Annotated in this window: 45 protein-coding genes (1 of these 45 only partly in view); 19 read left to right on the top strand and 26 right to left on the bottom strand. The window is 61.4% G+C overall.

Going from position 1 to position 57,671, the window contains the following annotated elements; translation table 11 throughout:
• Window positions 1–432, bottom strand: the 5' portion of a protein-coding gene (locus tag B9A19_RS02505) for a S8 family peptidase (protein WP_084088967.1). It extends 2,145 nt beyond the left edge of the window; the window shows 432 of its 2,577 coding nt (coding positions 1–432); its start codon is at window positions 430–432; its stop codon lies beyond the left edge, outside the window.
• Between the two features lie 8 nt (window positions 433–440).
• Window positions 441–1,439 (bottom strand): AAA family ATPase, encoded by a 999-nt coding sequence (locus B9A19_RS02500; protein WP_084088966.1) that lies wholly within the window; start codon window positions 1,437–1,439, stop codon window positions 441–443.
• Between the two features lie 183 nt (window positions 1,440–1,622).
• On the opposite strand from B9A19_RS02500, the gene B9A19_RS02495 reads away from it, so the two are divergent.
• A complete protein-coding gene (locus B9A19_RS02495) occupies window positions 1,623–1,949 on the top strand; it encodes a helix-turn-helix domain-containing protein (RefSeq protein WP_139798609.1) in 327 nt (108 codons plus the stop codon).
• Between the two features lie 135 nt (window positions 1,950–2,084).
• Here the strand turns inward: B9A19_RS02495 and B9A19_RS02490 are convergent, their stop codons facing one another.
• The 6 genes from B9A19_RS02490 to glmS all read right to left on the bottom strand — a co-directional run bounded on the left by B9A19_RS02490 (window position 2,085) and on the right by glmS (window position 12,083).
• Window positions 2,085–3,713 (bottom strand): hypothetical protein, encoded by a 1,629-nt coding sequence (locus B9A19_RS02490; RefSeq protein WP_084088964.1) that lies wholly within the window; start codon window positions 3,711–3,713, stop codon window positions 2,085–2,087.
• Window positions 3,694–5,505 (bottom strand): TnsD family Tn7-like transposition protein, encoded by a 1,812-nt coding sequence (locus B9A19_RS02485; protein ID WP_084088963.1) that lies wholly within the window; start codon window positions 5,503–5,505, stop codon window positions 3,694–3,696. Before B9A19_RS02485 ends, B9A19_RS02490 begins: the two co-directional genes overlap by 20 nt.
• Before the next feature lie 11 nt (window positions 5,506–5,516).
• The gene (locus tag B9A19_RS02480; protein ID WP_217806959.1) at window positions 5,517–7,157 is read right to left on the bottom strand and encodes an ATP-binding protein; all 1,641 of its coding nucleotides are present in this window, start codon (window positions 7,155–7,157) and stop codon (window positions 5,517–5,519) included.
• The gene (locus tag B9A19_RS02475) at window positions 7,150–9,282 is read right to left on the bottom strand and encodes a TnsB C-terminal domain-containing protein (RefSeq protein WP_084088962.1); all 2,133 of its coding nucleotides are present in this window, start codon (window positions 9,280–9,282) and stop codon (window positions 7,150–7,152) included. The genes B9A19_RS02480 and B9A19_RS02475 overlap by 8 nt, the downstream gene beginning before the upstream one ends.
• The gene (locus B9A19_RS02470) at window positions 9,282–10,118 is read right to left on the bottom strand and encodes a TnsA endonuclease N-terminal domain-containing protein (RefSeq protein ID WP_084088961.1); all 837 of its coding nucleotides are present in this window, start codon (window positions 10,116–10,118) and stop codon (window positions 9,282–9,284) included. The genes B9A19_RS02475 and B9A19_RS02470 overlap by 1 nt, the downstream gene beginning before the upstream one ends.
• A gap of 138 nt (window positions 10,119–10,256) precedes the next feature.
• Window positions 10,257–12,083, bottom strand: a complete 1,827-nt coding sequence (gene glmS / locus B9A19_RS02465) for a glutamine--fructose-6-phosphate transaminase (isomerizing) (protein WP_084088960.1) — start codon at window positions 12,081–12,083, stop codon at window positions 10,257–10,259.
• Between the two features lie 242 nt (window positions 12,084–12,325).
• On the opposite strand from glmS, the gene B9A19_RS02460 reads away from it, so the two are divergent.
• Window positions 12,326–12,628, top strand: a complete 303-nt coding sequence (locus tag B9A19_RS02460) for a hypothetical protein (protein ID WP_084088959.1) — start codon at window positions 12,326–12,328, stop codon at window positions 12,626–12,628.
• 67 nt (window positions 12,629–12,695) lie between these two features.
• Here the strand turns inward: B9A19_RS02460 and B9A19_RS02455 are convergent, their stop codons facing one another.
• From B9A19_RS02455 to gcvA, 3 genes are all read right to left on the bottom strand, one after another.
• Window positions 12,696–13,364 (bottom strand): outer membrane lipoprotein, encoded by a 669-nt coding sequence (locus B9A19_RS02455; protein WP_139798608.1) that lies wholly within the window; start codon window positions 13,362–13,364, stop codon window positions 12,696–12,698.
• Window positions 13,365–13,550: 186 nt separating this feature from the next.
• Complete coding sequence (locus B9A19_RS02450; protein ID WP_084088957.1) at window positions 13,551–15,167, bottom strand: methyl-accepting chemotaxis protein; 1,617 nt, start codon at window positions 15,165–15,167, stop codon at window positions 13,551–13,553.
• Window positions 15,168–15,316: 149 nt separating this feature from the next.
• Window positions 15,317–16,210, bottom strand: coding sequence for a transcriptional regulator GcvA (gcvA, locus tag B9A19_RS02445; protein ID WP_084088956.1), 894 nt, complete (start codon window positions 16,208–16,210; stop codon window positions 15,317–15,319).
• Between the two features lie 117 nt (window positions 16,211–16,327).
• Here gcvA and B9A19_RS02440 point away from each other — a divergent pair, with 117 nt between their 5' ends.
• Together B9A19_RS02440 and B9A19_RS21955 are read left to right on the top strand one after the other, a co-directional pair.
• Complete coding sequence (locus B9A19_RS02440) at window positions 16,328–16,582, top strand: DUF2917 domain-containing protein (protein ID WP_139798607.1); 255 nt, start codon at window positions 16,328–16,330, stop codon at window positions 16,580–16,582.
• Between the two features lie 71 nt (window positions 16,583–16,653).
• Entirely contained in the window at window positions 16,654–17,430 is a 777-nt protein-coding gene (locus tag B9A19_RS21955) for a hypothetical protein (protein ID WP_139798606.1), read from the top strand.
• A 21-nt stretch (window positions 17,431–17,451) separates the two neighbouring features.
• On the opposite strand, the gene B9A19_RS02430 is transcribed toward B9A19_RS21955, so the two are convergent.
• Both B9A19_RS02430 and B9A19_RS02425 read right to left on the bottom strand, forming a co-directional pair.
• On the bottom strand, window positions 17,452–18,138 hold the full coding sequence (locus tag B9A19_RS02430; RefSeq protein ID WP_139798605.1) for a Pr6Pr family membrane protein: 687 nt from the start codon (window positions 18,136–18,138) through the stop codon (window positions 17,452–17,454).
• 225 nt (window positions 18,139–18,363) lie between these two features.
• Window positions 18,364–21,183, bottom strand: coding sequence for a valine--tRNA ligase (locus tag B9A19_RS02425; protein WP_084088953.1), 2,820 nt, complete (start codon window positions 21,181–21,183; stop codon window positions 18,364–18,366).
• 422 nt (window positions 21,184–21,605) lie between these two features.
• Between B9A19_RS02425 and B9A19_RS23220 the strand changes: the two genes are divergently transcribed.
• Genes B9A19_RS23220 through B9A19_RS02375 form a run of 11 tightly spaced genes read left to right on the top strand, consistent with a single transcriptional unit; the run spans window position 21,606 to window position 33,145 of the window.
• Window positions 21,606–22,712, top strand: a complete 1,107-nt coding sequence (locus B9A19_RS23220; RefSeq protein ID WP_217806958.1) for a methyl-accepting chemotaxis protein — start codon at window positions 21,606–21,608, stop codon at window positions 22,710–22,712.
• 22 nt (window positions 22,713–22,734) lie between these two features.
• Window positions 22,735–23,103 carry a response regulator gene (locus tag B9A19_RS02415; protein WP_084088952.1) on the top strand — a complete coding sequence of 123 codons (369 nt, stop codon included), beginning with the start codon at window positions 22,735–22,737 and terminating at the stop codon, window positions 23,101–23,103.
• A gap of 15 nt (window positions 23,104–23,118) precedes the next feature.
• Window positions 23,119–23,442 (top strand): STAS domain-containing protein, encoded by a 324-nt coding sequence (locus B9A19_RS02410; RefSeq protein ID WP_084088951.1) that lies wholly within the window; start codon window positions 23,119–23,121, stop codon window positions 23,440–23,442.
• 15 nt (window positions 23,443–23,457) lie between these two features.
• Window positions 23,458–25,644, top strand: coding sequence for a chemotaxis protein CheA (locus tag B9A19_RS02405; RefSeq protein ID WP_308418217.1), 2,187 nt, complete (start codon window positions 23,458–23,460; stop codon window positions 25,642–25,644).
• 9 nt (window positions 25,645–25,653) lie between these two features.
• Window positions 25,654–27,312, top strand: a complete 1,659-nt coding sequence (locus tag B9A19_RS02400) for a methyl-accepting chemotaxis protein (protein WP_084088949.1) — start codon at window positions 25,654–25,656, stop codon at window positions 27,310–27,312.
• Window positions 27,313–27,322: 10 nt separating this feature from the next.
• A complete protein-coding gene (locus tag B9A19_RS02395) occupies window positions 27,323–27,871 on the top strand; it encodes a chemotaxis protein CheW (RefSeq protein WP_084088948.1) in 549 nt (182 codons plus the stop codon).
• Between the two features lie 46 nt (window positions 27,872–27,917).
• Entirely contained in the window at window positions 27,918–29,444 is a 1,527-nt protein-coding gene (locus B9A19_RS21950) for a methyl-accepting chemotaxis protein (RefSeq protein ID WP_139798604.1), read from the top strand.
• A gap of 12 nt (window positions 29,445–29,456) precedes the next feature.
• Window positions 29,457–30,281, top strand: coding sequence for a CheR family methyltransferase (locus B9A19_RS21945; RefSeq protein WP_139798603.1), 825 nt, complete (start codon window positions 29,457–29,459; stop codon window positions 30,279–30,281).
• Entirely contained in the window at window positions 30,281–30,802 is a 522-nt protein-coding gene (locus B9A19_RS02385; protein WP_084088947.1) for a chemotaxis protein CheD, read from the top strand. The genes B9A19_RS21945 and B9A19_RS02385 overlap by 1 nt, the downstream gene beginning before the upstream one ends.
• Window positions 30,799–31,893, top strand: coding sequence for a protein-glutamate methylesterase/protein-glutamine glutaminase (locus B9A19_RS02380; RefSeq protein WP_084088946.1), 1,095 nt, complete (start codon window positions 30,799–30,801; stop codon window positions 31,891–31,893). Before B9A19_RS02385 ends, B9A19_RS02380 begins: the two co-directional genes overlap by 4 nt.
• Window positions 31,883–33,145: an EAL domain-containing response regulator gene (locus B9A19_RS02375; protein ID WP_084088945.1), complete on the top strand. Its 1,263-nt coding sequence runs from the start codon at window positions 31,883–31,885 to the stop codon at window positions 33,143–33,145. Before B9A19_RS02380 ends, B9A19_RS02375 begins: the two co-directional genes overlap by 11 nt.
• 84 nt (window positions 33,146–33,229) lie before the next feature.
• On the opposite strand, the gene B9A19_RS02370 is transcribed toward B9A19_RS02375, so the two are convergent.
• The 4 genes from B9A19_RS02370 to B9A19_RS02355 form a co-directional block, all read right to left on the bottom strand.
• Window positions 33,230–34,357: an ABC transporter ATP-binding protein gene (locus B9A19_RS02370; RefSeq protein ID WP_084088944.1), complete on the bottom strand. Its 1,128-nt coding sequence runs from the start codon at window positions 34,355–34,357 to the stop codon at window positions 33,230–33,232.
• Between the two features lie 19 nt (window positions 34,358–34,376).
• Entirely contained in the window at window positions 34,377–35,216 is an 840-nt protein-coding gene (locus tag B9A19_RS02365) for a carbohydrate ABC transporter permease (protein ID WP_084088943.1), read from the bottom strand.
• Between the two features lie 10 nt (window positions 35,217–35,226).
• Window positions 35,227–36,141 carry a carbohydrate ABC transporter permease gene (locus tag B9A19_RS02360; RefSeq protein WP_084088942.1) on the bottom strand — a complete coding sequence of 305 codons (915 nt, stop codon included), beginning with the start codon at window positions 36,139–36,141 and terminating at the stop codon, window positions 35,227–35,229.
• Window positions 36,142–36,441: 300 nt separating this feature from the next.
• Complete coding sequence (locus tag B9A19_RS02355) at window positions 36,442–37,692, bottom strand: ABC transporter substrate-binding protein (RefSeq protein WP_084088941.1); 1,251 nt, start codon at window positions 37,690–37,692, stop codon at window positions 36,442–36,444.
• A gap of 420 nt (window positions 37,693–38,112) precedes the next feature.
• Here B9A19_RS02355 and B9A19_RS02350 point away from each other — a divergent pair, with 420 nt between their 5' ends.
• Genes B9A19_RS02350 through B9A19_RS02335 form a run of 4 tightly spaced genes read left to right on the top strand, consistent with a single transcriptional unit; the run spans window position 38,113 to window position 42,728 of the window.
• Window positions 38,113–39,387 (top strand): ABC transporter substrate-binding protein, encoded by a 1,275-nt coding sequence (locus B9A19_RS02350; RefSeq protein ID WP_084088940.1) that lies wholly within the window; start codon window positions 38,113–38,115, stop codon window positions 39,385–39,387.
• On the top strand, window positions 39,387–40,103 hold the full coding sequence (locus B9A19_RS02345; RefSeq protein WP_084088939.1) for a response regulator: 717 nt from the start codon (window positions 39,387–39,389) through the stop codon (window positions 40,101–40,103). The genes B9A19_RS02350 and B9A19_RS02345 overlap by 1 nt, the downstream gene beginning before the upstream one ends.
• On the top strand, window positions 40,093–41,625 hold the full coding sequence (locus tag B9A19_RS02340; protein ID WP_084088938.1) for an ATP-binding protein: 1,533 nt from the start codon (window positions 40,093–40,095) through the stop codon (window positions 41,623–41,625). Before B9A19_RS02345 ends, B9A19_RS02340 begins: the two co-directional genes overlap by 11 nt.
• Window positions 41,625–42,728, top strand: coding sequence for an aminopeptidase (locus B9A19_RS02335; protein WP_084088937.1), 1,104 nt, complete (start codon window positions 41,625–41,627; stop codon window positions 42,726–42,728). The genes B9A19_RS02340 and B9A19_RS02335 overlap by 1 nt, the downstream gene beginning before the upstream one ends.
• A 150-nt stretch (window positions 42,729–42,878) precedes the next feature.
• Here the strand turns inward: B9A19_RS02335 and B9A19_RS02330 are convergent, their stop codons facing one another.
• From B9A19_RS02330 to B9A19_RS02290, 9 genes are all read right to left on the bottom strand, one after another.
• Entirely contained in the window at window positions 42,879–44,144 is a 1,266-nt protein-coding gene (locus B9A19_RS02330; protein WP_084088936.1) for a carbohydrate-binding protein, read from the bottom strand.
• A gap of 174 nt (window positions 44,145–44,318) precedes the next feature.
• Window positions 44,319–46,559: a glycosyl hydrolase family 18 protein gene (locus tag B9A19_RS02325; protein ID WP_176216738.1), complete on the bottom strand. Its 2,241-nt coding sequence runs from the start codon at window positions 46,557–46,559 to the stop codon at window positions 44,319–44,321.
• A gap of 213 nt (window positions 46,560–46,772) precedes the next feature.
• Entirely contained in the window at window positions 46,773–48,422 is a 1,650-nt protein-coding gene (locus B9A19_RS02320) for a histidine phosphatase family protein (protein WP_084088934.1), read from the bottom strand.
• Window positions 48,423–48,525: 103 nt separating this feature from the next.
• Window positions 48,526–49,740, bottom strand: coding sequence for an MFS transporter (locus tag B9A19_RS02315; protein ID WP_084088933.1), 1,215 nt, complete (start codon window positions 49,738–49,740; stop codon window positions 48,526–48,528).
• 123 nt (window positions 49,741–49,863) lie between these two features.
• Window positions 49,864–51,444, bottom strand: coding sequence for a GAF and HD-GYP domain-containing protein (locus B9A19_RS02310; RefSeq protein ID WP_084088932.1), 1,581 nt, complete (start codon window positions 51,442–51,444; stop codon window positions 49,864–49,866).
• 69 nt (window positions 51,445–51,513) lie between these two features.
• Window positions 51,514–53,859, bottom strand: coding sequence for a GspE/PulE family protein (locus B9A19_RS02305; RefSeq protein WP_084088931.1), 2,346 nt, complete (start codon window positions 53,857–53,859; stop codon window positions 51,514–51,516).
• A 1-nt stretch (window position 53,860) separates the two neighbouring features.
• Entirely contained in the window at window positions 53,861–54,625 is a 765-nt protein-coding gene (locus B9A19_RS02300) for an MBL fold metallo-hydrolase (protein ID WP_084088930.1), read from the bottom strand.
• Window positions 54,626–54,627: 2 nt separating this feature from the next.
• Window positions 54,628–56,838, bottom strand: coding sequence for a CHASE2 domain-containing protein (locus B9A19_RS02295; protein ID WP_084088929.1), 2,211 nt, complete (start codon window positions 56,836–56,838; stop codon window positions 54,628–54,630).
• A 24-nt stretch (window positions 56,839–56,862) separates the two neighbouring features.
• Window positions 56,863–57,600 carry an FHA domain-containing protein gene (locus B9A19_RS02290; protein ID WP_084088928.1) on the bottom strand — a complete coding sequence of 246 codons (738 nt, stop codon included), beginning with the start codon at window positions 57,598–57,600 and terminating at the stop codon, window positions 56,863–56,865.
• Between the last annotated feature and the right edge of the window lie 71 nt (window positions 57,601–57,671).

Here is a 57,671-nt window from a genome sequence, read left to right as displayed (position 1 = left end):
ATAGCGCTGCCATAGGGAAATGATCTGGTCTAACGCTGCTTTATTAGTCCCTATCAGGAACATGCAGCCTAGTAGCGGCCTCTCCTCATCTTCCATGAGGAAAAAATCCTCATCTGCTTCATAGCTGGCAGGCTCTTCGAATAGCCATTCCAACCCGGGAGTGCGCTTGACAGTATTTGCGAAATTTTGGACCGAGCCGATCACATCGAAAACAAGCACCATCTCAGGATTTTCACCTGGTGCTGTCGCTTGCAACTGAAGCCGTTGAGCTTCGAGTGTGGTTTGTAATGTGTGGAACTTAGGGCCGATCCTTGACCGTTGCCTATCAAGACTTGGCTTGTGCAACGCTTTGGGTCTGGCAGCATTTCGTTTATCACGATCGGCAGGAGCGGCTGAAGGAAAAACCAATAATGGATAGTTCTGTTCAGCCATCTTGCTGCTCACTCCCTAAGCGGTGGTTGCTTGACCTTTATAGCGGCAGACCGGAGCTCCCATTGCTTGAGACGCTCAGCGAGGATGATTTTGACGTTCGCAGCAGGCATCGCCAAGACATAACGGCGATGCACGTCCTCACAAAACTGCTCCAAGTCTGAATAGCTATCCACCTTAAGCTTACTTGCAATTGACTTTGCCGTCATCCCCAACGAAACACCAAGCTTCTGCTGGAAACGTACAAACCACGCCTCTCTCTGCGCAGCGGAGGGCCCCTCGAGGGAAAGCCTGACCTGGAATCGTCGCCAGACGGCACGGTCCAACAGCTCTCCGTGGTTTGTTGCCGTAACGATTACGACGTGGCTTGGCAGCGAATCAATTTGCAACAATAAAGAGCTTACAACTCTCTTGATCTCACCCGTCTCATGCGTATCCCCACGCTCTTTCCCCAGAGTGTCGAACTCGTCAAAAAACAGGACACAAGCGTGAGTCCGCGCAAAATCGAATAGCTTTTTCAAGCGACCGCTGGTTTCGCCCAAGAAGCTGCCAACGACCGCCTCGTAGCGAACGACGAATAAAGGAACCATAAGCTCGCAGGCGATGGCTTCTGCGAGAGATGTCTTACCATTACCAGGAGGGCCGGACATCAGCACACGATGGCGAGGCTCCAAACCATACGAACGAAGCAAATCTTTCCGCGACTGCTCTTCGATCAGCTCAGCCGCAACGGCTTTGACTTCGTCACTAAGAAAAAGCGATCCCAACGTGCGCTGAGGCTCTATCTCGTAGAGCAAACCACCATGACCACCATCGTAACTACGCACAACCTCCGGGGCCTTGGGGCGTGTAGTCGCTGATCGCAGACTCGACTCAAGTTTGTCGGCAAAGACGTGGTGATGCTTCGCGCGCTCTTCAGCCGCGATCGCTTCAACAGCTGCTCGAAAGCGCTGTTGATCACCTTCACTTCCTGCCTTTACCAAGCCGACCATTAGATCCGCGCGCGACATACATCCCTCCAAAAAAACGATTCTCCTACCCACTCACAGGCAGAACCGCCTCTTCGCGAATGATACCGGAACCTTTACCCGTAAAGCGCCATGTAACATGAAAATCAGCATAATTCGCATACTTGAATTATGTGCATATTATGCATTAGGATTCTTCGAAACGCCACCCCCAAAGGATACGCAATGTACCCCAAGAGCAACATTCCTTGGATCGTTCAAAGCCTGAAATTTTTCATGAAAACCAACAAATTAACGCAATCAAAGCTTTCTGAACTTACTAAAGTCGATCAAGGGCAAATCAGCAGAATTTTGGCCGGGCAATGTAGCGGCAGAGGGGATGCCATCATAAAATTGTGCAAATATGCACATATTGATGCTCACAATCCTAGCCCTGACCCGATTGGAAGCCTGCTTTTAATGGAAACGATCAAGGAGGTTTGGGACGGCACCGAAAGTGGAGCGAGAGCGATTGTTGACATGCTTCGTGCTGCGCGCAGGATGCCACACTGAGCAAAGCAGCGCCCACTGGAGCGGCATGGGGCTACTCGCGAGGATATCCACTCCAGCGCTTTGTTTGCGCGACGTCGTCGCGGCTTCAGTAGCAAATCGCGTCAGGACTAGGGATCACGATGACAAAGCACCCCGCTAGCCGCTCATCAGCGGCAAACCCAATTTTTTCGCCAGCGCTAAAGCCCTTTTGTACTGATACCCCTCAGAAACGACTCCTCGGCGAAGGGATTGGACCTTCGGAATGGGAACGCAGTAGCAGCATCGAGTCACGCCCTCAGGAGCAGCTTGCCCCCAGCGCCCCAAGCGTCCCACAAGCTGGCTCAGCAATTCATCAACCACCTCTTCGACCTCAGCAAAATCAGTCACTACCTTGAAATGCACCGCCATACTGGCCAGTGCATGTGCACCGTTTCGGTCAACATCCAGCAGCACAACCGGTGGCCTTCCCTTCGGTTCGAAGTACACAACCAGACAGCCCCGCATCCTCACGCCAGCCCAAACAAACGCTCTGTTGCCTGGCAACTGGCACAACGACATGAATACTTGGGTATCAACGAGCATGCCCTGGAGCACTTTGATCGTTTCGGCCAGCGCCATTAGCTCACCCGCAAAGACCCAATCAAGCGGCGTCAGCAGCTGAAATTCGATCGGGGGAAGGTCAGAGAACATGTTCTCCGGCCCCATACCCACCGGCAGCATGCCATGTCCATGAAAGCCGGCCTTCTTGCGCTTGGGATCGGGCTCACTGCCATCCTTCGGCTTTGAGGCCACGACCCGCCAAAGCTTCTTGATCGGCACGGAAGATCCAAACGGCATGCTTTTCGGGGGGACTTCTACGAGGTGCCGCGCGCTGTTTTTGCGTGTGCCGTTTGCGCGGCGCTGAATTTCGAGCTCATCCCTTGTCCTCGGTTCATCGCCAGCATCACCACCCTGTACGTCCCGACCACCTTTGTGGTGTCGCACCGACTGCTTAAACGCAGGGTGGGAATAAAACAGCTCATTGCACGGCAATTGCCGGCCGGTAGCGCCAAGAATTTCCAGTACGAGCACATCGTTTCCCTGCTGGATGCCTCGGTACCTCAGCTCGCAGTCCGTCGTGTGTGGCAGCTTCATGCTCATATAGGGCTGCCCTGCGGATCTCGAGCTCACGCTGTCCCAGCTAGCACGCCCTTCTGGATGAACTGCCAACCAAGCGAATTCAGCCGCAAACGACGGAGAAAGCATTCTGGGGCGGATCATTCTGGTGAATTTGAGCAGCAGGTGATCATGAATACCCGGTGCTACAAAGTCATACAGCAGCAGGAGCTGTTCGGGAAACATCAGCATGCCGGCCAACAGTCGGTTGTGCGCCAGAAAATACCGAATCAACTCGAAAGTGGGGATATAGATGTGGTGTGTCCCAACATCGTATCGAACCAGCTTCTGTACACCGGTCTTGCGGCCAGCGAATGAGTACAGCGCTGCGGGCAGCTCAGCCGAAGATAGTTCGGTTCCGCTGGCCAGGTCACCAATTTGCAGGCTACTCAACGTGCCTGCCGAGATTTTGGTCAGCATCCGCCCATTTTCGAAACATCGTCCCAGCGCCATGATGGGCAGCATGTCTATCGGCAGCACCCACTGCGCGAGCTCACCCGAGCGCATGCCCTTGGTCACGACTCTCAGTACCCTACCGTGCTCCGCCGGCGTCGGTTGCAATCCGGTCAGCCAGAATATCTCCAGCGGCTCATCCTTTTCTCGGAAGTCCTTAATGAGGAATCTGGCCATGAATTCGCCGCCATTCGACTTGAACAATAGATGCCACGGTTCCCTCGACTTGCGGGCTGACGTGCGACGGTAGTGTTGCTCGACGGCGCAGACGCCACGCCACGATGGGTTGATGATCTTTTTTCATCTGTGCCGCCGTCCAGTGAAGGCGGCGGATCTGAAACGCCTCGGTCGATTCGCAAAGCACATTGACAGTTGAACGTGTCAGCGGCAATTGGTGCACATGATCACAAAGCCAGCGACCAAATCCTGACCGGCGCGCGAGTTCGGCGAGCGTCACCCGCTTGGGAGGCTCATCCTTGGAAATCTCCGCGGCAATTGCTGGCAAGCAGGCCTGCCAATACCTGTCCTTGGCATCCCAATCATGCGTCTTTACCTCATGAGCGCCTCGTCGTGGTGGCATGTGGGCAAGCAGCCACGGCGCATCATGCTTGCGCAGCCAGTGGTAAAGCCCCCTACTTGCCAAGGCCAGTGCTTTGCGGCCGCAAGTCGGCAAGCGATTTCTGAGCGCCAGCCATCCTTGACGACGGGACTGCAGCTCAGCGCAGGCCTTATCTGTGGTTAGCTCAGTGTTCGTCATCTGCAGGATGGCCCGTTTGGCTGTTGCAGGGTCTACCTGCAAGCGCCTGGCTATCGCCCTGAGCCCAAGTCCCTGCTGCAAAAATGCGGCCAACTGCTCGAAAAAGCGCGCGCCATAGCGCAAGGGTCTGGGGTTTGTGAGGCCGCCACGAGCTGCATCGACACGACGCGTATACACGTACCCACACCTGCATTCGAAGCGGCCAACCAAACCATCCCTATTGTGATGCGTCTCGACATGGTCCACGGTGAATTGGCCGAAGTGAGGCTCTAGCGGATTCAAACATGGCCAAGGGCCAATCCCGAAGGGCGCCGCAACCGGGTAGCATTCATCAAGAAAAAGCTGCAACAGAACGTGGAACAGCGGAGACATCACTCCTCTGCTGCGGTACATCGCCTGAACCCAACGCATGTCACCCAAGTCACCAGGCAAAAGGTAGTGCGCGACCGGTGCATAGAAGCTTTCCATCTCGGTGCTCAATTTGGCGAGACCAATGCTGCTGCCTCGGCCGTACCCTTTGGCCAACAACTGTTGTTTGTACTCGCTGCGCCATGCAAGGGGCACCCGGGCCTCAGGCGGGTTACCAAGCAGATTACCCAGTGCGCCAGCCAGACATTGCAGCTGAGGCCAATGTACCGGCAGTGGCAGATGTATTTGTGGGGCCAAGGACAAAACGGATATTGCCGGCATGAACGCATGCCGGTTGGAAAGCGGCGCCGGCACATTGCTCTCCATCAGCGGTTCGCCATGTTCCGGGCAAACCAGGACGCCAGGCAGTTGATGGCTGCGCCGCCAATAGGGTTCGCCATATCGCTGGCGCATTTCTTCAATGCAATACGGGCAGGCCCGCAATTGGTCCGGGATATGCATCCTGTCACGTCGCATGCCGAGCTTGAATGCCAAGCCAACCGTGCTCCCTCGTAACATGGCGAAGAGCACCTGCGCTTGGACCACCTGCGGCTGAAACGCCAGCCAGTAGGGATACAGCGTGCACTGCGTCACGATCGTCTCGGCGGCCCACTGCGGCTGAGGCAGCTGCTCCGCAAGGGCCTGAATGTGTCCAGGCAACGCGATTGCAGCTATTTCACTGCGATAGCCAAAGAGTAGCTCGGTCAGTTGCTTGGCACTGTGCGCCTGCGTATGAGCCCCGAATCGCGCCACGATGCTGTAAAGCAACTCATCAGGGTAAGGGCTGGGAAAATACGCAAGCATACGGTGCGCTCCTAAAGCAGCGCCCTGTTTTGCAGATCAAGGACTATGCCCGCCTTCCGCAAACTCTCATAGGGACTCATCTCTGCCGCTTGCCCCTCTTCGACGATCCGCCGCAAATCAGAGGCTGGCATGGCGGGTGCCTGCGGTTTGTCTCGCTTCCGGGGCTTCTGCTTGGCAATCGTTTTGCCCTTCAGGTGGGCGGAGATGAGGGCAACCACGTCAAGGATGTCGGCGTCTGGTTGTGCAGCCAGGGTTTCCTCAACCAATAGCTTGGCAACGTCGGGAGCGATGCCCAGTGAGCGCAAAGCATCCAGAATTTTCTGGGTGTCCGAGGGAGCTGCAGCCTCCTCTGTGCTGGTTTCGCCCAAATTGTTGGGCGCCACCATTGGATTGACCGGGCTTTCAGCTGTTTCACCCATGCTGCTGGCAAAGCAATCGACAACATAGTCTCGGAATGGGCGCAGGTCATCATACTTGGCTAGCTCATTGCTATCCCCTTTCCTCAACGCCTGCAGCATGGGCTGCACCAGTCTTAAATCCTCTGCGGATACTTTGCGGAACAATGTTTCGTCTATGCGCTCGGCCGTATTGCGCCGCGAACTAGCGATGCGCAGCAAGCGCATTTGACTCAACATGAATAGTTTCACCGCGACGTCGATGACCCCCTGGCTGGCATCATGCAAAACAGCGGAGAGGTCATCGGTTAACGGTGTCGGTTCTGCAGTCCACTGATATCGCCAAAGTTGCTTAACGAAGTAGCCCCACGTGCCATCGTACGCCAGTGGCTCCCATGTGAATGAGCCCACGCCGCTGGCACGCCGTGCCTCCCGAAAATTCCCCTGCAGAATAGGAAGCGCACGGGGGGTCCCAACCAGCAACACCGGGACATTGATACGATTGACCAACGTCACCAGGAAGCTCATCAAAATTTCCTGATCCAGGCCTTTGACGTTCTTCAGATGCTGGATCTCGTCGATCACCAGCAAGCCAAGCGCATGCAGCCTGGCAACCATCGCCATCATCTCCATTGCATGGTCGACCGAGGCAACACGGCTGTTGGAATACTGGTGCAGGTAGTTGGTGCCAAGCAGTTGGTCGACCACACTCAGAAAATTGATGCACATCTGACGCGGGCTACCTGAGTAGGGGCAATCGATTTTGACCCAAACCAATTGGCGGAGAGCAATCGGCGCTTCGTGTTGAACTACTTGCGGGTAGAGCTTGAGAATCCGTTCGACCGCGGTCGACTTACCGATCCCGGAGCATCCCAACAGCGTAGAGCCACTCGCAGTACAGTGAGTGGAATTTGCCCCGCCCCATTTGCCGTCCTTGATGGCAATCGGGCCTTGCGCGAGCTGGCGCTGGAAATTCCCACCTAGTGGATTTCGACCTACATAGCCCTGCCGCAACAACAACCCGAGACGCTCTGCCAGCATGACTTGGCGTTCCAGCGGCTCGAAATATCGGGCCAGTCGTGCAACACAGTGGATACGCAAATGTGCGGGGTATGCCCTTTCTTTCGGGTCAAAAAACGGGACATCCTTCAGCGCTTTGACGGTCTCTTGCGGCGCCCAAAGTGGCGGCAATGGTGCAATGAAGGGGTTGTCGCGATATTCCGGCAATTCAGGCATATCGATCATCGGATCAGTCATGATCGTCATCCTCACCTAAAATCTCAGCGATGCTCGGCTCCGCATAATCGTTACTGGTCGGGCGCAATGGCACGACCTTCGCCTTGGCATGGCTGCTAGGCGTGGCCCCCAGCCGGAAGGTTTCTTCCTGCCGATTACTTGCCTTTTCCTGAGCGCGGTTCGAGCGAATCGCTCGGATGCTGGAAGCACTATGTGTCACGTCACCCGATTTTTCTCGCGACGCCTTGACTACACGCTCTACCGCCGCGGTCAAATCAGCCTGGGCCAGCACCTGCTCTCGTTTGCGAGGCTGGGACTGCCGCTTGGCAGCAATGGCCTGCTGTTCGACTTCCCATTCAGAGAGTCCCCGATCTGCCCGGCTGCGATCTGTCAGATGACATGCCTGAATGCTGTTACTGGCCTTGTCCAGAAAATAGATAACTTCGATGTCCCGCGGGTCATAGCTGATCTCGATGGAGCGCCAGCGGGATTGGCGCGCTTGATCAAACCAGTACTGTTCAACCGCTAAGGAGCAGGTGTAGTAAGCATTTTTGAACTTGATTCCTTGCGCCGTGACCGAAGCTTTACCCGTGGGCAGAAGCTGGAATTTGACCCGTTCTTCCGGGAATGCACGCAACGACCCACTCTGATTGGCAATGCCCCAATCCCACAGTTCAATAGGGATTCTAGGAACGTTGTCCGCTACCACGGAGCGATCCGCATCATATTTTTTTAGCTCGTGATAGTTGTTGTAGTAGAGCAGGCATTCGATGACGATTTGGGTGAACGCATCCAGGTCCAGAATCGCATCTAGGCGGTAATCACGCGCGCCGCGCTCGCCAAAATCCGGTTCGATGTACCCGGGAACATAGGGTTTGAACTTGGCAGGAATCAACTTGAAGCGTTGTTCCACGATCCCTTTCCAGTCCGCCCGATAGGAGCTGGCATTTTCGATATCGATGTTGAAGCTGTTGGCAAGATTGTCGATGTAGCGGCTGGCTATTTCACCGCGATCTCCGAGGAGTGTTTCTGGCAGGTAATGACAAGGCCAGTCCGCAGCAGAAATCTCCACCCCGTAGCGCTGGCAATACGTGACTTTGTCGCCGGCTGCGTTGGCCAGCGCCATCATGGCGCCCACCCAGGATGGCCCCTCGAGGCCGATGTAGATGCCCACCACCATCCGACTGAAGACATCAATCACGACGTAGAGCACCGGGCGACCGATGATCTTTTTGCGGTCGAGCCTGGAAACCAGATAAACATCGGCGATCGTTGCATCGATCTGATATCTGGAGCCAGGCCCGGTTTCCCGGGCTGTTGAAGAACCGAGGATGCCCCTCAGGTCCTTGTCATAGATTTTGGCACCAACCCTGGCCCGTTTGATCGCGAAGCGGCTGAATTGCTTTTCATACCAGTAGTTGAACTGGGCAAATGTCGGCTGCCCGTCCTCGGCACCATCCTTGAAGCGATGGTGCACCTCCCCTGTCTCAGCGTCCCTATGTTGATCCAGGAAAAACTGCCTGATCATGTCATCGTACGCATCGACCAGTGAGCGCTTGCGCTCGCCAGCGTAGTAACGCTGGATCGCCACCGCAAAAATCTGCAGCATCTCGGGCGTGACATTAATTCCCGTTGAATCAACAAACTTCCGTGGCCGTCCTCTTTTGACACCGGGGGTGGAGCGCCGGGTTTTCCCCGGGGCACCTGAGTTGCAATAGTCAGGGAGAAGCGCGTTCGGTGTCTGGCCGCGCTGCCAATAACGACGAAGGTAGCGGTAGACAGACTGCACTGTGACTTTGTGCTCATGCACTGCAGCAGTCACTAACTTGCCACGTTCAGATCGCAGGAAAATTTCTGGTGTGCGGACGAGGGGCTCAATGATTTGCCATGCGCGATCACGGCTAGCCACCTGCTTTATAGGGATCGAGCGTTCATCCAGGATCCGCAGCAAGGGATCATTTGACAAGAGGCTGGCAGCACCACTCTCCAGGTCAGCATGCAACGTAGCCGTTTTCTCCATGAACGGTTGCGCTGCTGCATCATGGATATCGATCAGAACCGTCTTGGCATCGTCGCCTTGAAATGCAAGGACGCGGAGCGTATTACCTCGGTCTTGATAATGGATCAGATCGTTGCGGAGTAGCATCAGGCGACAGCTCCTCGCTGATGCATCGCGTTGAAGTGCAGCTGGGCGATCGGCCCTTTCGAGTCCAGCGGCTGATCAAGGTCGATGTGGATCCGCTTGTTGGCAATCAAAAACCGCAAGGCCGTCATTGCAGCGCCGACCTGCCAACCCGCCGCCTTTTCAAGCTGCTCCAATTCTCGTGCAATTGTTTGGCTTGTACTCGAAACACGCAGCCTCTCCTCAACAGCCGCTACACAGTCGTCCCAAAAATTCGGGTACGCCACCACACGGCCACTCAGGTCACGATTGGCCATCGCCCACCAAATGTTTTCTGCGCGTTGTACGGGAATGTCCTTTTCGGTACAGAGGCGCCATTCGATCCGCCGCTCAGCCCAATAGCGACGCTCAATTTCCAGTTTTTCAAGCGTACGCCGATCGAGCTCTTCCGTGGGCTTGACGGCAATGGCGACCTGAAACCGGCGCTGCTTCAGAAAAACATCAACCAGCATGTCGGTCGTCACGACCAAATCCGTTTGGGTCACGGAATCGGCAGGATGGTTCACGCCCATCTCGGCAGCAATTTTCCTCGTGGCTTCTCTGGGCAAAGGAAACTGCTCACGGATGTCCAAGACATGGTCTTCCCAGTCCAGGATTCGGATCAGTTGGGCTTCCAGCTGAGACAGTGCATGCCGTTGGCGGCGAATTTTGTAGCCGTTGACCCGCGTGGCCAAACCGTCGCTTGGCACGTCTTGTACGGTAAGCCAGGGATGATAGTCGTCGCCGACACCTTGGCCACGCCCCTCTTTTTCAAAGCGGGCGATCTTCTTTTCGTCGAACGAATAGCGACGACGGGCCATGGCGAATTACCTCAGCGAGATACTTTCACCATAGCCACCAAGGCAAAGGATGCAACTTTATTATTTATGATGACACTTTATTATTTATGATGAGACTTTATTATTTTTCTACAGACGCAGTGACCTTCCCCCACCCAGCTATTCCACAGTCACGGACTTTGCGAGGTTACGTGGCTTGTCCACATCGGTGCCCTTGCGGCAGGCGGTGTGGTAGGCCAGCAGTTGCAAAGGCAGGGTCATGGTGAGGGCGGCGAGCGGGCCGGCGGCCTGCGGCAGCAGCACGGTGCGGTGCGTGCCGTCGGCCAGTGCTTCACACCCGGGTTCTGCCAGCAGGTAAACACGGCCGCCGCGTGCCATCACTTCGCGCAGGTTGGAGGCAAGCTTGTCCGGCACGGCGTCGGCGCCGGCGCAGACGATGACGGGCATGGTTTCATCCACCAGCGCCAGCGGGCCGTGCTTGAGTTCGCCACCGGCATAGCCTTCGGCGTGGATGTAGGCGATTTCCTTGAGCTTGAGCGCGCCTTCGAGCGCAATCGGGAACAGGGTGTGACGGCCAAGGAACAGCGCGTTGTGGTCATGGCTGAGCTCATGCGCCCATGCTTCGAGCTGAGGCTCCAGCGCGAGCACATCGCGCGCCAGCGCGGGCAGCCGGGGCAGCCAGTCGATCAACTCGGCCAGGCGCGGGGCGGGCAGGCTCTGCCGTGCACCGGCCAGCGCCACGCCCAGCACGAACAGCGCGGCCAGCTGGGTGGTGAAGGCCTTGGTGGAGGCGACGCCGATTTCCAGCCCGGCTTGGGTGAGGAACAGCAGATCGGCTTCGCGCGTCAGCGTCGAATGCGGCACATTGCACAGCGCCAGCAGCTGCACCTTGCCGCGTTCGCGTGCCGAGCGGGCGGCGGCCAGCAGGTCGGCCGTCTCGCCCGATTGCGAGATGGCGACCACCAGCGTGCCGTCTTGCTCGACGCTGCTGCGATAGCGGTATTCGCTGGCGATTTCGACACTGACCGGCAGGCCGGTCCATTCCTCTATCCAGTAGCGCGCCACCAGCCCGGCGTGGTAACTGGAGCCACAAGCCACGATGCGCACGGCGGGTGCGGCCTGGAAAACCGCCTCGGCAGTCGGGCCGAACGTGGCCGGCACGCAGCCCAGCTCCAGCGCGCGCGCCAAGGTGCTGGCCAGCGCGGTGGGCTGCTCGAAGATTTCCTTCTGCATGTAGTGGCGATACTGGCCCAGCTCGGCCGCGTCGGGCTGCACGTCGATAGTGCGCGCGGCGCGCTCGGTGGGCTGGCCGGCGGCGTCATAGAGCTGGATGGCATCGCGCCGCACGTCGGCCAGCTCGCCCTCCTCCAGATAGATCACGCGCTGCGTCAGCGGCAGCAGCGCGGCGATGTCCGAGGCGAAATACTGCTCGCCAAAGCCCAGCCCCAGCACCAGCGGGCTGCCGCGCCGCGCACAGATGAGGCGCTCATCGTCGCCTTGCGCCAGCACGCCGATGGCATAGGCGCCGTGCAGCTGCGGCAGCGCGGCCTGCACCGCGCGCAGCAGATCGCCCTGCGTTTGCAGCTCGGCGTGGATCAGGTGGGCAATGACTTCGGTATCGGTGTCGGACGTGAACACGTAACCACGTGTGGTCAGCGCAGCGCGCAGCGACTGGTGGTTTTCGATGATGCCATTGTGCACGACCATGATGCTGTCGCCGCCCAGATGCGGGTGGGCATTGCGCTCGGATGGCACGCCGTGCGTCGCCCAGCGGGTGTGGGCAATGCCGCGCGTACCGCTGTGACCGGCAGCCAGCGCACTCAGGTCGGCAACGCGGCCTGCCACGCGTATGCGCTCGAAAGCCGCCGCGCCACTGGCCAGCGCCACACCGCTGGAGTCATAACCGCGATATTCCAGCCGGGCCAGCCCGGCCAGCAGCATGGGTAGAACATTACGATCCGAAATCGCGCCGACGATACCGCACATGGTCACACTCCCCTGGATGGTGCACCGCAATATAAATAGTGTGCTGCGGGCTGTCGTTACGGGGTATCCCTTAAGGGCAATGCCCCGCGTTCATCGGCTTACGCCCGGTACCCGACAGGCGGTGTAGAAGCATGGGCTAAAGTGAATTCACGCGAACCGGCGAATTTGCTGGCCCCCGCGTACCGCATTCCGCGCCGGGCCGGCTTTGCTCCGCGCATGATTCTGTATAGCAGGAGGCCGTCATGGCTGTGCAGCTCCTATCCCTTGGCGCCATCGGTGTACGCCTGATGGACCGCATACTGACCGCCAGGGCCACGTTCCCGGACGAGCTGGCCGACCACATCGTGGACGAGATCAATTGCTATCTGCCGCGCGCCGGCGACCGCGAACAGGCCTTGCTGTTCCATTTGGCGTGCGACATCTACGAGGCGCTGGACGAGAACTTCGAACGCGTGGACAGCCGTGAAACACGCAAGACGGTGCTAGGCATCATGAACGTGCTGATCGAGCGCGCGCGTGTGGTGGCACGGCAGGACTTCCACTGACGACCGCCAGCCATGAATGCAGAAAGCCCGGCATGGCCGGGCTTTCTGTTCTGCAGCGTAACAACGGTCAGTCGGTCGTCAACTGGCCATCGCGCAGGCGCACGCGCTCGCCGGCGGCAAACGGCGGCGGCTCCTTGTAGCTGAAGCTACGCTCGCTGCCATCATCGAACACCACGCTCACTTCATAGCTGGTGGTCTTCTTCACCTGCTTTTCCACCTGATGGCCCAGCACGGCACCGCCGATGGCACCCAGTACGGTCGCCACATCGTTGCCGCGCCCCTTGCCGATCTGGTGGCCGACGACACCGCCGACCACGCCGCCGACCACGGCACCGCCACCAGTGGCTTCACCGGTGTGCTCAACACTGCGCACGCTCGCTACACGGCCGCAACTGCTGCAGACCTCGCGCACTGGCGTCGGGGGTGCAACCACGCCGCCCGTGGCTGGCGGTAGCGCCGTCGGCTTCGGGTGGTGCGGTTTGGGTTTACGGGTGGGCACCGGTGTTGGCGCGGCCGTGGGGGTGGGCACCGGCGTGGGGGCCAGTGTGGGCGGCAAGGTGGGCAGCGGCGTGGCCGGCAACGCGGTCACTTGTGCGGCGGGGGCGCTGGCCTGCGTGGCAGGGGCAGCCGGGGCATTCCCCACCCAGCCCAGCCAGTGGGCAACCCCGACCCCGCTGGCCAGGATCACGGCACCGGCAGCAGTCAGAATCAGTGGGTGTGTTTGAGGGGTAGACATCACGGAGTCCTCGTTGGGTGATGCATTCATCATCCCCCCAGCCGTGTTACGGGCGCAGTGATTACACACACAAAATGGCGGCAAATTTTCACACTGCCCGATCCGGCCCCACCGCGTTGCCATACACCGGGCCGGCATGAAAAAGGGCCGCCAAAGGCGGCCCTGCTTGCGCTTACTGATACGGAGTCAAAGGCGGAAACGCGCCACTTGCGAGCGCAAATCGGTCGCCAGTTGCTCCAAGGTGCGCACGTTTTCATTGGCGGCACGCACCGAATCGGCCGACTCTTCGACCATGCGCGCAATGTGTTCGACATTGGTCGCCACGCTGCTGCTGGCCAGGCTTTGCTCGGACGTCGCATTGGCCACATCGCGGATCTTGCCCAGTGTCTCGGAAGCGCCGCTGCTGATCTCCCGCAGCGTGGCCGCCGCACGGTCGGCCATTTCCACGCCACGCGCGACCTGCGGCGTGGCCTCGTCCATGCTCGCCACCACCGACAGCGTATCCGCCTGCACCGCCTGGATCATGCTGGTGATCTGGCCGGTGGCCTGTGTGGTGCGCTCGGCCAGCTTGCGTACTTCGTCGGCCACCACCGCAAAGCCACGGCCCTGCTCGCCCGCCCGTGCTGCCTCAATGGCGGCATTGAGCGCCAGCAGATTGGTCTGGTCGGCAATATCCTTGATGACGCTGGCAATGCTGTCGATCTCGCGCGAGCGCTCGACCAGCCCGCCGATCAGGCCGGATGCATCGGCAATCTGTGACGATACCCGCTGGATTTCCACTGCAGCCTTGGCCACCAGGCCTTCGCCCTCGGTCGCCAGCTCGCTGGAGCGCGACGAGTTCTGCTCGGTTTCGCGCGCACTTTGCGAGATATGGTCCACGCTGACCGACATCTGCTCGATCGCCGCCGCCGTGGCCGACGTGGCATCGGACGATTGGCGCGATGCCTGGCTGATGGCATCCATCTGGTGCGACAGGCCGCCCGCCGCCTGTTTGAGTTCGTCCGCACCGCGCTGTATGCCCTGGATCATGTCGCGCAGGCTGTTCTGCATGCTGGCCACCGCCCCCAGCAGGCTGTCCGGCCGCACATTGCCATCAATGCGCCGCCCCAGATCGCCTTGCGAGATCGCCAGCGCAATATCGGCCGCGTAGTCCGGTTCGCCACCCAACTGGCGCAGCAGCTTCTGCACCGCCATCAACAGGATGGCAGCAACAACAGCAGCGACGATCAGACAGATGATCACCTGCCAGCGTGCGTTGCTCCAGAAGCGCGTGTTGGCCTCATCTTCGCTTACCCCGTTGCCGACAATCCAGTGCCAGCGCGGCGACTGGATCACCACCGTCAGCAGGTCAACAATCTTGCCATCACGCTCCGAATTCCACGCATATTCGGTCAACGCGCCACCGGACTTTTGCAAGGCAGCCACGGCCAGCGAGCCTACGCTATTTTTCTGCGCGTCCTTGAATTCGTTGAAGCTGGTGCCATGCAGCTGCGGGTCCAGCGGGGTAGCAACAAAGTTGAGCTTTTCATCGACCACATAGACGTATTCCGACTTGTGGTATTTGTTTTCGCGCAGGATTTGCGTGGCAATGGCCTTGGCCTGCTCTTCGGTCAACTTGCCGCTGGCCGCCATGTTTTCCATCTGCACGATGGTCAGATAGGTGCTGCGCAGCAATTGCTCGATACGCGCCTTGTTGTCGTTGTTGGCGGCCGTTTTCATCGTGAGCAGACCAACCAGCATTACGCCAACCAATGCGAGCAACACCAGCACCGACAACAGCCAGGCTTTTGCTTTTAAGGACATGGGAACACCCTGAATAAACGTTGCGGGATGGTTTCAGCATAGCTTGCGATTACGCTGACGCCAGCCCCATGCAACCACCCCGGTTACTTTCTTTGTTGCGGCAACATTAAAGCCGCAGCTGACGCCGAGAATATCAGAACCAGCTAATTCTATCTGGCGCTATCGCGCATCTGCTGCCAAAGCCAGTCGATGAACAGCTGCAACGCTGGCCGGTAGGGCGGCGGCGTTGTCGTCACCAGCCAGTAAGGCATATCCAGCGGCACGGTCAGCGGAAACAATTGCAGCAGCTTGCCGCTGGCAATTTCCTCCTCCACCAACAGACGGCGCGCCAGCGCAATACCCTGTCCCTCTGTGGCGGCCTGCACCAGCAGCGCCGAATCATTGAACACCACGCCCTGGGTTGGCTCGGGCCAGTCTGCCAGCCCTGCAGCATCGAACCAGCGCCGCCATGGTTCGTTATCCGAGCGCAGCAGCACGCGCCCCTGCAAATCGGCTGGCTGTTGCGGCAGCCCGCCGGTCAGTGTGGGGCTGGCGACGACGAGGAATTCATCCTCGACAAAATGCTGTGTATACAGCCCCGGGTAGTTGCCATGGCCGACGCGGATGGCCAGGTCTATACCTTGCGCCACAAGATCCTCGCGCGTTTTGGACGAGTGCAGCCATAGCTCGATGTCCGGATGGCGCTCAATGAAATCACGCAGCCGGGGTGTGAGCCATTTGGCAGCGAACGACGGCAAGCAGGTCACCACGATGCGCGGCCGTTCGCGCTCGCGGCGTATCGCCTCGATTTCGCCGGCCACCGACAGCAAGGCGCCGTTGAGCACGCCGGCCAGCCGCGTGCCCTCGACAGTCAGCTTTACGCCACGGCCGTCGCGCGCGAACAGCGGGTAGCCCAGTTGTGCCTCCAGCGCCTTGATCTGATGGCTGATCGCCCCGGGCGTCACAAACAGCTCGGCCGCCGCCTGCGCCATATTGCCCAGCCGCGCAGCGGCCTCGAAGGCCCGCAACGCCGGCAGCGACGGCAAACGGCCAGGCGACTTCAATCGTGAATCCAATTCAACAATTCCGTGAAAACGTATCGTTTGTCGCTGGCGTCTTATCGGCCAAGAATGGCGACATCAACACACAACAACGGGCCAGACCACCCGGAGGGTTGAATCATGTTAAACGATCAACAACATTTGAACATCCCCGAACAGCTGCAGGCGCTGCCCTGTGGCCGCGTCGTCGTGCTGCCTGCCAATGCGCAGGTCAACGTCCATGCAGGGCTGCTGTGGATTACCGATGACGGCGACCAGGACATCGTGCTGGCAGCCGGCAACAGCCATCGCGGCCAGGGCCGCATGCTGGCGGAGGCGCTGGAGCCTGCCTTGTTCGACGTTGATCGGCCGGATGCGACGCCGGTCGCGGGCTAGCGTCGATTGCATGCCCGGCGCCAGCGCTACAGGGGTAGTGTGGAAGGATGACGATGCGACAGGAGATCATCATGTCCTCCTTCACCACGCTGGCACGCGTCCTGTTGGCCGGTGGCCTGCTGATCAGCACGGCGGCCTATCCGACTGGCGAAACGCCCACCACCACGACCACCAGCGTACAAAAAGCGAATGCCCGCACGGTAAGCAGCTTCAGCAACTGGGCCGGCTCCAGCGCCACAGCTAACGCTTTGGTCACGGGGCTGGAACAAGGCAGTGTCTCGCTGACCGACAGCAAAGGCACCACCACCTTCAGCACCGGTAGCAAGCTCAGCCCGGGCAATACCACCATCGCACTGGTACTGGCGCAAGAATCACTCAAGCAACAAGGCATCAGCCAGCCCACACCGGCACAGATCCAGGCCGCCCTGCTGGGCGGCACCATTACCGACAGCAAGGGGCAGAGCGTCAGCCTGGCGGGCGTGCTGGCGCAACGCGCAGATGGCAAGGGCTGGGGGGAGATTGCCAAAGACATGGGAACGCGGCTTGGTGCCTTGATGAGCGCATTGCACAGCCGTAGCGACACCCATAGTCATGCGGATCACGCGCAGGATCAGGATGATCATGGCAGCAGCAAATCCAGCCAGAGCTCGGAACACGGCAAAGGCGAGAGCGACGGCGGACACGGCAACAGCGACGGACACGGAAAAGGCAACGGCGGTAGTGGCTCTGGTTCTGGTTCTGGTTCTGGCTCTGGCGGGGGCTCCGGCAGCGGGTCCGGCGGCGGGTCAGGGGGTGGCCATGGCGGCGGACAAGGCAGTGGCGGCGGCCACGGTGGCGGGCGGGGCTGATTATCGCTGTGCGCCCGCAGGCTAACGTGCGCGACTGCGCGCCAGCTTCACATCGGCGGCGACCACCAGCAAGCCGGTGCAGGCGAATGCCGCGGCAAATGCTGCGGCATTCCATAGCACCGGGCCATAGCCATGCTGCATGACATTGATGAAGGGATAGGGGTAGCGCCCCAGCAGCTCGCCGCGCAACAGGATGTAGCCGAAATAGGCCGCTGGGTATAACAGCCAGCGGAATGCGTCGCGCCAGCGCAGGGTGCCGGCCGGCGCGAACCCCAGCCAGTAAGCCAGATAGCCGGCCGGGATCACGTCATGCAGCAGCACGTCTATGGTCCATTCCAGCCCGTGCGGCGCCCATATGCCGCGCAGCAGCAACTCGTAGCCCGCAGAGACGATCAGGATGTACACCAGGCTGGCGGCACGCACGCCGGGTTGCCACAACCAGCGCGCCAGCCGCGAACGCGGCCCCAGCAGCGGCACCGTGAGCACCAGCGCCAGCAGCAAGGTGCTGAGATTGGTGAAATAGGCCAGGAAGCGCGTAAGCGCCATGGCCGGCGTGTGCCCCAGCGCCAGCTCCTGCGACATGGTCAGCCCCAGCCGCGTCAGCACCGCCAGCCAGGCAGCCGCCCCCAGCACCAGCTCACAGCGCCGCGCCCAGCGCAATCGCCTGACGTGGTACGGGGCAGTATTCGGTTCTGGTGGCATCTGCATGACGGCACCCCCTTGAGCAACACAGACGGGGACTTGGACATTGCTGCCCAAGTATCCGTCTTAGTGCCTGCACGTAGCGCGCGCATACCGTATGCATGCCGCCAGCCGACCACCGGCAGCCCGCCCGCCGCAAACGGCATGCGGGCCGCTGGCCGGTAAGGCAGGCGCAAAAAAACAGGCGCCGCAGCGCCTGTTTTCCCGGGGCAGGTTTTACCCTGGCAAGACTCAGCCCAGCTTGGCCAGCTGCGCCTGCAGCTTGCTCAACTTGTCCTGCAGCTCGGCCACCAGCGCGCGGTCCTTCTCGACCAGATGCGCCGGCGCCTTGTCGGTGTAACCCGGCTTTTCCAGCTTGGCGACCATCTTGCCCAAGCCGTCTTCAGTCTTGGCAATTTCCTTGGTCAGGCGGGCGCTTTCCGCAGCCTTGTCCACCTCCACCTTGAGCATCAGGCGGATGGTGCCGGCCACGGCTACCGGGGCGTCGTCCTCGGGCAACGCGGCAACCACGTGCACTTCGGACAGCTTGGCCAGCGACTTCAGGTAGTCGGCATAACGCACCAGCGCTGCATCGCCTTCGATGAACAGCGGCACTTTTTGCGACGGCGGCAAGCCCATTTCGCCACGCAGGTTGCGCGCAGCAAAGGCCAGCGCCTTCAGCTCGTCCACTTCGGCCTGCGCGGCCGCGTCGATCTTGCTTTCGTCGGCTACCGGCCAGCGCGCTACCATCAGCGATTCGGTGTCCTTCTTGCCGGCCAGCGGGGCCACCACCTGCCACAGCTCCTCGGTGATGAAGGGCATGATGGGGTGAATCAGGCGCAGGATGGTTTCCAGCACGCGGATCAAGGTGCGGCGCGTGGCGCGTTGCTGCGCCTCGCTGCCGGTCTGCGCGCTGACCTTGGCCAGCTCGATATACCAGTCGCAGTATTCGTTCCAGACGAACTCATAGATGGCTTGCGCGGCAAGGTCGAAGCGGAAGGTATCCAGCGCCAGCGTCACAGCCTTTTCGGCCTCCTGCAGCTTGCCGATGATCCAGCGGTCGGCAAAGCCGTAATCCAGCTCGGCGCCCTCTTCCAGCCCGCAATCCTTGCCTTCCACATTCATCAGCACGAAGCGGGTGGCGTTCCACAGCTTGTTGCAGAAGTTGCGATAGCCTTCGCAACGCTTCTGATCGAAGTTGATCGAACGGCCCAGCGAAGCGAGCGACGCAAAGGTAAAGCGCAGCGCATCCACGCCATAGGCCGGGATGCCCTCGGGGAATTCCTTCTGGGTCTTGGCGGCGACTTGCGGCGCCTTTTCCGGGCGGCGCAGGCCGGTGGTGCGTTTTTCCAGCAGCGGTTCGAGTGCGATGCCGTCGATCAGGTCCACCGGGTCGAGTACGTTGCCTTCCGACTTGGACATCTTCTTGCCTTCGCCGTCGCGCACCAGACCGTGCACGTAAACGTGCTTGAACGGCACCTTGCCGGTGAAGTGCGTGGTCATCATGATCATCCGGGCCACCCAGAAGAAAATGATGTCGTAGCCGGTCACCAGCACGCTGGACGGCAAAAAGGCTTGCAGCTCGTTGGTCTGGTTCGGCCAGCCCAAGCTGGAGAACGGCACCAGCGCCGACGAAAACCACGTGTCGAGCACGTCGTTGTCACGCGTTACCGGCTTGCCGCCGGCCTGTGCTTGCGCCTCGGACTCGGTGCGGGCGACGTACACCTTGCCGTCGGCATCGTACCAGGCCGGAATCTGGTGACCCCACCACAGCTGGCGCGAGATGCACCAGTCCTGGATGTTGTTGAGCCACGCGTAATAGGTATTCACCCAGTCGCCCGGCACGAACTGCACTTCGCCGTTCTGCACCACTTCCAGCGCTTTCTGCGTGATGCTCTTGCCGGTATCGTCGGCCTTGCTCATCGCCACGAACCACTGGTCGGTCAGCATCGGCTCGATCACGGTGCCGGTACGATCGCCACGCGGCACCATCAGTTTGTGTTTCTTGGTTTCCAGCAACAGGCCGGCCGCTTCCAGATCGGCCAGAATGGCCTTGCGCGCATCGCGCGTGCTCAGGCCGGCATAGGCGGCGGGCAGCGCAATGCTGTCGAATGCGCTGCCGTCATAACCGAATACCTGCGCCTGCGGCAGAATCGTCGCGGTCAGGCTCATCACGTTGATCAGTTGCGTGTTGTGGCGCTTGCCAACCTGATAGTCATTGAAATCATGCGCCGGCGTGATCTTGACGAAACCGGTGCCGAAGGCGGCATCGACATAGTCATCCGCGATCACCGGAATCTGGCGGCCGGTGAGCGGCAGCGACAGCTGCCTGCCCAGCAGGTGCTGGTAGCGCTCGTCGGTGGGGTTGATCGCCACGGCCACGTCGCCCAGCAGCGTTTCCGGCCGGGTGGTCGCCACGGTCACGAATTCATCGCTGCCCACCACCGGGTACTTGATGTGCCACATGTGGCCGTCTTCTTCCTCGCTCACCACTTCGAGGTCAGATACCGCCGTGCCCAAGACCGGGTCCCAGTTCACCAGCCGCTTGCCGCGATAGATCAGGCCTTGCTCGTACAGGCGCACGAAGACTTCGGTCACGCTGGTCGACATCTTGTCGTCCATGGTGAAGTACTCGCGGCCCCAGTCCACCGACGCGCCCATGCGGCGCATCTGGCCGGTGATGGTGTCGCCGGACTGCTGCTTCCACTCCCACACCTTCTCGATGAAGGCCGGGCGGCCCAGATCATGGCGGCTGACGCCCTGCGCATCGAGCTGGCGCTCCACCACGATCTGGGTGGCAATACCGGCGTGGTCGGTACCCGGCAGCCACAGGGTATTGTCGCCACGCATGCGGTGATAGCGCGTCAGGCCATCCATGATGGTCTGGTTGAACGCGTGGCCCATATGCAGTGTGCCGGTCACGTTGGGCGGCGGCAGCTGGATGGCGAACGACGGCGCGCTCATGTCCATGCTGGGGCTGAAGTAATTGGCCGATTCCCAGCGCGGATACCAGCTGGCTTCAATCGCGGCGGGTTCAAAGCTCTTGGCGAGTTGCTCGAGTGCGGTGCTCATGACGGGCTCGGAAATAGCAAAACCCCGGATTATACAGCGAGCAACCCTGCCCCGCCTGCGTCCTCCGGCCAGTTCTCGCAGCTACGCCTGCCCTGCAGCGGGGCCGGCAGCCAAATCGCCGGCTATTCGACTATTTGTTCTGGCAAAGCAAGCACTTGTCAGCATTTATTTGGTTCTAACTTGGCATATTTCAAAAATTGTTAATATGCTTACATAGCACCCGAATAGTGCAAGAAAACAGACAAAGCTGCCGGATACGTCCGAGCAAGCCAGACGGGGGGTCACACCATGCACCGGCAAGCCACTGCCCGGCACACGATTCTGCGCCAAATCTCGCGCGGAATCGCCATTCGTCCTTGAAAGCTGACGATTCCTTGTTTATCTCAAAGTAAGTGCTTTTACGCCCGCCATCAGGGGTTATCGTGACTCAACAGCGTCTCATTCTTCTCGGGCTCGGCATCCTCAACCTTGTTGCTGCCAGCTTGCTTGCATCTGCATGGTGGCAGGGGCTGATCCTTGGCCTCGTCGTACTGGCCTGTATCTGGTGGTTCAGCCAGTCCGGCGAAGCCGCCCCGCAACACATCGAGCCACTGGACATGCAGCGCCACGAGCAAGTGGCACCACACGCCAAGCTGCCTGAGCTGATGACGGGCGTGCTGCCGCTGTGGAAGCGCAATATCGAGCTGGCGCGCAGCCAGACCGGCGAAGCCATCGACAACCTGGCCATGCGCTTTGCCGGCATCAACCAGCGTCTGGGCGGCACCGTGTCGCTGGCAGCAGGTGGCGGCGGCGGCAACATGCTGCAGGTGATCCAGCGTGCGGAAGAGCAACTGGGTGGCATCGTCAGCGCGCTTGAACACGTGCTGGCCGCACGCGAAACGCTGCTGCAGGAAATCGCCGGCCTCGGCCAGTTCAACGAAGAACTCAAGCGCATGGCATCCGACGTGGCGCAGATTGCCGGCCAGACCAATCTGCTGGCCCTCAATGCCGCCATCGAGGCCGCGCGTGCCGGTGAAGCCGGTCGTGGCTTTGCCGTGGTGGCCGACGAAGTACGCAAGCTGTCCAATATGTCGGGCGAAACCGGCAAGCGCATCTCCGGCAAGGTCGAATCGATCAACCAGACCATCCAGGGCGCGCTGGATTCGGCCAACCGCCTCTCCGGTGACGAGGCACGCATGATCGGCGACTCCAAGACCGTGATCGGCAGCGTGATCGACGAATTCCAGCAAGCCGCCGTGCGGCTGTCGGAGACCGTCGGCCAGCTGGAAAGCGAAAGCCGCGCCGTCGAACAGGAAGTACAGGATGTACTGGTCAACCTGCAGTTCCAGGACCGCGTGAGCCAGATTCTGGATCACGTCAGCCGCGACATGGTCAAGCTGGGTGATCTGCTCGATCAAAACCGGTCCCTGCCGGACCGTCACGTGTGGCTGGGCGATCTGGAGCGCACCTACACCACGCTCGAACAGCGGCAAGTGCACGGCGGCAAGCAGACCGCAGCGGTGCAATCGTCGCAAGTCGATTTCTTCTGACCCGCCTCACCCGGAGTACCCAATGGGCAAGACCATACTCATCGTCGATGATTCGTTCAGCATGCGCCAGACCGTCGGTATTGCGCTCAAGGGCGCAGGCTATGACGTCGTCGAAGCATCGGACGGCAAAGACGCGCTCAGCAAGCTGGATGGCCGCAAGTACAACCTGATCATTTCCGACGTCAACATGCCGAACATGGATGGCATCAGCTTCGTCAAGGCCGCCAAACTGCTACCCAACTACAAGTTCACCCCCATCATCATGCTAACGACCGAAGGGGATGAAACCAAGAAGCAGGAGGGCAAGGCAGCAGGCGTAAGGGCCTGGGTGCTCAAACCCTTCCAGCCGCCCATCCTGCTGGATGCGGTCTCCAAACTGGTGATGCCTTAACCCCCGGAGGCCGCCATGCCGATTTCAGAACAGACCCGCGACGGGCACTTGTTACTCCAACTGGAAGGCGGCCTCACCATCTTCCAGGCCGCCGAGCTCAAGGACGAGCTGCTGCAGGCACTGGCGCACGCCGAACACCGGATCGAGCTGAACCTGGCCGCAGTCGAGGAAATCGACAGCGCCGGCGTGCAGCTCTTGCTGGCGCTCAAGCATGAAGCGGCCAGTCAGCAAAAAACCGTCAATTACAGTCACCACAGCCCGCCGGTGCTGGCCGCCATCGATCTGCTCAACCTGGCCGCCACCCTTGGCGACCCGCTGCTGATTCCCAACGCGAGGTAGCGTATGGATATGGACATGGCGCGCGACGCGCTGGTACAGGAAGCCCGTGAACTGCTGGTGGCAATGGAAAACGCGCTGCTGGAAATCGAAACCGATGGCGCCAGCAGCGAAGCCATCAATGCCATTTTCCGCGCCGCCCACACCATCAAGGGGTCGGCCGGGCTGTTTGCCTTTGATCTCATCGTCAGCTTCACCCATATCGTCGAAAGCGTGCTCGACCGCGTGCGCAACGGCAAGGTGCAGATCGACGATGCCATGCTGTCGCTGCTGCTCAATTGCGGCGACTATATCGGTGCACTGGTCGATGCCATCCAGAACCGCACCGAAAACGAAGAACCCGACGCTGCGCGCCGCGTGGTGCTGGAAAAGCAGCTGGGCGCCTATCTGGAACCGCCGGCCGAAGCCCCTGCCGCTGCCGCACTGACAGCGACCGCCAAGGAAGAAGGCCCGCAGCAGATCGAGGGCAGCGGTGGCGTCAGCAGCGACAACTGGCATTTGTCGCTGCGCTTTTCGCCCGACGTGCTGCGCAACGGCCTAGACCCGCTGTCCTTTCTGCACTACCTCAGCTCGATGGGCCGCATTGTCTATCTGCACACGCTGACCGACAACCTGCCGCCGCTGTCGCAACTGGATGCCGAAGCCAGCTACCTGGGGTTCGAGATCGACTTCGATTCGGACGCCGACCGCGCCAAAATCGAGAGCGTGTTCGACTTCGTGCGCGAAGACAGCCAGATCCGCATCCTGCCGCCGCATTCCAAGATCGACGAATACATCTCCCTGATCGCGCTGATGCCCGATCCGGGCCGGCTGGGCGACATCCTGGTGCGTGGCGGCGCGCTGACCGAAGTCGAGCTGGAACAGGCACTGCAACAGCAGCAAGGCCAGGAAATCGGCCAGAAGCCGCTGGGTGCGATGTTGATCGAGCAACAGCTGGTGCCCGAGCCTGTCGTGTCTGCCGCGCTGAGCCGGCAAAAGCAGAATGAGGAAAAGAAGAGCCACGAGCAGAAATTCATCAAGGTCGAGGTCAGCAAGCTCGACCAGCTGATCGACCTGGTGGGCGAGCTGGTGATTGCCGGTGCCGGCGCCAACCTGATTGCCAACCGCAAGAAGGATGCGCAGTTCGAGGAAGCCACGCAGGCCATCTCGGTGCTGGTCGAGCATATCCGCGATGCGGCGCTCACCTTGCGCATGGTGCCGATCGGCGAGGTGTTCCAGCGCTTCCCGCGCGTGGTACGCGATATCTCGCGCGAGCTGGGCAAGGAAATCGAACTGATCGTGACCGGTGCTGAAACAGAACTCGACAAGAGCATGGTCGAGAAACTGGCCGACCCCTTGATGCACATCGTGCGCAACTCGATGGATCACGGCATCGAAGGGACCGAAGATCGCGTGCTGGCCGGCAAATCCGCCACCGGCATGTTGCGGCTGAACGCATATCACGAATCAGGCAGCATCGTGATCGAGGTCTCCGACGACGGGCGCGGGTTGAACCGCGAAAAAATCCTCGCCAAGGCCATCGAGCGCGGGCTGGTCACGCCTGACCACAATCTGAGCGAGAAGGATATCTTCCGGCTGATTTTCGAAGCCGGCTTCTCGACCGCCGAGCAGGTCACCAATCTGTCCGGCCGTGGCGTGGGCATGGATGTGGTGAAGAAGAACATCGAATCCTTGCGCGGTGAGGTGGAAATACTCAGCCAGGCCGGCCAGGGCACCACCACGCGCATCCGCCTGCCACTCACGCTGGCCATCATCGACGGCTTCCAGGTGATGGTGAACGACGAAGTATTCGTGATTCCGCTTGATCTGGTGATCGAGTGTGTCGACCTCGCCGGCCACGACGCGCGGCACAACATCGTCAAGCTGCGTGGCGAACCGCTGCCCTTTGTGCGGCTGCGCGAGCTGTTCGAGCTGCCACCCATCCAGCACAACCGCGAAAGCCTGGTGGTGGTGCAATTCGGCCAGCAACGCGCCGGCCTGGTGGTCGACCGGCTGCTGGGCGAGTTCCAGGCGGTGATCAAGCCGCTGGGCAGCCTGTTCTCAGGCATCAAGAGCATCAGCGGCTCGACCATCCTGGGCGATGGCCGCGTGGCGCTGATTCTGGACGTACCGCATCTGGTGCAGCAGACCGCACAGCAACAGCATTCCCTCACTCAGTCGGCCGTCGCCGGCCTGCTTACCAATAACAAGACCACCGAACGCTAGGAGAAGAACATGGGTTGGTTCTTACGTTTGAAACTGGGCACCAAACTGCTGACAGCCTTTCTGTTCTCGGCACTGCTGACCCTGCTGCTGGGACTGTACGCGCTGAACAACATCCAGAAGGTCGGCGATGGCGGCACCAGCATCTATACCAACAACTTGCTGGCGATCAGCAGCCTGTCGCGCGCCAATGTCAGTCTGGTGGCCTCTGCCCGCACCGTGGTGCGCATGATGAGCCAGGTCGACAAGCCGGACGACTTGCAGGCCTCGGCCGGCCGCTACGACGATTACATCGCAAAGTTCAACAAGTTCTGGGACGTATACGCCAAAACCGAAGCGTCTCCGACCGAGGCCAAACTGCGCCAGGATTTTGCGCCGTTGCTCAAGGATTACCTGAGCCAATCCGACAAGGCCATCAAGCTCCTGAAAGCCGGCCAGGCAGACGAAGCCAAAGCCTTGATCAATGGCGACCTGCGCGGCTTGATCGCCAAGATCGACAAGGTGCTGGACGACATCAGCACCGATAACGAGAAGCAGGCTGATGATGCCAACAAGGTCAATCTTGGCACCATCGCCCAGAGCAATACCTGGACCATGGCCGCCATCGGCATTGCCATCGTGCTGTCGGTCGGCATGGGCATGTTGCTGGCGCGTGTGGTGACACGGCAAGTCGGCGGCGAGCCGGATGAGGCGGTCAACATCCTGCAACGCGTGGCCGATGGTGACCTCACCGTGAATGTCAATGTGCGTGATGGCGATACCAGCTCGATGCTGTTCAGCATCAAGGTCATGATCACCAAACTCACCGAGATCATCAGCGATGTCAGCAGCTCGGCCAGCTCGCTGGCCTCGGCATCCGAGGAAATCTCTGCCTCGGCACAGGCGCTGAGCCAGAACGCGTCCGAACAGGCGGCCAACGTCGAGGAAACCAGTGCCGCGGTCGAGGAAATCACCTCCACCGTATCGCAGAACTCCGAGAACGCCCGCATCACCGACGGCATGGCCAGCAAATCGTCCAGCGATGCGGTCGAAGGCGGCGATGCGGTCAAGCAGACCGTCAGCGCCATGCGCCAGATCGCCGGCAAGATCGGCATCATCGACGACATTGCCTACCAGACCAATCTGCTGGCACTGAATGCCGCCATCGAGGCCGCCCGTGCCGGCGAGCACGGCAAGGGCTTCGCCGTGGTCGCTGCCGAAGTGCGCAAGCTGGCCGAGCGCTCGCAAGTGGCCGCGCAGGAAATCGGCACCGTCGCCAGCGACAGCGTCACCCTGGCCGAGCGCGCCGGCACCCTGCTCGACCAGATGGTGCCGTCGATCCGCAAGACCGCCGATCTGGTGCAGGAAATCTCTGCCGCATCGCGCGAGCAGACCAGCGGGCTGGATCAGATCAACACCGCCGTGAGCCAGCTGGCGCAGACTACACAGATGAATGCCTCGGCGTCGGAGGAACTGTCGTCCACCTCCGAGGAAATGAGCGCGCAAGCCATCCAGCTGCAGGAAATGATCCGCTTCTTCAAGGTATCGAATGGTGGATCACACGCGCCCGCACGCCGTTCCGCACCAGCGGCACGCAAGGCGGCCCCGCCGCCGGCACGCAACCAGAAACGTGCGTCCATGCTCGATACGGGCGATGACGCGGTCGATGAATCGTCGTTCACGCGCTTCTGAGGAGGGAGCCATGTCCAATCTGCCCGCCACCGCCGCGTCATCCCGTTTGCAGGGGGCCGAGCAACCCGGCACCCAGCAGTTCCTGACCTTTACGCTCAGCAGCGAGCTGTTCGCGATCCCGATTGAGCACATCCGCGAAATCATCGAGTTTGGCGGACTGACCGAAATCCCGATGCTGCCGCCCTTTCTGCGCGGCGTCATCAACCTGCGCGGCGCCGTGGTGCCGGTGGTCGACCTGGCCGCGCGTTTTGGTCGCAACGTCACCGAAATCGGCCGCCGCACCTGCATCGTGATCCTGGAGGTCGAGCAGGAAAACCAGATGCTGGCACTGGGCATCATCGTCGATGCCGTGAACGAGGTACTGTCGGTCGAGCCGGGCCAGATCGAGCCGCGCCCCAGCTTTGGCGCCAAGATACGCGCCGATTTCATCGACGGCATGATCAGCCTGGGCGAACGCTTCGTCATTGCGCTCGACATCCAGCAGGTGCTGTCCGTTGACGAAATGGCGACCCTGATCGGCATGAACACCAACGAAGAGCTGGCCGCCGCGCCAGCCTGATGCGCGGTGTGCCCGCAAGTACAAGAACAACGAGGGGAGAATAACCATGAACTGGTTCAAGCAATGGCGGTTGAGCACCAAGCTCACCATTACCTTTTTGCTGGTGGCGGCAGTATCGCTGGTCATCGGCACCGTCGGCATCGTAAAGATCCAGCAGGTCGACGACATGATGAGCAGCATGTATTCCGACCGGCTGGTGCCCATTGCCCAGCTCACGGCGGTGCGCAGCGAAACCATCCAGCAGTATCGCCGGGTCTACGTGATGCTGGTGCTCAACACCCAGGCCGATACCACCGAGCAGGCAGAGAAAAACCTGAAGTCGGAAAAGGTCATTGACGACCAGTTCACTGCCTATCGCAACACCTTTCTGGTCGACGATGAGAAGCGCCTGATTGCCAATTACGATCCGCAGGTCAGCGCCTTCCGCGCTTCGCTGAGAAAAGTGGTCGAGCAGCTGAAAACCGGCCAGAGCAGTGAAGCCGACAAGACCATACGCCAGGAAACCAAACCGCTGTTCGAAAAGCTGGAGGCTACGGTCGATGGGCTGGTCGAGATACAGACGACCACCGCCAAACAGATCAACGACGAATCGTCGCGCGTCGCCAGCACCATACGCACCACCATGATCAGCCTGATGGTGGCCGGCTTCATCATTGCGGTCGTGATCGGTCTGCTGGTGACCCGCATGATCGTCGCCCAGGTCGGCGGCGAGCCGGCCGACGCGGTGAGCATTCTGCAGCGCGTGGCCGACGGTGACCTCACCGTGAACGTGAACATCAAGCCGGGTGATCACACCTCGATGTTGTTCAGCATCAAGCAGATGATCGCCAAGCTCACCGACATCATCAGCGACGTGAGCAGTTCGGCCAGCTCGCTGGCCTCGGCCTCCGAGGAAATCTCTGCCTCGGCACAGGCGCTGAGCCAGAACGCCTCCGAACAGGCGGCCAACGTCGAGGAAACCAGCGCTGCGGTCGAGGAAATCACCTCCACCGTATCGCAGAACTCCGAGAACGCCCGCATCACCGACGGCATGGCCAGCAAATCGGCCGGCGATGCAGTCGAAGGCGGTGATGCGGTCAAACAGACCGTGCAGGCCATGCGCCAGATTGCCGGCAAGATCGGCATCATCGACGACATCGCCTACCAGACCAATCTGCTGGCACTCAATGCCGCCATCGAGGCCGCCCGTGCCGGCGAGCACGGCAAGGGCTTTGCCGTGGTCGCGGCCGAAGTACGCAAGCTGGCCGAGCGCTCGCAAGTAGCGGCACAGGAAATCAGCTCGGTGGCCAGCAATAGCGTGATGATGGCCGAAAGTGCCGGCACGCTGCTCGACCAGATGGTGCCTGCCATCCGCAAGACTGCCGATCTGGTGCAGGAAATCTCAGCCGCCTCGCGCGAGCAGACCAGCGGGCTGGATCAGATCAATACTGCGGTAAGCCAGCTGGCGCAGACCACGCAGATGAATGCCTCGGCGTCGGAGGAGCTGTCGTCTACCTCCGAGGAAATGAGCGCACAGGCTATCCAGCTGCAGGAAATGATCCGTTTCTTCAAAGTCAGCGGCAACGGGCGCTAGTCGGGAACGGCAATGGTAGAACTAAGCAACCGGCCGCTGGACGCCAATGACGAGGAAATGCGGCTGTTCCAGCAGCTGTTCAAACAGCACATCGGCATGCACCTGCCGCAGTCGAAAAAGGCGCTGCTGTGCAGCCGCCTTTCCAAGCGGCTGAGCGAGCTGGGGCTGCCGAGCTTCCGCGCCTATTACGAGGTGATTGCCGCCCCCAACCAGGCCGAGGAGCGGCAGCGTGCCATCGACCTGATCACCACCAACGAAACGTATTTCTTCCGCGAGCCGCGCCACTTCGACTTCCTGCGCAAGCAGGTGCTGGCCCACGCACCGCAGAATGAGACGCTGCGCATCTGGAGTGCGGCCAGTTCGACCGGTGAAGAGGCCTATTCCATCGCCATGCTGCTCGATGCCGAGCGGCACGATGCACCGTGGGAAATCTGCGCATCGGACATCAGCCAGCGCGTGCTGCGCTTTGCGCGGCGTGGCGTCTACCCGATGGCGCGTGGCGAGCACATTCCGCCGGAATATCTCAAGCGCTATTGCCTGCGCGGCAATGGCAACTATGCTGGCCAGTTCATGGTGGAGCAGCGCCTGCGCGAGCGCGTGCAGTTCAGCCAGATGAACCTGACCGCGCTGCCCAAGCAGTTTGCCAAGTTCGATGTGATTTTCCTGCGCAACGTCATCATCTATTTCGACATGCCCACCAAGACGCAGGTGGTGCAGTCGGTCACGCAGCACCTCAAGCCCGGCGGCTGGCTGCTGGTCGGTCATTCCGAATCGCTGCACGGCATGGCCCTGCCGCTGCAGATGCATGCACCGTCGATCTACCGGAAGCCACCGTGATGAGCCGGCGCATCTTCGTCAACCCCGGTGAAATCTACTTCGGCAGCGGTGATGTCCACGTCGAAACGCTGCTGGGCTCCTGCGTGGCCATCACCTTCTGGCACCCGGTACGCCGGCTGGGCGGGCTGTGCCACTTTTTGCTGCCCAGCCGCCTGCACACCCCCGGCAAGGCAATGACACGCGACGGCCGCTATGGCGAGGAAGCCGTGCAGCACTTGCTGGACGAGGTAAAACTGCATGGCACGCGCATCGAGGATTACGCAGTCAAGGTCTTTGGCGGCGGGCGGGTATTCGATACCGAGCCGCAGAAAGCCAGCATAGGCGAAACCAATGCCCTGTTTGCCATCAGCCGGCTGCAGCAGCTGCGCATTCCGGTGGCGGTGCAGGACATCACCGGCTATGGCTATCGCTACCTGCGTTTCGACCTAGGCAGCGGCGACGTCTGGATACGGCGTGGCCGCGGTATCGCCATGGACAAGAAAATGAGCGCACGAGAACTCACAGAGAGCGCACGCAAATGACCATCAAGGTAATGATCGTTGACGATTCGTCGGTAGTACGGCAGGTAATGCAGGATGTGCTGGCCCGGCATCGCGATATCGAAGTCATCGCCACCGCGCCGGACCCCATCTTTGCCATGACCAAGATGAAGGCCAACTGGCCCGACGTGCTGTTGCTGGATATCGAAATGCCACGCATGGACGGCATCACCTTCCTCAAGCAAATCATGGCCGAACGGCCCACGCCGGTGGTGATCTGCTCCACGCTGACCGAACGCGGCGCCGACATCACCATGGAGGCGTTTGCCGCCGGCGCAGTGGGCGTGATCACCAAGCCCAGCCTCGGCCTCAAGGATTTCCTGCAGGATAGCTCGGCCGATCTGGTGTCGGCCATCCGTGCCGCCGGCATCGCCAAGGTGGGCAGACTGCGCACGCTGCCGCGCCCGCAGCCTTCGGGCCAGACGCAGGAACGCATGCATGCCCCCAAGCTCACGGCCGATGCGGTGCTGGAAGCCCCGGTGGGCAAGTCCACCCATCTGCCCACCACCGAGAAGATCATTGCACTGGGCACCTCCACCGGCGGCACGCAGGCGCTGGAAGTAGTACTCACCGCGCTACCGCGCACCAGCGCCGGCATCGTCATCGTGCAGCACATGCCGGAGAAATTCACCAAGAGCTTTGCCGACCGCCTCAACACGCTGTGCGAAGTGGAAGTGCGCGAAGCGCAACATAATGACCGTATCCTGCCCGGACGGGCGCTGATCGCCCCCGGCGGCAAGCATATGGTGGTGAAACGCCGCGGGGCCCAGTATTACGTCGAGGTGGTGGATGGCCCGCTGGTCAGCCGCCATCGGCCCTCGGTGGATGTGTTGTTCCGCTCGGTAGCCAAGGCAGCCGGGCGCAATGCGGTGGGCATCATCATGACCGGCATGGGTGACGATGGCGCGCGCGGCCTGAAAGAACTGCATGACACCGGCGCCACCACCTATGCGCAGGATGAGGCCAGCTGCGTGGTGTTCGGCATGCCCAAGGAGGCCATCGATCTGGGTGGCGTGAACGAAGTCGTCCCGCTGGACCGCATCCCTGCAGTGATAGAACGCCATGGCCGCTGAGACTCCCCTCCCCCTGATCGAATCGCTGCTCATCGTCGACGACAGCGCCGTGCAGCGCCAGCACACCGCCATGCTGGCGCGTGAGTGCGGCATCACGCTGATCTACGAGGCTGGCAATGGCAACGAGGCACTGGAGCTGCTGGCCATGCTGACCCTGCCGCCCAATTTGATGATCATTGATCTGGAAATGCCGGGCATGGATGGCGTGGAGCTGATCCAGCAGCTGCAGCAGCGCGGCATCGACATCCCTTTCGTGGTGGCATCCAGCCGGGAAGGCGCGCTGATCAACTCGGTCGAGACCATGACGCATGCGCTGGGTCTGGCAGTGTTGGGGGCGTTGCAAAAACCGCTCAGCCTGGCACAGCTGCGCACCGCCTTCAGCCGTTATGACCGCGCGCCCGGCAAGTCGTTTGCGCAGACCATGGACGTGCTGACACCAGTCAGCCCGGCCGAACTCGAACAGGCCATCAAGAGTGGCGATATCGTGCCCTACTTCCAACCCAAGGTGGACATGCGCACCGGCATGATCAAGGGCGTGGAGGCATTGGCGCGCTGGCACCACCCTAGCCTGGGCATGATCCCGCCCGACCGTTTCATCCCGCTTGCCGAGCAGGAAGGGCTGATTTACGCGCTCACGCTGGCCATCACCGAGAAATCGCTGGCGCAGGCCGCCGCGTGGAACAAGCGCGGCTTGCGGCTCTCGGTGGCCATCAACCTGTCGCCGCGGCTGCTGGATTCAACCAGCTTCGTGCCCGAGGTATCGGACATGCTCGACCAGCACGCGCTGCCGGCCGATCAGGTGGTGTGGGAAATCACCGAAAGCTCGGTGGTCGCCAATCTGGGCATGGCGCTGGGCACGCTGGCGCGGCTGCGGCTCAAGGGTTTTGGCCTGTCCATCGACGACTACGGCACCGGTTTTTCATCGATGCAGCAGCTGGCACGCATCCCGTTCACCGAGCTGAAAATCGACCGCTCCTTCGTGCACGGCGCGCATGAACGCCACCACCTGCGCGTGATCCTGCAATCGGCGCTGGACATGGCCAGCCGGCTCGATCTGGTCTCGGTGGCCGAGGGCATAGAAACGCTGGACGACTGGCGCTTGCTGCAGGATTCGGGCTGTGCGCTCGGCCAGGGTTTCCTGATCGCCAAGCCCATGCCTGCCGAAGAACTGCCGCAATGGCTCAAGGGCCATCACCGCAACCTGCGCGAACTGCGCGGCGCGCATGCGTTGCCGCGTTTCAACAATCGCTGAGCGCTGCGACCATATGTGACCCCGCGCACCAGCAGCAAAAAGGCCCGCTAACGCGGGCCTTTTGCATGACTGACCAGTTGCAGATCAGGCGACGCGCTTGGCAGCAACCATATTGCCCGGCTTGAGGCGACGCAGCGCCTTGCCATCGTGATTGAACACATGGAACGACGCTGCCGGTGCCGACAGGCTGACGGTATCGCCGATGGCAACTTCGCGCTCGCCATCACCACGCACCACCACATCCTGACCGTTGCTCAGCGTGATGTAGAGGAAGTTGGCTTCACCCAGATGCTCGACCAGATTCACCGTACCGGTGAACTGCTCGCTGCCGTTGCTGTTTTCCCACAGATGCTCGGAACGGATACCGACAGTCACGCGATCACCCGCTTTCAGGCTGCTGCCATCCACTTCGGTGCGCAGCACCTGACCACCAGCCAGCGTGACCGATACACCGGACGCGCCGGCATCAGCTACCACGCCTTCAATCAGGTTCATCTTGGGCGAGCCGATGAAGCCAGCCACGAACAGGTTGGCAGGTTGCTGGTACAACTCCAGCGGTGTACCGGCTTGCTGGATGTGACCGTCGTGCATCACCACGATCTTGTCGCCCAGGGTCATGGCCTCGACCTGATCGTGGGTCACATAAACGATGGTGGCCTTCAGATCGCGATGCAGCTTGGCGATTTCCAGACGGGTCTGCACGCGCAGCGCAGCGTCGAGGTTGGACAGCGGCTCGTCAAACAGGAACAGCTTGGGTTCACGCACAATGGCACGGCCGATGGCGACACGCTGGCGCTGGCCGCCAGACAACTCGCGCGGCAGACGGTGCAGCAGATGGTCGATCTTGAGGATGCCGGCCGCATGCTTGATGCGGCGGTCGATTTCCTCTTTGCCCGCGCCGTGGATCTTCAGGCCGAACGCCATGTTCTTGTACACGTTCATGTGCGGGTAGAGCGCGTAGCTCTGGAACACCATGGCGATGCCGCGCTTGGCCGGCGCCAGATCGTTGCAGCGCACATTGTCGATGACCAGATCACCGCTGGTGATTTCTTCCAGCCCGGACAGCATGCGCAGCAGCGTGGATTTGCCGCAGCCCGACGGGCCGACCAGCACGACGAATTCACCATCGTCGATTTCCAGGTTGATGCTGGCGAGCACGTCCTGCTTGCCGTCGTAGGACTTCTTCAGGTTCTTGAGCGAAACTTGAGCCATTTTTCAGCTACTCCAAAACTTATTTGACGGCACCAGCGGTAATACCGCGGATCAGTTGGCGCGAGGCAAAGATGTACATCAGCAGCACAGGGGCCACGGCGAGCGACAGCGAGGCCAGCACGGCATTCCAGTCGGTCACGTACTGGCCGATGAATTGCTGCACGCCCAAGGTGACGGTCTGCGTTTCTTCACCCGGCGCCAGAATCAGCGGGAACCACAGGTCATTCCAGATCGGCACCATGGTGAACACGGCCACGGTAGCCACTGCCGGACGGATCAACGGCAGGATGATCTGGAAAAAGATCTTGAACTCGCCCACGCCATCGCAACGCGCGGCCTCCTTCAGCTCCTTGGGTATCTGCTGCATGAACTCGGACAGGATCATGATGGCCAGCGGCAGGCCCTGCGCCACATACACCAGCACCAGGATGGTCAGCGTGTTGACGAGGTTGAACTGTACGGCCAGTTGCAGGATGGACACCGTCCCCAGACGGATCGGCACCATGATGCCGAAGGCAAGATAGACAGCCAGCCAGCGGCTGCCCTTGAACTTGTATTCGGACAGCGCCCACGCAGCCATGGCTGCGAACAGCAGGATCAGCACCAGCGAGCCGACGGTGACGATCAGGCTGTTTTCAAAAAAGTGCAGGAACGGCGACTTGTCGAGCACCTTGTGAAAGCCCACCAGCGAGAAGGTTTCACTGGTCGGTAAGGCCATCGGGTTGTCGAAGATGCCATCGCGGCTTTTGAACGCGTTGATGATGATCAGTACGATGGGGAACATCGAGATCAGGGTGAACAGCGCCAGCACCAACTGCGTAAACGCAGTCGCACTGAGTTTGCCGATATTTTTCGTCATGACCGGCTCCTTAGAACGAATGACGTTGCAGCTTGCGCTGGATGAGGAAGGTGTAAACGCCTACACCGGCCAGAATGATCAGGAACATGGTGGTCGCTACTGCCGCCCCCATGGTCGGGCTGCCGACCTGACTCTGGTAACCAAAGAAGGTACGGTAGAAATACGTGCCCAGGATATCGGTACTGAAGTTCGGCCCGGCAATCGCGCCCTTCACCGAGTAAATCAGGTCAAACGCGTTGAAGTTGCCGACGAAGGTCAGGATGGTCACCAGACCCAGCGTGGGCAGGATCAGCGGCAGGCGTATGGTCCAGAAAATGCGCCACGGCGATGCGCCCTCGACCACGGCGGCTTCGATGATTTCTTCCGGAATCGCGATCAGCGAGGCATAGATCAGCATCATCGGGATGCCGACGAATTGCCACACCGAGATCAGCGCCAGCGTGATCAGCGCGGTTTCTTCCTGGCCCAGCCACGGAGCAAAGTGCTCGCCCAGACCGACATGGGTCATCAGCGATTCGGATACGCCCCACAGCGGCGACAGGATCAGCTGCCAGATGAAGCCGATGATCACCACCGACAGCAATGTCGGCAGGAACAGCACGGTCTGGTAGGCCTTGGCGCCCTTGACGCCCTTGAGCGACAGCAGCGCGGCCAGCAACAGGCCGATCGGGTTCTGGATGCACATGTGGATGAGGAAGAACTTCACGTTGTTCTTCATCGCGTTCCAGAAGCCGTCCGACCATTGTGGGTCAGTCAGCAGCTTGGTGTAGTTGGCGATGCCGATCCACGACTGGTGGCCGGTATCCGAGGTGGTATAAAACCCTTGGCGCAGCGTATCGAGCAGCGGATAGGCGCTGAACACCGTGTATATCAGGAAAGCTGGCGCGAGAAAGACCACTACGTGCCAGAAAGAGAAGCGTTTCATGCTCTTCTCCAGAAGAAACGGACAAAAAAATGGCCGGGGCGCACGGGACACCGCAACAACGCAGGCAATGCGGCAACTGCTTCAGGCTTGGCCCCTGTCAGATAACAATAGGCGAAACGCAACGTCAGTACCGAACAACGCTTGAGCTGTCAGGCAGCGCCGGGGGTACGCCACCGGCCTACTCACAGTCGAGGATGAAGACTTTTACTGCTCGCCCCGGCGGGGGCCCTGCGTTGCAATCGGCTGGAACTGGGTTCAAGCGCGCGCAGGGTCGCCGGGGGTATTACAAAATCACGGCAATTACTTGCCCGGCTTGTACCACTTTTCGAAGCCGGTCTGGATGCGTGCTGCAGCGTCCTTGGCAGTCATCTTGCCGTTCAGGACTTGCGAGTTCACGTTCCACAGTTCGTTTTCCATGTTCGGCTCGCCACGGTTCATGATCTGGGCGTTCAGACGGATGGTCGACGAGCAGCTCTTGCGCCAGTCCAGCATCTGCTTGGCAACCGGATCCTTCACGGCGATCAGGTGGCTGGACAGCGAGAAGAAGCCGGTGACCTTGTTGGTGTACAGGTCAGCGAATTCTTGCGAACCCATCCATTCCACGAACTTGTAGGCATCGTCCTTGTTCTTGGACTTGCTGTTCACGCCCATGCCGATGTCGGTATGGTCGGAGATGTAGCACTTGTCGCCAGCCTTCGGCACCGGGGGCGGGAACGCGCCCAGTTCAAACTTGGCATTGGTGTTGTAGTAGGAGATGTCCCACGAACCGGCCGGCACCATGGCAGCCTTGCCCGAAGCGAACAGGGTCTGTGTATCGCCGTAGGTTTGAGCCTGATAGCCCTTGGCGAGGTACGGAGCCAGCTTGGACTCGAAATCGAACGCGGCCACGAACGGTGCGTCAGTGAACTTTTCCTTGCCGGCGATCAGCGCCTTGCGGCCTTCTTCGCCCTTCCAGTACGGGGCACCGAAGCTGGTGAACACGATCTGGTTGGCTTCCCACTGGTCAGCAGTACCCAGTGCGATCGGGGTGTACTTGCCCGACTTCTTGATTGCTTCGGCAACCTTGAAGAATTCGTCGGTGGTCTTCGGCGGTTGCAGGTTCAGTTCCTGGAACACCTTCTTGTTGTACAAGATGCCGTGAATCACGGAAGCCATCGGCAGGCCGAACACGGTCTTGCCGTCGTCGGTTTGCCAAGCAACCTTGGCCGAAGCCGGGAAGTTTTCAATGCCCTTCTTGCCGTTCAGCGCTTCGATCTGGCCTTTCTTGAACAGGTCGAGCGACTTGTCGAACGGGCGCAGCGTGATCAGGTCGCCAGCAGTGCCGCCAGTCAGGCGAGCGGTCAGCGAGGAGTCGTATTCGGTCGGTGCGGTCGGCGAGAACTTCACCTTGATGTCCGGGTACTTCTTGTTGAAGGCCGGGATCAGCACATCTTCCCACAGGGCCTTGTCATCGACACGCCAGGATTCGATGGTCAACGAACCAGCCTGGGCGAGACCTGCGGTCATCAGCGCAGCAATCAGTGCAGCGCGCGTAAAGCGTTTGGCTTGCATGGGGTCGAACTCCTCAGTTCTTGAACAGCTTCAGGTTTACAGCCTTGGCGGCCATGACGGCCGGTGGCGCTTGTAGTGCCCAGGCCCGTGCTACGGACTTGGGATGCTCGAAAGTTAGCACCGCCTTATTCGTGACGCGAATTTTTTGCCGCCCATGCACAACAACACCACAACACTTTGTTTTTAAACAAAAAACCATAAAATTAGATCAAAATTGCGTTACATTATTTTACAAACAGCAGGCATGAACGGTGATGGCCACAACAATGGAAATCGCGTGCGAACGCCCGTCGTGGCAAGATGTCAGCGGCTATGCTTGCTGCATGACTCAGGCAATTGTTTGCAATGGAATGCAAGCTTTCTTTACAAATCAGTAGTCATGCTTACGCTAAGCTCGCGGCCAAGCTCCGGAAGCAAACAATGAAACCGTCCCTATCCCGCTACCTTGTCGCGCCGCTGGCGCTTGCCGTGCTGGCCTCCAGCACGCTGGCGCACGCGCAGCAAAAGCTGGATGTACTGCACTGGTGGACCTCGCAAAGCGAGCGCAAGGCCGCCGATGCGCTGGCCGATGCGCTCGATCGCGACGACATACAGTGGCGTGATGCCGCCATTGCCGGCGGCGCCGGCATCGGCGCGATGAAGGTGCTGAAAAGCCGCTTGCTGTCGGGCCGTGCGCCCGATGTGGCGCAGCTGATCGGCCCTGCCATCCAGGAATGGGCCGAGCTGGGCCTGCTGCTGGAGCTGGATAACGTCTCCACGCAGAACGGTTGGAGCCGCGCCTTCTTTCCCACCATCTGGACGCTGGTACGCCAGCGTGGTCACGTGGTGGCGGTACCGGTGGGTATACACCGCATCAATACGCTGTTTTATCAGAAGCGCATTTTTGCCGAGCTGGGCCTGACCCCGCCGCGCAACTGGGCCGAGTTCGAGCGCGTGGCCGACAAGCTCAAGCGTGCCGGCGTGATTCCGCTGGCCCAAAGCAGCGAACCCTGGCAAGTGGCTACCTTGTTCGAGACGCTGGTGCTGTCGGAAAGCTCGCCCAGCTTCTATCGCCAGCTGTTCACGCGTGGGAATGAAAAACTGTGGTTCGACCCGCGCGTAACCCGTGCGCTGGAGCGCTTGCGCCGTCTCAAGCAGTGGATGCCCGACCCGATTGCCGAACGGCATTGGGAGGGCGTGGCCCGTCAGCTGGCCAGCGGCGAGGTCGGCATGTGGGTGATGGGCGACTGGGCCAAGGGCGAGCTGCAGACCATGGGGCTGACCGTGGATGAGCAGTTCGGCTGCATGCCGGTGCCGGGCACCGCCGATTACCACCTGTACAGCGTCGATACCTTCGTGATGCTGGCCGACGACTACGGCAGCCAGGTACAGCAGGAAAAGCTGGCGCAACTGGCGGCCTCGCCTGCGGTGCAGGCACGCTATAACCAGATCAAGGGGTCGGTGCCGGTGCGGCGCGATGCCGATGTGAACCAGATGGACAGCTGTGCGCGGGCCTCTTGGCGCACCTTCAATCGCGGCGCGCTGGTGCAGGCGCCGAGCATGACACACCGCATGGCCAGCGATGAAGGGCTGAAAGATGCCATCATTGCGCAACTGCACCGTTATTTTGCCGACGAGCACATCCCGGCCAGCGAGACCCAGCGTCGCATTGCCGCGCTGGCGCGGGCATTGGGCAACCGCAAGAGTGAAGATTGATGCGCAAGATCCTTATCGTCGACGACGACCAGAAAACCCGCACGCTGCTGAAAACGTATCTGGAAAAGAACCAGTACGACGTCAAGCTCGCCCACGACGGCGCCAGCTTCCTGGCCGAATTCGAGCGCTATCAGGATGAGCTCAGTCTGGTGATCCTCGACGTGATGCTGCCCGATACCGATGGCTTTGCATTGTGCGGCACGGTGCGCAAGCGCTCGGCCGTGCCCATCATCATGCTGACCGCCAATGCCGACGATACCGACCGCATCGTCGGGCTGGAGCTGGGTGCCGACGATTACATCGCCAAGCCCTACAATCCGCGCGAGCTGCTGGCACGCATCAAGGCCATCCACCGCCGCATGGGTGGCGATGGCGGCACCACCGCGCCGCGCTATTACCGTTTCAACGGCTTCAGCCTCGATACGCTGGAGCGCACCCTCACCGATCCGGCCGGCGAAACAGTCAAGCTCACCGGGCTGGATTTCCAGCTGCTGCGCTATTTCGTCGAGCACCCCGGCGACGTGCTCGACCGCACCGTACTGGCCGAGGAAACACGCGGCCGCGACCTTGGCCCGCTGGATCGCTCGCTCGACGTGCAGGTGAGCCGCCTGCGCCAGCGCCTGCTGGACGATGGCAAGCAACCGGCGCTGATCAAGACGGTGCGCGGCACCGGCTACGTGTTCTCGGCCGAGGTCATCACCAGCCATGTCGCTTGAGGACTGGCGCCCGGCCAACGCCGGCGATGAAGTGACCGGCGAGCCGCTGCAGCGCGCATCATGGCTCAACCGCACTTTCAACCGCTTGCTGCCCGGCTCGCTGCTGGCACGGCTGGCGCTGGTAATGATGCTGGGGGTGCTGGCCAGCCAGGCGCTGGGCACCTGGTTCTGGGCCGCGCAGCTGCGCACGCGCTCGAATGAAGAGGCGCGCGAAGCCGCACGCTATATCGGCTATAGCGCCGCCAGCGCGCTGCGCTTTTTCCAGAGCCTGCCGGCCAACTACCGCCCCTTGCTGATCGAACAGTTGCGCGAAATGGGCGGCACGCGCTTCTTCGTCAACGTCAACCACGGCCCGGTCGATATCAAGAGCGTGGTCGATGCGCCGCTGGCGCAATCGGTGGTGGAAACACTCACCACTACGCTGACGCAAGAGCTGCCACGCCTGTCCACCTACCGCATCGGCTTTGCCTGGCCGGACGAGCTGGCGGTGACCGAGGATGGCGTCACGCTGTCCGACCTGCCCGACAGCTGGGTGCAGCACACCTTGCTGGTCAAGCCGCGCCCTGCCCCCATTCTGGTGATCCAGGCCGAGCTGGAATCGGGCGATTGGCTGTATCTGGCCACCCTGATGCCCAATCCCTACTTTCTGGATCAGGCCAACCCGCTGACGCGCGACAAGCTGGCGCTGCAACTGGCCACGCTGGTAGCGGTGTTGCTGCTGTCGCTGTGGGTGGTGCGCTGGCTGACACGACCGCTGGCCTTGCTGTCCGAGGCGGCCGAGGCTTTTGGCCAGGGCGCCAACCCGCATCTGCCCGAAAGTGGCTCACGCGAGTACCTGAACACCGCGCATGCCTTCCACGCCATGCAGGCACGCATCAACCGCTATCTGGAAGACCGCGAGCGGCTGTTTGCATCCATCTCGCACGACCTGCGCACCCCCATCACCCGCCTGAAGCTGCGCACCGAAATGCTGGACGACGAGCACGACCGGCGCGAATTCCACGAAGACCTCGACGAGCTGGAAATGATGGTCAAGGGCGCGCTGCAAAGCGTGAAAGACACCGACATCCACGAAAACCGCACCGCCATCCGCCTCGATACCCTGCTCAACCGGCTGAGCGAGGATGCCAAGATGGGCGGCTTCGAGGTCGCCGTGGCCGCCGCGCCGATCACGGTGCTGGGCAAGCCGCTGGCGCTCAAGCGTGCGATCTCCAACCTGATCGACAATGCGATCAAGTACGGCCAGCGGGCCGAGGTGCTGCTGTCCAACCGCGACGGCGAAACCGAGCTGACCATACGCGACTACGGCCCCGGCGTGGCCGAAGAGGCGCTGCCCACCTTGTTCCAGCCTTATGTGCGACTGGAGCACGGCAAGCAGACCAATCAGGGCGGCATGGGGCTGGGGCTGGGCATTGCGCGCGACATCATCCACGCCCACGGCGGCGAGCTGACCCTGGCCAACCACCCGCAAGGCGGCCTGCAGGTGACCATCACCTTGCCGCGCACCGCGAGCATGGGCTGATGGCCTTGCGGCGCCCGGCCTGGCTGACCCGGCGTCGTGCGTTACTGGTTTGCGTAATCGCGCTGCTGGGGGTGCTGAGCGCCTGCAGCAGCACCCGCTACTACGCACAGGCGGTTGGCGGCCATCTGGAATTGCTGAGCAAGACCCGCCCGGTCGACACCGTGATTGCCGATCCGGCCACACCACCGGCCGTGGTGCGCAAGCTGCAACTGGCGCGCGACATGCGCCAGTTCGCCAGCCGCGAGCTGGGCCTGCCGGATAACGACAGTTACAAGCGCTACGCTGATCTGGGCCGGCCCTATGCGGTGTGGAACGTGGTCAGCACGCCCGAACTCTCCCTCACACCACGTGCATCCTGCTTTTTTTTCGTCGGCTGCATCAGCTATCGCGGCTTTTTCAGCGAGCATGATGCACGCGATTTTGCCGCCGCACGCAGCGCGGCCGGCGACGATGTCTACGTCTACGGCGTGCCGGCGTATTCGACGCTGGGCTGGCTGAGCGACCCGCTGCTCAACACTTTTCTGGGCTACAGCGACACCGATCTGGCACGGTTGATTTTTCATGAGCTGGCGCACCAGCTGGTGTATGTCGATGGCGACAGCGCATTCAACGAGGCCTTTGCCACCAGCGTCGAAATCGAAGGCGCGCGCCGTTGGCGCTTGGTGCATGGCGATGCAGCCCCCGAGCGCGAAACCACCAGCCAGCAACGCCGCGAGCAATTCCAGCACCTGCTGGCCCACACCCAGCACCAACTGACCGAAATCTATACCGGCCCGGCCAGCGATGCGGACAAGCGCACGCGCAAGCACCTGGCGCTGCAGCAACTGCTGCATGACTATCAGGCGCTGAAGCAGCAATGGGGTGGCTATCGCGGCTACGACCACTGGTTTGATCCACCGCCGGGCAATGCCCATCTGGCCTCGCTGGCCACCTACCACAACCGGGTGCCGGCCTTCAGCCAGTTGCTGCACGAGCAGAGCGACGAGCTGCCGAAGTTCTACGCGGCAGTGCGCGAACTGGCCAAGCTGCCGACCGCCGAGCGCAATGCACGGCTGGATGCGCTGCAACAACGCGGCGCATCCACACCTGCCGCCACGCAATAAGTCTCGATAACCTACAGCTGCTGCCCATCGTTGCGACTCACAGCAGCGTGCCAATCACACCATGCCTGGCTGAAATGACAAGAACCCGACCAAGCCGGGTTCTTGTGCAGGCTTGCCACCTGCATGCAATGCAGGCGGCAACCAAGGTGCTTAACGCAGTTGCAGGCTGGCATCACCCAGAGTCGGATTGACGGTCACGCGCACATGGCTGCCATCCAGCAGCTTCACTGCCAACGGCTGGCCGGCCTGTGTGGCGGCAGCTGCCGTCACCGCACGATCGGTTGCGATATCCAGCGTGAGATCGGTGCCGTATTTCAGGCAATCCGCGCCAGTGGCAAAGTGCACCAGTGCCTGGCCGTTACCATCCAGCGTGACGGCGGGCGAGCAGTTCTGGCGTGCAAAGCGGTAACGGATCACCTGGCTGGGTGTGGCCATCCACAGATCACCGGCATCGACCTTGCTCTTCACGTAGTCGAGGTGGGCAATATAGCGGTCAACCGGGATGGTTTCCCACGATTGGTCGCCCACGCCGTGCGCGGTACGCAGCGCCCAGCCACCCTGGGCAATTGCGGCATCGACGTGCAGGTTGAGGATTTCGCTGCCCATCGGGTACAGCGACCAGATGCCCGAATTGGTGAACAGGTCCCACTTGATGTTGTAGGGGTTGGTGAAGTTGGCATCGTTCACGCCGGCCGCCGTGCCGTAGATGATGTTGTTGTTTTCATCCACGCGGCTGGCAGCCCGGCCACCGATATAGTTGGCCGCGCTTTTCAGGTAGTTCATCGGTGCATCGGGCGCGATGTCGGACGGCCAGGCAAAGAAGCCCACCTTGTAGCCATCCAGATGCGCGGCGATATCGCTGGCCGAGCCGTCGATTTCCGCACTGCTGTTCCACGCGGCAGTGTTGGAATCGAAGTGGTTGCGGCTGTGGCTGGCAATTTCGTGACCATGCGCAATGAACTGCTTGGCTGCCTGCCAGTGATACGGCGCGCAATTGGCGGTAATGACCGCGAAGGTGGCATGCAGGCCGCGCTTGGTCAGCTCGGGCTCCGCATTGCTGATCTGGCCGTCGGTGATATAGGCGCAGTAGTCGTCATGCACCAGGCTGTAGGCGCCCTTGGCACCGCCAGCCCAGGTGGTGTAGGCCGCAGCGGTCACGCCCACCGGGTTGCACAGGTTGCCGGCCGTGGTCGTACAGCTGCCCAGCGGCTTCCACAGCGATACGGCATCGTGCGGGTTCCAGCCTGCGCCGGTCCACGCGGTATGCGCCTGCAGGTCCTGATAACGCTGGCCCTGATATTGCACGATCTGGCCCACGGTATAGCTTGCGCCGTCCTGCCATTCGGTGATGGCTGCTGCAGCGCTGCCGGCCAGGCCCAGCAGGGCAAGCGCGGCGGTGATGATCTTGTAGTGCATTTCGGTTCTCCGTCCATCTGTAGTCTTTGGCGGACTCAGCGATCCGCAGCGCCACTATGCCAGCGCACCACACGATAAAACGGGGGGCCTGTCGTTCAATTCACGAACGGCAGGCGCCAAGAACAATTATTCAATAAATTCAATTGCTTAATAAAAAATCCGGCATCAGCCGCTTCATGAACTGCAGGCCGCTGCAGCCACTTCGGTACGGAACCAGGCCGGGAATTGCCGCTTGAGCTGCGGCAGATAGGTGCGCGCCACCGGCACGCCCTGCCCGGCAATCACCAGCTCCATGCCGCCACCGGCGCCGCGCCGGTAACCGCTGACCGATTTGGGGCGCACCAGGTAGGAACGATGCACCTGCACCAGCTCGCCAAAGTAGAGCCGTATTGCGCGCAATCGCAGCGTCACATAGTGCGGCGCAGCCAGATCCGACGCATAAATGCCGCTGTAGCCTTTGTCAGCGCGGATGAAATGCAGCTTTTCGCGCCGGTAGGCAATCTCGTACAACTCGGCCAGCAATTGCGGCTGGCGCGCCAGCTCGTGCAATTGCTGGCGCACCAGTACCAGCTGGTTGGCGAGACTGCGGAAATAGACTTCTTCCTCGTCCGACAGCTCGGTGTGAAAACGCAGCGCCACACCATAATCGGCAAACGACGCATGCCGCACCGTGGCGGCAGTGCGCGTTGCATCCAGCTGCAGCAAATCGCCAGAGGGCGCTTCCTGCGTTTCTTCCTCCAGCAGGGTGGCCTCGCACACGCGCTCGTCGTCAGCCACGAAACGCAGCATGGTTTCCAGCATGCGTTCCAGGCTGCGCTGCTCGGACAGCTGGCGGGTAAAGCGCTCCAGTTCCAGCAGCGCATCGCGCCGCGTCGGGGTTTCGCGCACCGCGTCTGGCGCGATTGCTGCCGCCAGCGGCAGCAGCTGGTGACGAATGGCGAGGCTGCTGCTGGCCACCAGATCAAGCTGCTCGGCATCAACAACCGGCAGCCGGTCGGGCCAGCGCGCCTTGGCGCGCACCACCTGCTGCGCTACCAGCAGCAGTTGGTCGGGCAGCACGTTCAGCGTTTCAAGCAATCGGGCGTGCTGTGCATGCTCCAGCTGCCGCAGGCCACGGCGCTGCAAGCGCCAGAACAGCAGGCCGGCTGCCAGCAGCCCGGCCAATGCCGCTCCCAGCCACGGCAGCCAGCTGCCGGCATGCTCGCGCACTGATGCCCAGCGTGCCAGCCACGGGTGGTAATGCCGCCATGCCTGCTCAAGCAAGGCGGCATCACCCGGCGCATCGCTGCTGGTTTCCCACAGCCCGACGCCAGCCAGCCCTTGCTGGTCGATGAATTCGAGCTTCGCCGCCAGCGCACGCGGGCTCTCGAAAGAGATCAGCTGGCCGGTTTGCGGCTGGTACAGCGTTTCGGCCTTGGCCACGTCATCCCAGTTGCGCTCAAACCCGCCAGCCGCATCCAGCTTGGTGATTTCGTTGTAGGTGAACAGGCCGGTGGGCTTGTTCTTGTCGGCATCCCAAGTGCCAAAGGGCACACCCTTGAAGGGCTGATACAGACCATGATTGGTCGGCGGCACGCCCAGCCAGCTCGCGCCCTGTGCGGGCAGCAGCAAGACCAGTTTGCCGGTATCCACCCCACCGGCCTTCAGATCGGCCACGGCGCCGGCCACGCTGGGGCCGGGATGGGCGGGATCGGGCAGCAGCGGCGACTTGTGGCCGGTGCTGGTACTCCATTCGCCGTAGAAATCAGATGCGATCAGGGTGGCAAAGTCCACATCGCGGAACAGGTCGGCACCGCGCCAGCCGGGCCGCATCGATGCCTGCGGGCTGAGGGTGAGCGACAGCGTGCACGGCCGCTTGCGCGCGTCGCATGCCTGGCGCATTTCATGCATCAGCAACCGGTAGTTGGCGAGGTCATCCGGCCGCTTGCCGGTGCCCTCAGCCCCGCCGACGACAGGAAAGCGCCAGTCGAACTCGATGCCATCGAAACCGTGCTTGTCCATCATCGCCAGCGCGGTCGCGACGAAGCGCGCACGCTTGCCACCATCGGCAGCGACATCGGAAAAATGGGTGGAACGCGCCCAGCCACCCACCGACAACAACACCTTGAGCCGCGGATTGCGTGCCTTGAGCTGCGGGATCAGCGCGTAGTTGCCACGATAGAGCTGGTTGTCATCACCGGCGTGCACGCGTACCTGGTCGGCAAAGAAATCGCCCGAAGTCACGCTGCCATCCGGCTGCAGGCTGGCCACGGCATAGACCAGGTGGGTGAGCTTTTCCACTGGGGCGTCGGACAGGGCCGCGCCGTGGCTGTAGCTGGCCCAGAAAGGGAAATAACCGACGATCAACGGCTGTGCACGCGCCGAAAACGACGCGAACGCCAAAGCCGCGACCAGTAAAAACCGGCGCAGTTTCATCTCCATCCTCTGTAATTTGCGGGTGCTCTTTGGCCCCGTTATGGCGAGATTCTATTCTGCACTGGCGCGGATCGGGCAATTTTCGGCATGCGCTGTGAATGCAGCAACAGCGCCCGATGCCCATGAAAAACGCCCCGCTCCTGCAAGTTGCAAGAATCGGGGCGCTTTGGTGCCACAGCCGTTTGAAACGCTGTGGTGCTGAAAGGCAGGAGATCAGGGCCTGGCGATATGCCCGTAGCAGGTCTTGAGCTTGCCGTAGTCGTAGAAATGGCTGGTGGCGCTGATCTTGGCGCTGTCACAAGCGGCCTTGAAGTCGGTTTCCTGCTCGTTGTACAGCATCTTCACCAGCAGGCCGCCCTTGCCGTCACTGTAAACATCCCACTGCATATTGGCCGCCATCGGCGATACATAGGCACCACGCCACGGGTTGTTGCTGTAGCGATACGCCGTGGCCTTGGGCTGCTGCAGCAGCACGTTCTTCAGCCCCATGATGGAGGCAAACGGAATGGTGATCTCGGCATGAGCAAAGCGCAGCTTGGCCGCGTGCGACAGATCGCCCTTGGCAATGGCATCGACTTCGTTGAAGAAATCATCCTGCAGGATTTGCGCCATTTTCCAGGTAACGCTGCCCTTCTCCACCATGCCCGGGCCTTTGCTGTAGAAGTCGGCGGTGTCGTTCACCTGCGCAAACACCTGCGCCTGCTCGGCCGGCATGTAGGCAGTGAAATCGACGCCCGCTTCATCCTTCATGGCCGGCGCAATCGAATACAGCTCATACAACAACGCGCCGGCATCACCCGCCGAAGCAATGCCGGTCTTGCCGTCGCCACTCAAGGTGCTGGTGAACTTGCCGTCGTCACTGGCATAGGTGAACGAACCGGTATTGCTGAAGCTGTAAGTGCCGTTGGCAATCTTGTCGACGAATGTCTTGGAGAACAGCCGTTCCAGCACGGCGCGGCCGGCAGTCTGCACGGCCGGATCGGCCACGGCGCCGGCCTGCAGCGCCAGCTGGTCTGCGTCGCTGGTGTTATAGGCCTGATATGCCTGGCTGTCCTGATAGGTCTGGTACAGCGGGTCGGCCGTGTTGGTCACTTCATCGGTCTTGGCCACCAGCTTGTGGAAATACAGCAGGAAGCGGTTGGTGCCGTCTTTCTGCACCACGGGCTTGCTGACCGGATACGGCGCCGGGGCGGCCGGATAGGTGATCAGGCCGGCCAGGTTGGGCTGCGCCTTGGTCAGCGATGCGACGAAGAACGCGCCGCTATCCACCGCACGGTCCACGCCCGACGTCACCGCAACGATCTGGCGCGGCTTGCTGGCTGCCGCATCGCCCACCTGCTTCCAGTACCCGGCCAGACGGCTCTGCAGGCGCACCGCCAGTTGCTGGTGCTCGCGGATGCCGGTTTGCGTTTCATTGCCATAGCCCGGCGTGGAAATGCCGTTCACGCCATAGCCCAGCAGGAAATTGGCTTTCATGATCTTGAGTACGTCCGGGCCCAGTTGCTGGCCCAGCGGTGTCAGCGCGCCGTCGTCTGACGCCTTCTTCCACATGTTGTAGACCGCCAGATCGTATTTGAGGCTGGACAGCCCGCGCGAACCGTGGCGCGCCAGCAGCTCGGTGTACACCGGCGTATAACCGGCCGGCGCGGCCTCGTAGGTCGCGGCATCCTGCTGTGGCTGATAGGGGGTCTTGGTCTGGTAATAGACCGGCACGGGCGACGGTGTGGGCGTTGCCGTTGGCACCGGGCCGGCTGTAGGGCTGGGCTTGACGTCGTTGTTGGGGCTGCTGTTGCTGCTGCTGTTGCAGGCAGCCAGCGCGGCGGCCAGCAGGCACAACAGTGCTGCGTTCTTGAGGGTGAACATCGCGGGTCGGCTCGTTAAACAAACAGGCCGGTATTAAATCCGCAACAGATTACAGCATGACGATGGCAAGCCGCCGCTAATCGGCGGCCTGCCAAGCCCGCAATCAGTCTACCTGCCGGATGGTGGGCATGCGCGCCACCATCGCCAGCATCAGCACCGACATGGTCAGGCCGAATACCGGCATGATCCATTTGATCTCGACATGCAGCGACAGCAGCGAGGTCACCATGGCATACGAGATCGGGCTCAGCCCCATCGATGCGACGGTATTCAGGCTCATCACACGCCCGATCTTGTCGCGGTCGGTGTATTGCTGCAGCAGCGACATCATTGGCACATTGTTGCTGACCACACCGAAGCCGAGCAGGAACTGCAGCACCAGCGCGGCCCACAGCCAGTAGGTGTGGCCCTGCAGGCCCAGCAGCACGCCTTCGACCGCAATCACCAGCGCGATCATCAGCAGGCGTTTTTTCACTGGCGGGTAGATGGTGAGCAAGGTACCGCCCAGCACCATGCCGACGGCAAACGCGCTTTGCAGGTAGGACAGCGTACTGGCCTCGCCGTGCAGGTGGTCGGTCACGACAATCGGGATGCCCAGGCCCAGCGGACCCATGAACAGCAGATTGGCAATGGCGTAGATCAGCATCAGGCTGAGCAACACGGGGGTACGTATGGCGTACTGCAGGCCTTCCAGCAGCTCGTGCAGGATGTGGCGGCGCGCACCGCTGCTCACCACGTCGGCCTCCTTGATCAGGCCGATACAGCACACGCCCACCAACAAGAGCACGCCGGTAATCGAGAACACCCATTCATAGCTGACCAGCGCCAGCAAGGCGCCACCCAGTACCGGGCCGAACACCAGACCGATCTGGTTGGTGGTCAGCATGATGGAATTGGCGCGGGTCAGGTCATTGGTGTTCACCAGCCCTGGCAGCAGCGCATCGCGCGCCGGCCAGAAGAACGCATCCAGCGCACCATAGATGAAGGCAAAGCCCGTCATCACCCAGATATCCAGCCAGCCCTGCATCAGCAGGCCCACCAGCGCGAACATCAACAGCACACGCAGCCCCAGCGAGCCGAGGATGATGCGGCTGCGCTTCATGCGGTCGGCCACCACGCCGCCGAACAGCATCAGCACGATGCGCGGCACCGAGCCGGCAATCATCACCAGCCCCAGCTGCTCCTTGGCGCCCAGCGTTTTCACCACGTACCAGGTCTCGGCAATGGTCGCGACGGCGAGCGCAAAGTTGCCGACCACGCTGGCCAGCCAGAGCAGGAAGAAATTGTGGTTCTTGAACAGCGATGAAGGTTGGTCCATATCGGGCGGCACGACGGGCTAAGTTACAGTTCAGTGTAAACAGCCCCGCCCCGGCTGGCGATGTCGGTTTCCATCATCGTGCTTGGTTAATTCCTGCATCAGGCTCAGCTGCAGATGGCGCGGTCAATCACCGCGCGCGATCGCCAGCACCGGCTCGATGTCCACCGCGTCGATCTGCGCGGGGTTGAGGAACAGGTCGGCGTAGTCCTTCCACACGTTCTGCCGCACGAACACGTCGAACAGGTCCGGATCGATGTGCTGGTCCTTGCACATGCGCGCCAGGATGGTCAGCGCCTGCGACAGCTTCATGCCTTCCTTGTACGGCCGGTCGCGCGCGGTGAGCGCCTCGAAGATGTCGGCAATGCCCATCATGCGCGCCTGCACGCTCATCTGCTCGCGCTTGAGCCCGCGCGGGTAGCCCTTGCCATCCATGCGCTCGTGGTGGCCACCAGCATATTCGGGCACGCGCGTCAGGTGCTTGGGCCACGGCAGCGCCTCCAGCATCTGGATGGTGACTTCGATGTGGTGATTGATGATCTGCCGCTCGGCATCGGTCAGCGTGCCCTTGCGGATGCACAGGTTCTCGATCTCGTCCTCGGTCAGCAGCGGCCGGGGTTGGCCATCCGGGCCGCGCCAGCTACGCTTGGCAATGGTGCGCACGCGCTCGACCGCCTCGTCGCGCAGGAATTCGCCCCCAACATTGATCTGGCGCAGGAAGCTGCGCTCGTCATCCAGCTCGGCCAGCAGCTGCTGGTAGTCGCTGTCGGCCAGCGCGCCCTTGAGGCAGGCGATTTCCGCCTCGCGCTTGAGCACTTCGAAACGGGTGTCGATCAGCTCGATGCGGTCAAAAATGGTTTGCAGCTTGGTGGCCTTGTCGACCACGTGCACCGGCGTGGTGACCTTGCCGCAATCGTGCAGCAGCCCGGCAATCTTCAGTTCGTAGCGATCGCGCTCGGTCATGCGGAAGTCGGCCAGCGGGCCTTCGCGCGCGCGGTCGGCGGCATCGGCAATCAGCATGGTCAGCTCGGGCACGCGCTGGCAATGGCCACCGGTATACGGTGATTTGTCGTCTATGGCCAGGTTGATCAGGCCGATGAAGGCTTCGAACAGTTGCTCCAGCGAATGGATCAGCTGCCGGTTGGTCAGCGCAATCGCCGCCTGCGAGGCCAGTGATTCGACCAGATGCTGGTGCTCGCTGGTAAAGCCGATGACCCGGCCGTTGGCATCGTGCGCGTTGATGAGCTGCAGCGCACCGATCACCTCGCCCTCGTGGTTTTTCATCGGCACGCACAGGAAGGATTGCGAGCGATAGCCATTGGCCGCATCGAAACGCTTGGTACCGGAAAAATCGTAGCCGGCCTCGCTATAGGCATCATCGATGTTGATGGTGCGGTTCTGGTTCACCGCGGACGCCACCACATTGTTGTGGTTGGGTGCGCCATCCTCGTAAATCAGCGGGATCAGAGGAAAATGCACCGGCGCCCCCGAAGTGCCACCCAGCCGTATGCCCAGCGATTCGGTGATGACGATCTCGAACTTGAGCTTGTGATCTTCGGTCACGCTGTACAGCGTACCGGCATCGGCCTGCACCAGCTCGCGCGCCGCATCGAGGATGCGCTGCATCAAGCGGTTGATGTCGGTCTCGCCCGACAGGGCAACGCCGATATCGAGCATTGCCGCCAGTTGTTCGCGCAGATCATCCATGTCTGCCCCTCCATCCGTGCTTGCCGGTGCACGCCATGCCGGCGTGAACCGGCTGCGTGCCCTGCCTGTTTATTTGATGCATACGGCGCGCACCTGCGCCATGTCGGTCAGACCGCCCAGTACTTTTTCGATGCCGTCCTGTTTGAGCGTGCGCATGCCACTGTCCAGCCCGCTGGCAAGGATTTTCGGCACGCGGGCGCGCTCCTGCACCAGCCGTTTGACGTCGTCGCTGGCCACCAGCAACTCGTGCAGGCCAACCCGCCCCTTGTAGCCGGTGTCACCGCATTTTTCGCAGCCCACCGGCTTGTAGAGCGTGAACTCACCCTTGTCATTGCCAAAGCGCTGCACCCAGTCCTTGTAGATGGCCGGATACGCCGGCTCGTGCTGCCAGGCCTCGGTGCTTTTCAATTCCTCGCAGTATTCGTTCAGCAAGTGGCGCACTTCATCCTGGTTGGGCGTGTAGGGCTGCTTGCAGCCACACAGTCGCTTGGCCAGCCGCTGCGCCAGGATGCCCAGCAAGGCATCGGCGAAGTTGAACGGGTCCATGCCCATGTCGAGCAGGCGGATGATGGATTCGGGCGCGCTGTTGGTATGCAGCGTAGCCAATACCAGGTGCCCGGTGAGCGAAGCCTCGATGCCGATGCCGGTGGTTTCGGCATCGCGCATTTCGCCCACCATGATGATGTCCGGGTCGGCCCGCAAAAAGGAGCGCATAATGCCGGCAAAAGTCAGCCCGGCCTTGACGTTGACCTGCACCTGCCGCAGCCCCTTCTGGGTGATTTCCACCGGGTCTTCGGCAGTCCATATCTTCGTTTCCTCGGTATTGAGGTACTTGAGGATGGAGTGCAGCGTGGTGGTCTTGCCCGAACCGGTCGGCCCGCAGACGAAGAACAGGCCATAGGGCTTGCTGATCACGTCCTTGAGCATGTGCAGGTTGTGCGGCGACAGCGCCAGCTTGTCCAGCGGCAGCGGCTCGCCGGCGGCCAGGATACGCATCACCACGTCCTCGACCCCGCCAGCGGTAGGAATCGTGGCCACGCGCAGCTCGATATCGAGGCCCGGCACGTATTTCTTGAACTTGATCTTGCCGTCCTGCGGCTTGCGCTTTTCCGAGATGTCCAGATCGCACATGATCTTCAGCCGCGTCACCAGCGGATTGCGGTAGGCAGCCGGGATATCGCGGTATTGCATCAGCGAGCCATCACGGCGGAAGCGGATGCGGGTTTTCTCGTTGCCCGGCGAGGGCTCGATATGGATGTCCGATGCGCCCAGCTTGTTCGCCTCGACGATGATCTGGTTCACCAGCTTGACCAGCTCGTTGTCCTGCGCCAGCGAGATGTCCTCGGTGGAAACGGCTTCGACCTCATCATCATCCATGCCGGACAGCAGCTCATCGACCGACTCGCTGCCGATGGCCGCCTCGCTGCCGAAATAGAGGTCGAGCGACTGCTTGAAGTCCTGCACCGTGCAGACACGCAAATCAACTTTCTTGCCGTGAAACACGTGGCCTATGGTGTGGCTGGCCTTGGCCTTTTCCGGGTCGGGGCTGACCACCAGCAAGCCGGCCGATGTTTCCTCGATGGGCAGCCAGCAATTCTCGGTGGCGAATTCGCGCTTGATGTTGCGCAGCAGGTCCAGCGGCTTGACGCGATCAGCGCGGAACGGCTCGTAGGGCACGCCATAAAAGCTCGCGTAGCTGGCCCCCAGCAGGGCGGGCTTGATCTGGAAGTTGTTCATCAGCACCGTTTCCAGATCGGTGCGTGAACGCCGTGCCTCCTTGGCGGCCACCTGCAGTGCGGCCGGGGTCAGCGTGCCGGCACTCACCAGCCCCTGGTACTTGTTCGATGCGGTAAACGGGTATGGCGTCTGGCGATGGCGCAGCGCCACCGCCAGCGTCTTGGCCAGCAGCCTGATGCCCTCCTCGGCCAGCGGGCCGAACGGCGTTTTCGGCAAATGATTGATGAGCTGGATGACCCCCAGCAATGCGCCATCGCTGTCCGACACAATCGGCGCGGCCAGCATTTCGCGCGCGCGAAAACCGGTCTGCTTGTCCACCGCCTGCAGAAACTGCAAGGTGGTGCTGTGCGAGGCCAGTTCCTGGATGTCGTAGACATCGTGCAGATTGAGCAGCTTCTTGTTGTTGGCAACAAAACCGGCCACGCTGCGGTCGTTGATCGGGATGCGCAGCTCCTTGAAGCCCTCCAGCCCCAACTTGACCCGGGAAACGATCTCGCGCCCGTCCTCGCCCAGCACATAGATGGTCAGCCGCTCGGCCGCAAACACGGCGCAGACATCCGAACCGATTTCCAGCAGCAGCTCGTCGAGGTGGCCGGTGGCATGCACGCGGTTGGTGAGCGCCTGCAACTGGCGCATGAATTCAAGCGCTTGCTGGTGGTCCTGTGGATTGGCGGTCATGTCAGAACTCAAGGACTTGCCCCTGTTGAAGGCGGGAGAATGGATATAACGCGCCGTCGCGCATGATTTCCTGCATGGTCAGGTCAGCATCCTGCGGCTTGAGGTGCGTGATCAGGATTTCAGCATCGCCGGTATAGCGCCCGAGCGACGCGATCATGGAGCCGGGAGCAAAGTGGCGCGATACGCGCGCCAGTTCGTGCTCGCGATTGCTGAATGCCGTTTCGAGGATCACGTACTTGAGCTTGTCCACGCCATTGAGCGCGTGCCAGAACGCCGGGCAGTCGGCCGAATCACCGCTGAAGGCCAGCGCGCCGTCTGGCCCGGCAAGCAGGTAGCCCACCGCCGGTATGGTGTGCAGCGCCGGCAAGGCGGTAATGTGCGCATCGCCCACCTGCCGGGTGTCACCCAGCGGCATGGTTTCGAATTTGAGAATGGCGTGATCCGGCCCCGGGATCACCGAGAAGTCCGGCCACACCTGCCAGTTGAAGATGTGGGTGCGCAGGATGTGCAGCGTTTCGGCCGTGGCATGCACCACCACCGGTTGCGTGCGGGCACCCACCACGGTATCCAGCAGCATGGGCAGGCAGGCAATGTGATCAAGATGCGCATGCGTGACGAACACATGTTCGATGCGCAGCAGCTCGTCGTAGCTCAGCTCGCCCAGCCCGGTGCCGGCATCGATCAGCACATTGTCGCCCAGCAGAAAACAGGTGGTACGGTTGGCGCCGCCTATGCCGCCGCTGCAACCGAGTATCCTCAAACGCATTGCTACTTGCCCTCAAACACATAAACGCCGTCCCAGTCCGGCGATGGCGGCGTGCGTTGCAGCACCGCAATCCGCTCGCGGAACAACTGGTACAGCCTGCAATCCGGCTCGTCATCCAGCAAGCCCAGCAACTGCAATTCTGCCATGCCCCATTGCCGCGCCCGGTACAGGCGCAGTGCCTCGGCAAACCGGTCGGCACGCCGTTGCTGCTGCGGATCCGGCGTGACCGCCAAAGGTTCGTACACTGCGACTGCTTCCTCGCGCCCGTGCACGCGCACCCAATCTATTTCACGATACACCACGCCCGGCGTGGCATCGCGGGTTTCCTCGCCCACCAGCACTGCCACGCCATAGTGCTTGGTCAGGCTTTCCAGCCGCGAGGCCAGATTTACCGCATCGCCAAACACCGTATATGTCATGCGGAACTGCGACCCAAGGTCACCCACCGTCATATGGCCGGTATTCACCCCGACGCCCACGCTGATCTCGGGCCAGCCTTTTGCCACCAGCCTGGGGTTGAGCGCGGCAATCGCCTGCTGGATGGCCAGCGCGGCGTGCACGGCATTGCTGGCGTGCTCCGGGTCATACAGCGGCGCGCCCCAGAAGGCCATCACGCAATCACCCATGTATTTGTCTATGGTGCCGAAATGTTCGCTGCGGATCACGCGCGAGATTTCGGTCAGGAAGGCATTCATGTAGCTGGCCAGCTCGTCGGCGGGCATGCCCTCGGAAATCTTGGTGAAGCTGCGCACATCGGTAAACAGCACCGACAGCTGGCGGCTTTGCCCGCGCATGGTGTATTTCTCGGGGTCTTCGCTCATTTTCTGCACCAGCTCGGGCACCACATACTGACCGAACAGTTGCGTGAGCTGGCGTTTGCGGCGTGCCTCGAAGAAATAGCCATAGGCCATATTGAGCACGTACAGCCCGCAGATCAGCACCAGCGTGCTGGCGAAGGGCATGTCCAGCCGGGCCGATTGCCACAGCCACAGGTCGCCGCCCCCCAGCAGCAACAGCAGTAGCACACAGGCCAGCGTGGCCACCATGGGCGAACGCGTCAGCAACAGCCACAACAGCAAGGGCGACAGCAAGAGCAGCAACAGGAACTGCGCGCCCAGCAAATAGTCCGGCCGCTGCGGCAGGTCCTGATCCAGCATGCCGGCAATCAGGTTGGCGTGGACTTCCACCCCCGGATAGGCCTCGCCCACCGGCGTGACCCGCAAATCCTTCAGCCCCGGTGCGGTCGTGCCCACCAGCACGATGCGGTCACGCAGCACGTCGGCAGCCACCTTGTGCTGCAGCACGTCTACCGCCGAGACATAGGGAAAGCTGCCAGCGCGGCCACGATATGGCACCAGTGCACGGCCATGCTGATCAGTGGCGATATGGCGCTCGCCCAGCTGCAGGCCCTCCAGCGCCTCGCCCCCTTCGCGCGAAATCACCGGCGACAGCGGCGGGTTGCCGTCGGCCACCTGCACCAGCGCCAGTGACAGCGCCGGGTAGAACTGATCGCCGATGCGCGCCAGCAGGGCCACGCGCCGCGTTGCGCCATCGGCATCGACCTGCGGCACGAAGTGCCCGCCGCGCATTGCGGCATGCTGCAGCAGCGGCAGATTGGCGCCAAAGTAGCGTGCCAGCGGAATCTCGCTGGCCACCGGTGCCATTTGCGCTGCATCCAGCGCGGGGGGCGGCAAGGCGCCGCTGGATGCCACGCCCGGCTCGGTGCCGAAATAGAAGCCGGTGACCACGGCGCGATGCTGCAAAGCTGCGGCGAAACGCTGATCGGTATCGAGTTGGGGGGTCAGGGTGCCGAGGGCGGATTGAAAGGCAGCATCGTCCTTAAGCGGACCTTGTGCCAGTGCACGCAAGGCGGGCAGGCCGGAGCTGTCATCCGGCTCGGCAAATACCACGTCGAAGCCGGCTGCGCGCACGCGATAGTGATCGAACAGGCTGTCCACCAGCCCGGCCAGCTTGTCGCGCCGCCAAGGCCAGCGGCCCAGTGCGGCCAGGCTTTTCTCGTCGATATCGACGATGACGACGCGCGGATCGGGCTTTTCCTTCGTCCCGACGCGCAGGCGCACGTCGTACAGGTAATCGTCCAGGCGGGCCAGCACCGGCACCTGCAGCGCACCCGCCACGTGCGCCAGCACCAGCAGGATGCACACGCTGCTGAACAACAACTGCGGCAGAAATCGGACCAGGCGACGCAACATGGACAGCCCCCGGTGCAGCAAGTGTTAGTGGGTAAAGAACGCCATCTGCACACCCAACAGCTCGATCAGGTCTTCCTCTTCCAGCTTGCGGGCCGACTGGCCGATCTGCACGCCGTTCACCTTGGGCGTTTGCGCGCCTTCCACATGGGTGATGAAGTAGCCCTGCGGGCGGCGCGTGATCACCGCCACCTGTACGCCGGCCTTGCCCAGCGTGGTCAGGTTCTTGGTCAGCATCAGCTCGCGGCCGGCATTGCCACCGGTCAGCACCTTGACCACCCCGGGGCTGCTGGCCGGCTCTGCCGGGCGCGCGCCGGTCTGCACCGCACTGGCAGCCACGGCGGCAGCGCTGGCCGCAACGACCGGGCGCGGCGCGGCTGCAACAGGGGCCGGCGCCGGGGCGGCCGCAGCCACCGCGGGCGGCACGCGCAGCATCATGGTTTTTTCGTAATCGGTGCCGGCATCGCTACCAGCGGCATTTTCGCTCCAGAACTTGAGCATGTACTTGCCGATGATGATTTCATCACCATCCTGCAGCAGCTGGCGCTTGGTCGGCTTGCCGTTGACCACGGTGCCGTTGGTGCTGTCGAGGTCTTCGACGAACACGTCGCCCCCCACGGTCAGCAGCGCAGCGTGTTCACCCGATACCGCCAGATTATCGATCTGGATATCGTTGGTGGGGCGGCGCCCTACGGTGAAGCGCTCACGGTTCAGTCTGAATTCCTTGACTACGGTGCCATCCAGGCAAAGCAGCAATTTGGCCATGGCTCAATCTCTCAAAAACAATTTTTTACGGTTTGCATCTGCGGCAAACCGGTCCGGCAATCCAGCGCCGG

The sequence above is a fragment of the Andreprevotia lacus DSM 23236 genome (assembly GCF_900176275.1).
GTDB classification, from domain to species: Bacteria; Pseudomonadota; Gammaproteobacteria; order Burkholderiales; family Chitinibacteraceae; genus Andreprevotia; species Andreprevotia lacus.
Note: the sequence above shows the minus strand (reverse complement) of the source record. Positions and strands in the feature narration are given on the sequence as shown.

What these genes read in the sequence shown, in the direction of transcription:
- B9A19_RS02500 (WP_084088966.1), bottom strand. Translation starts at nt 1,439, where the DNA reads ATGTCGCGCGCGGATCTAATGGTCGGCTTGGTAAAGGCAGGAAGTGAA.
- B9A19_RS02495 (WP_139798609.1), top strand. Translation starts at nt 1,623, where the DNA reads ATGTACCCCAAGAGCAACATTCCTTGGATCGTTCAAAGCCTGAAATTT.
- B9A19_RS02490 (WP_084088964.1), bottom strand. Translation starts at nt 3,713, where the DNA reads ATGGCCAGATTCCTCATTAAGGACTTCCGAGAAAAGGATGAGCCGCTG.
- B9A19_RS02485 (WP_084088963.1), bottom strand. Translation starts at nt 5,505, where the DNA reads ATGCTTGCGTATTTTCCCAGCCCTTACCCTGATGAGTTGCTTTACAGC.
- B9A19_RS02480 (WP_217806959.1), bottom strand. Translation starts at nt 7,157, where the DNA reads ATGACTGATCCGATGATCGATATGCCTGAATTGCCGGAATATCGCGAC.
- B9A19_RS02475 (WP_084088962.1), bottom strand. Translation starts at nt 9,282, where the DNA reads ATGCTACTCCGCAACGATCTGATCCATTATCAAGACCGAGGTAATACG.
- B9A19_RS02470 (WP_084088961.1), bottom strand. Translation starts at nt 10,118, where the DNA reads ATGGCCCGTCGTCGCTATTCGTTCGACGAAAAGAAGATCGCCCGCTTT.
- glmS (WP_084088960.1), bottom strand. Translation starts at nt 12,083, where the DNA reads ATGTGCGGTATCGTCGGCGCGATTTCGGATCGTAATGTTCTACCCATG.
- B9A19_RS02460 (WP_084088959.1), top strand. Translation starts at nt 12,326, where the DNA reads ATGGCTGTGCAGCTCCTATCCCTTGGCGCCATCGGTGTACGCCTGATG.
- B9A19_RS02455 (WP_139798608.1), bottom strand. Translation starts at nt 13,364, where the DNA reads ATGTCTACCCCTCAAACACACCCACTGATTCTGACTGCTGCCGGTGCC.
- B9A19_RS02450 (WP_084088957.1), bottom strand. Translation starts at nt 15,167, where the DNA reads ATGTCCTTAAAAGCAAAAGCCTGGCTGTTGTCGGTGCTGGTGTTGCTC.
- B9A19_RS02440 (WP_139798607.1), top strand. Translation starts at nt 16,328, where the DNA reads ATGTTAAACGATCAACAACATTTGAACATCCCCGAACAGCTGCAGGCG.
- B9A19_RS21955 (WP_139798606.1), top strand. Translation starts at nt 16,654, where the DNA reads ATGTCCTCCTTCACCACGCTGGCACGCGTCCTGTTGGCCGGTGGCCTG.
- B9A19_RS02430 (WP_139798605.1), bottom strand. Translation starts at nt 18,138, where the DNA reads ATGCAGATGCCACCAGAACCGAATACTGCCCCGTACCACGTCAGGCGA.
- B9A19_RS02425 (WP_084088953.1), bottom strand. Translation starts at nt 21,183, where the DNA reads ATGAGCACCGCACTCGAGCAACTCGCCAAGAGCTTTGAACCCGCCGCG.
- B9A19_RS02415 (WP_084088952.1), top strand. Translation starts at nt 22,735, where the DNA reads ATGGGCAAGACCATACTCATCGTCGATGATTCGTTCAGCATGCGCCAG.
- B9A19_RS02410 (WP_084088951.1), top strand. Translation starts at nt 23,119, where the DNA reads ATGCCGATTTCAGAACAGACCCGCGACGGGCACTTGTTACTCCAACTG.
- B9A19_RS02405 (WP_308418217.1), top strand. Translation starts at nt 23,458, where the DNA reads ATGGCGCGCGACGCGCTGGTACAGGAAGCCCGTGAACTGCTGGTGGCA.
- B9A19_RS02400 (WP_084088949.1), top strand. Translation starts at nt 25,654, where the DNA reads ATGGGTTGGTTCTTACGTTTGAAACTGGGCACCAAACTGCTGACAGCC.
- B9A19_RS02395 (WP_084088948.1), top strand. Translation starts at nt 27,323, where the DNA reads ATGTCCAATCTGCCCGCCACCGCCGCGTCATCCCGTTTGCAGGGGGCC.
- B9A19_RS21950 (WP_139798604.1), top strand. Translation starts at nt 27,918, where the DNA reads ATGAACTGGTTCAAGCAATGGCGGTTGAGCACCAAGCTCACCATTACC.
- B9A19_RS21945 (WP_139798603.1), top strand. Translation starts at nt 29,457, where the DNA reads ATGGTAGAACTAAGCAACCGGCCGCTGGACGCCAATGACGAGGAAATG.
- B9A19_RS02385 (WP_084088947.1), top strand. Translation starts at nt 30,281, where the DNA reads ATGAGCCGGCGCATCTTCGTCAACCCCGGTGAAATCTACTTCGGCAGC.
- B9A19_RS02380 (WP_084088946.1), top strand. Translation starts at nt 30,799, where the DNA reads ATGACCATCAAGGTAATGATCGTTGACGATTCGTCGGTAGTACGGCAG.
- B9A19_RS02375 (WP_084088945.1), top strand. Translation starts at nt 31,883, where the DNA reads ATGGCCGCTGAGACTCCCCTCCCCCTGATCGAATCGCTGCTCATCGTC.
- B9A19_RS02370 (WP_084088944.1), bottom strand. Translation starts at nt 34,357, where the DNA reads ATGGCTCAAGTTTCGCTCAAGAACCTGAAGAAGTCCTACGACGGCAAG.
- B9A19_RS02365 (WP_084088943.1), bottom strand. Translation starts at nt 35,216, where the DNA reads ATGACGAAAAATATCGGCAAACTCAGTGCGACTGCGTTTACGCAGTTG.
- B9A19_RS02360 (WP_084088942.1), bottom strand. Translation starts at nt 36,141, where the DNA reads ATGAAACGCTTCTCTTTCTGGCACGTAGTGGTCTTTCTCGCGCCAGCT.
- B9A19_RS02355 (WP_084088941.1), bottom strand. Translation starts at nt 37,692, where the DNA reads ATGCAAGCCAAACGCTTTACGCGCGCTGCACTGATTGCTGCGCTGATG.
- B9A19_RS02350 (WP_084088940.1), top strand. Translation starts at nt 38,113, where the DNA reads ATGAAACCGTCCCTATCCCGCTACCTTGTCGCGCCGCTGGCGCTTGCC.
- B9A19_RS02345 (WP_084088939.1), top strand. Translation starts at nt 39,387, where the DNA reads ATGCGCAAGATCCTTATCGTCGACGACGACCAGAAAACCCGCACGCTG.
- B9A19_RS02340 (WP_084088938.1), top strand. Translation starts at nt 40,093, where the DNA reads ATGTCGCTTGAGGACTGGCGCCCGGCCAACGCCGGCGATGAAGTGACC.
- B9A19_RS02335 (WP_084088937.1), top strand. Translation starts at nt 41,625, where the DNA reads ATGGCCTTGCGGCGCCCGGCCTGGCTGACCCGGCGTCGTGCGTTACTG.
- B9A19_RS02330 (WP_084088936.1), bottom strand. Translation starts at nt 44,144, where the DNA reads ATGCACTACAAGATCATCACCGCCGCGCTTGCCCTGCTGGGCCTGGCC.
- B9A19_RS02325 (WP_176216738.1), bottom strand. Translation starts at nt 46,559, where the DNA reads ATGAAACTGCGCCGGTTTTTACTGGTCGCGGCTTTGGCGTTCGCGTCG.
- B9A19_RS02320 (WP_084088934.1), bottom strand. Translation starts at nt 48,422, where the DNA reads ATGTTCACCCTCAAGAACGCAGCACTGTTGTGCCTGCTGGCCGCCGCG.
- B9A19_RS02315 (WP_084088933.1), bottom strand. Translation starts at nt 49,740, where the DNA reads ATGGACCAACCTTCATCGCTGTTCAAGAACCACAATTTCTTCCTGCTC.
- B9A19_RS02310 (WP_084088932.1), bottom strand. Translation starts at nt 51,444, where the DNA reads ATGGATGATCTGCGCGAACAACTGGCGGCAATGCTCGATATCGGCGTT.
- B9A19_RS02305 (WP_084088931.1), bottom strand. Translation starts at nt 53,859, where the DNA reads ATGACCGCCAATCCACAGGACCACCAGCAAGCGCTTGAATTCATGCGC.
- B9A19_RS02300 (WP_084088930.1), bottom strand. Translation starts at nt 54,625, where the DNA reads ATGCGTTTGAGGATACTCGGTTGCAGCGGCGGCATAGGCGGCGCCAAC.
- B9A19_RS02295 (WP_084088929.1), bottom strand. Translation starts at nt 56,838, where the DNA reads ATGTTGCGTCGCCTGGTCCGATTTCTGCCGCAGTTGTTGTTCAGCAGC.
- B9A19_RS02290 (WP_084088928.1), bottom strand. Translation starts at nt 57,600, where the DNA reads ATGGCCAAATTGCTGCTTTGCCTGGATGGCACCGTAGTCAAGGAATTC.